The organism is Thermosipho sp. 1070, assembly GCF_001682135.1.
Classification (GTDB): Bacteria; Thermotogota; Thermotogae; order Thermotogales; family Fervidobacteriaceae; genus Thermosipho; species Thermosipho affectus.
Genome location: NZ_CP007121.1, coordinates 922,744 through 980,414 on the forward strand (window position 1 = coordinate 922,744; position 57,671 = coordinate 980,414).

50 protein-coding genes, 1 pseudogene, 1 CRISPR repeat array and 1 riboswitch (2 of these 53 only partly in view) are annotated in these 57,671 nt (G+C 31.2%); of the genes and pseudogenes, 29 read left to right on the forward strand and 22 right to left on the reverse strand.

Translation table 11 applies throughout. The features are described 5' to 3' along the window. Window positions 1-611, reverse strand: the 5' end (the start) of a protein-coding gene (locus Y592_RS04610) for a TrpB-like pyridoxal phosphate-dependent enzyme (RefSeq protein ID WP_075665845.1). 643 nt of this gene lie to the left of the window's left edge; 611 of the gene's 1,254 nt are visible here — the first part of the coding sequence; the start codon lies at window positions 609-611; its stop codon lies beyond the left edge, outside the window. 356 nt (window positions 612-967) lie between these two features. Further along, window positions 968-1,096 (reverse strand): annotated as a pseudogene (locus Y592_RS09345) (IS5-like element ISAae1 family transposase); the annotation flags it as partial. Between the two features lie 40 nt (window positions 1,097-1,136). After that, window positions 1,137-2,643: direct repeats of the CRISPR family, unit length 30 nt; unit sequence GTTTCCATTCCTCATAGGTATGTTCTAAAC. Between the two features lie 1,083 nt (window positions 2,644-3,726). Here Y592_RS09345 and pcp point away from each other — a divergent pair. After that, entirely contained in the window at window positions 3,727-4,335 is a 609-nt protein-coding gene (gene pcp, locus Y592_RS04615) for a pyroglutamyl-peptidase I (protein WP_075665846.1), read from the forward strand. Here the strand turns inward: pcp and Y592_RS04620 are convergent. Together Y592_RS04620 and Y592_RS04625 are read right to left on the reverse strand one after the other, a co-directional pair. Beyond that, window positions 4,310-5,131, reverse strand: coding sequence for a PhzF family phenazine biosynthesis protein (locus Y592_RS04620; protein ID WP_075665847.1), 822 nt, complete (start codon window positions 5,129-5,131; stop codon window positions 4,310-4,312). The genes pcp and Y592_RS04620 overlap by 26 nt on opposite strands. A gap of 4 nt (window positions 5,132-5,135) precedes the next feature. Next, complete coding sequence (locus Y592_RS04625) at window positions 5,136-5,600, reverse strand: peroxiredoxin (RefSeq protein ID WP_075665848.1); 465 nt, start codon at window positions 5,598-5,600, stop codon at window positions 5,136-5,138. Between the two features lie 101 nt (window positions 5,601-5,701). Between Y592_RS04625 and Y592_RS04630 the strand changes: the two genes are divergently transcribed. The 9 genes from Y592_RS04630 (at window position 5,702) to Y592_RS04670 (ending at window position 16,091) form a co-directional block, all read left to right on the forward strand. Next, the gene (locus tag Y592_RS04630) at window positions 5,702-6,076 is read left to right on the forward strand and encodes a CoA-binding protein (protein ID WP_075665849.1); all 375 of its coding nucleotides are present in this window, start codon (window positions 5,702-5,704) and stop codon (window positions 6,074-6,076) included. Between the two features lie 13 nt (window positions 6,077-6,089). After that, a complete protein-coding gene (locus Y592_RS04635) occupies window positions 6,090-7,796 on the forward strand; it encodes a phospho-sugar mutase (protein ID WP_232218227.1) in 1,707 nt (568 codons plus the stop codon). Between the two features lie 41 nt (window positions 7,797-7,837). Then, window positions 7,838-8,506: a Crp/Fnr family transcriptional regulator gene (locus tag Y592_RS04640; RefSeq protein WP_075665851.1), complete on the forward strand. Its 669-nt coding sequence runs from the start codon at window positions 7,838-7,840 to the stop codon at window positions 8,504-8,506. Window positions 8,507-8,566: 60 nt separating this feature from the next. Further along, complete coding sequence (locus Y592_RS04645) at window positions 8,567-9,760, forward strand: DUF438 domain-containing protein (protein WP_075665852.1); 1,194 nt, start codon at window positions 8,567-8,569, stop codon at window positions 9,758-9,760. Window positions 9,761-9,772: 12 nt separating this feature from the next. Beyond that, complete coding sequence (hcp, locus tag Y592_RS04650; RefSeq protein ID WP_075665853.1) at window positions 9,773-11,431, forward strand: hydroxylamine reductase; 1,659 nt, start codon at window positions 9,773-9,775, stop codon at window positions 11,429-11,431. A gap of 224 nt (window positions 11,432-11,655) precedes the next feature. Next, window positions 11,656-12,969, forward strand: coding sequence for an ABC transporter substrate-binding protein (locus tag Y592_RS04655; RefSeq protein ID WP_075665854.1), 1,314 nt, complete (start codon window positions 11,656-11,658; stop codon window positions 12,967-12,969). A gap of 41 nt (window positions 12,970-13,010) precedes the next feature. Further along, the gene (locus Y592_RS04660) at window positions 13,011-13,877 is read left to right on the forward strand and encodes a carbohydrate ABC transporter permease (RefSeq protein ID WP_075665855.1); all 867 of its coding nucleotides are present in this window, start codon (window positions 13,011-13,013) and stop codon (window positions 13,875-13,877) included. Between the two features lie 9 nt (window positions 13,878-13,886). Next, window positions 13,887-14,720: a carbohydrate ABC transporter permease gene (locus tag Y592_RS04665; RefSeq protein ID WP_075665856.1), complete on the forward strand. Its 834-nt coding sequence runs from the start codon at window positions 13,887-13,889 to the stop codon at window positions 14,718-14,720. A 45-nt stretch (window positions 14,721-14,765) separates the two neighbouring features. Further along, a complete protein-coding gene (locus Y592_RS04670; RefSeq protein WP_075665857.1) occupies window positions 14,766-16,091 on the forward strand; it encodes a glycoside hydrolase family 36 protein in 1,326 nt (441 codons plus the stop codon). A 21-nt stretch (window positions 16,092-16,112) separates the two neighbouring features. Here the strand turns inward: Y592_RS04670 and Y592_RS04675 are convergent, their stop codons facing one another. Continuing rightward, window positions 16,113-18,572, reverse strand: coding sequence for a bifunctional diguanylate cyclase/phosphodiesterase (locus Y592_RS04675; protein ID WP_075665858.1), 2,460 nt, complete (start codon window positions 18,570-18,572; stop codon window positions 16,113-16,115). An 82-nt stretch (window positions 18,573-18,654) separates the two neighbouring features. Then, window positions 18,655-20,628, reverse strand: a complete 1,974-nt coding sequence (locus Y592_RS04680; RefSeq protein WP_075665859.1) for a methyl-accepting chemotaxis protein — start codon at window positions 20,626-20,628, stop codon at window positions 18,655-18,657. Window positions 20,629-20,974: 346 nt separating this feature from the next. Between Y592_RS04680 and Y592_RS04685 the strand changes: the two genes are divergently transcribed. From Y592_RS04685 to Y592_RS04735, 11 genes are read left to right on the forward strand one after another with little or no spacing between them, the layout of a single operon-like run. After that, on the forward strand, window positions 20,975-21,508 hold the full coding sequence (locus Y592_RS04685) for a hypothetical protein (protein ID WP_075665860.1): 534 nt from the start codon (window positions 20,975-20,977) through the stop codon (window positions 21,506-21,508). A 21-nt stretch (window positions 21,509-21,529) separates the two neighbouring features. After that, on the forward strand, window positions 21,530-22,609 hold the full coding sequence (locus Y592_RS04690) for a glucose-1-phosphate thymidylyltransferase (RefSeq protein ID WP_075665861.1): 1,080 nt from the start codon (window positions 21,530-21,532) through the stop codon (window positions 22,607-22,609). Then, window positions 22,606-23,436, forward strand: coding sequence for an HAD family hydrolase (locus tag Y592_RS04695; RefSeq protein WP_232218156.1), 831 nt, complete (start codon window positions 22,606-22,608; stop codon window positions 23,434-23,436). Before Y592_RS04690 ends, Y592_RS04695 begins: the two co-directional genes overlap by 4 nt. Beyond that, complete coding sequence (locus tag Y592_RS04700) at window positions 23,426-24,103, forward strand: tetratricopeptide repeat protein (RefSeq protein ID WP_232218157.1); 678 nt, start codon at window positions 23,426-23,428, stop codon at window positions 24,101-24,103. Before Y592_RS04695 ends, Y592_RS04700 begins: the two co-directional genes overlap by 11 nt. Then, entirely contained in the window at window positions 24,088-25,344 is a 1,257-nt protein-coding gene (hisS, locus tag Y592_RS04705; protein WP_075665864.1) for a histidine--tRNA ligase, read from the forward strand. Before Y592_RS04700 ends, hisS begins: the two co-directional genes overlap by 16 nt. After that, window positions 25,344-25,640: a hypothetical protein gene (locus tag Y592_RS04710; protein ID WP_075665865.1), complete on the forward strand. Its 297-nt coding sequence runs from the start codon at window positions 25,344-25,346 to the stop codon at window positions 25,638-25,640. Before hisS ends, Y592_RS04710 begins: the two co-directional genes overlap by 1 nt. 47 nt (window positions 25,641-25,687) lie before the next feature. Next, complete coding sequence (locus tag Y592_RS04715; protein WP_075665866.1) at window positions 25,688-26,221, forward strand: transcriptional regulator; 534 nt, start codon at window positions 25,688-25,690, stop codon at window positions 26,219-26,221. Next, on the forward strand, window positions 26,218-26,844 hold the full coding sequence (locus Y592_RS04720) for a hypothetical protein (RefSeq protein ID WP_075665867.1): 627 nt from the start codon (window positions 26,218-26,220) through the stop codon (window positions 26,842-26,844). Before Y592_RS04715 ends, Y592_RS04720 begins: the two co-directional genes overlap by 4 nt. Further along, the gene (locus Y592_RS04725) at window positions 26,819-27,562 is read left to right on the forward strand and encodes an ABC transporter ATP-binding protein (RefSeq protein WP_075665868.1); all 744 of its coding nucleotides are present in this window, start codon (window positions 26,819-26,821) and stop codon (window positions 27,560-27,562) included. Before Y592_RS04720 ends, Y592_RS04725 begins: the two co-directional genes overlap by 26 nt. Before the next feature lie 12 nt (window positions 27,563-27,574). Next, window positions 27,575-29,065, forward strand: coding sequence for a hypothetical protein (locus Y592_RS04730; RefSeq protein WP_075665869.1), 1,491 nt, complete (start codon window positions 27,575-27,577; stop codon window positions 29,063-29,065). 10 nt (window positions 29,066-29,075) lie between these two features. Beyond that, on the forward strand, window positions 29,076-29,549 hold the full coding sequence (locus Y592_RS04735; protein WP_075665870.1) for a peroxiredoxin: 474 nt from the start codon (window positions 29,076-29,078) through the stop codon (window positions 29,547-29,549). 32 nt (window positions 29,550-29,581) lie between these two features. Here the strand turns inward: Y592_RS04735 and Y592_RS04740 are convergent, their stop codons facing one another. Together Y592_RS04740 and Y592_RS04745 are read right to left on the reverse strand one after the other, a co-directional pair. Further along, window positions 29,582-32,023 carry an alpha-amylase family glycosyl hydrolase gene (locus tag Y592_RS04740; protein WP_075665871.1) on the reverse strand — a complete coding sequence of 814 codons (2,442 nt, stop codon included), beginning with the start codon at window positions 32,021-32,023 and terminating at the stop codon, window positions 29,582-29,584. A gap of 79 nt (window positions 32,024-32,102) precedes the next feature. Beyond that, the gene (locus Y592_RS04745; protein ID WP_075665872.1) at window positions 32,103-33,422 is read right to left on the reverse strand and encodes a hypothetical protein; all 1,320 of its coding nucleotides are present in this window, start codon (window positions 33,420-33,422) and stop codon (window positions 32,103-32,105) included. Window positions 33,423-33,660: 238 nt separating this feature from the next. Here Y592_RS04745 and Y592_RS04750 point away from each other — a divergent pair, with 238 nt between their 5' ends. The 5 genes from Y592_RS04750 (at window position 33,661) to Y592_RS04770 (ending at window position 39,001) form a co-directional block, all read left to right on the forward strand. Continuing rightward, complete coding sequence (locus Y592_RS04750; RefSeq protein ID WP_232218158.1) at window positions 33,661-35,247, forward strand: methyl-accepting chemotaxis protein; 1,587 nt, start codon at window positions 33,661-33,663, stop codon at window positions 35,245-35,247. A 60-nt stretch (window positions 35,248-35,307) separates the two neighbouring features. Beyond that, window positions 35,308-37,632, forward strand: a complete 2,325-nt coding sequence (locus Y592_RS04755) for a homocysteine S-methyltransferase family protein (RefSeq protein WP_232218159.1) — start codon at window positions 35,308-35,310, stop codon at window positions 37,630-37,632. Between the two features lie 88 nt (window positions 37,633-37,720). Next, a complete protein-coding gene (locus tag Y592_RS04760) occupies window positions 37,721-37,921 on the forward strand; it encodes a helix-turn-helix transcriptional regulator (protein WP_075665874.1) in 201 nt (66 codons plus the stop codon). Then, complete coding sequence (locus Y592_RS04765) at window positions 37,914-38,552, forward strand: hypothetical protein (protein ID WP_075665875.1); 639 nt, start codon at window positions 37,914-37,916, stop codon at window positions 38,550-38,552. Before Y592_RS04760 ends, Y592_RS04765 begins: the two co-directional genes overlap by 8 nt. After that, complete coding sequence (locus Y592_RS04770) at window positions 38,549-39,001, forward strand: hypothetical protein (protein ID WP_088368900.1); 453 nt, start codon at window positions 38,549-38,551, stop codon at window positions 38,999-39,001. The genes Y592_RS04765 and Y592_RS04770 overlap by 4 nt, the downstream gene beginning before the upstream one ends. A gap of 47 nt (window positions 39,002-39,048) precedes the next feature. Here the strand turns inward: Y592_RS04770 and Y592_RS04775 are convergent, their stop codons facing one another. The 4 genes from Y592_RS04775 to Y592_RS04790 form a co-directional block, all read right to left on the reverse strand. Further along, window positions 39,049-40,728, reverse strand: a complete 1,680-nt coding sequence (locus Y592_RS04775; protein ID WP_075665877.1) for a methyl-accepting chemotaxis protein — start codon at window positions 40,726-40,728, stop codon at window positions 39,049-39,051. A gap of 117 nt (window positions 40,729-40,845) precedes the next feature. Beyond that, a complete protein-coding gene (locus Y592_RS04780) occupies window positions 40,846-41,391 on the reverse strand; it encodes a C40 family peptidase (protein WP_075665878.1) in 546 nt (181 codons plus the stop codon). A gap of 405 nt (window positions 41,392-41,796) precedes the next feature. Then, entirely contained in the window at window positions 41,797-42,237 is a 441-nt protein-coding gene (locus tag Y592_RS04785) for an OsmC family protein (RefSeq protein ID WP_075665879.1), read from the reverse strand. A gap of 146 nt (window positions 42,238-42,383) precedes the next feature. Continuing rightward, a complete protein-coding gene (locus Y592_RS04790; protein ID WP_075665880.1) occupies window positions 42,384-43,655 on the reverse strand; it encodes an HD domain-containing phosphohydrolase in 1,272 nt (423 codons plus the stop codon). Between the two features lie 114 nt (window positions 43,656-43,769). Between Y592_RS04790 and Y592_RS04795 the strand changes: the two genes are divergently transcribed. Genes Y592_RS04795 through guaA form a run of 3 tightly spaced genes read left to right on the forward strand, consistent with a single transcriptional unit; the run spans window position 43,770 to window position 47,606 of the window. Next, window positions 43,770-45,491, forward strand: a complete 1,722-nt coding sequence (locus Y592_RS04795) for a DUF2207 domain-containing protein (RefSeq protein ID WP_075665881.1) — start codon at window positions 43,770-43,772, stop codon at window positions 45,489-45,491. Between the two features lie 9 nt (window positions 45,492-45,500). Continuing rightward, window positions 45,501-46,040 (forward strand): LemA family protein, encoded by a 540-nt coding sequence (locus tag Y592_RS04800; protein WP_232218228.1) that lies wholly within the window; start codon window positions 45,501-45,503, stop codon window positions 46,038-46,040. 24 nt (window positions 46,041-46,064) lie between these two features. Further along, entirely contained in the window at window positions 46,065-47,606 is a 1,542-nt protein-coding gene (guaA, locus tag Y592_RS04805) for a glutamine-hydrolyzing GMP synthase (protein ID WP_075665883.1), read from the forward strand. A gap of 20 nt (window positions 47,607-47,626) precedes the next feature. On the opposite strand, the gene Y592_RS04810 is transcribed toward guaA, so the two are convergent. The 10 genes from Y592_RS04810 to Y592_RS04855 all read right to left on the reverse strand — a co-directional run. Continuing rightward, window positions 47,627-48,259, reverse strand: a complete 633-nt coding sequence (locus Y592_RS04810; protein ID WP_075665884.1) for a diphthine--ammonia ligase — start codon at window positions 48,257-48,259, stop codon at window positions 47,627-47,629. 1 nt (window position 48,260) lies between these two features. Beyond that, window positions 48,261-49,277, reverse strand: a complete 1,017-nt coding sequence (cobT, locus tag Y592_RS04815; protein WP_075666709.1) for a nicotinate-nucleotide--dimethylbenzimidazole phosphoribosyltransferase — start codon at window positions 49,275-49,277, stop codon at window positions 48,261-48,263. 51 nt (window positions 49,278-49,328) lie between these two features. Then, window positions 49,329-49,529, reverse strand: a riboswitch (cobalamin riboswitch). Continuing rightward, entirely contained in the window at window positions 49,508-50,560 is a 1,053-nt protein-coding gene (nagA, locus tag Y592_RS04820) for an N-acetylglucosamine-6-phosphate deacetylase (RefSeq protein ID WP_075665885.1), read from the reverse strand. Its footprint overlaps the riboswitch before it by 22 nt. A 10-nt stretch (window positions 50,561-50,570) precedes the next feature. Next, complete coding sequence (locus tag Y592_RS04825; RefSeq protein ID WP_075665886.1) at window positions 50,571-51,470, reverse strand: SIS domain-containing protein; 900 nt, start codon at window positions 51,468-51,470, stop codon at window positions 50,571-50,573. Further along, window positions 51,467-52,639: a carbohydrate ABC transporter permease gene (locus Y592_RS04830; RefSeq protein ID WP_075665887.1), complete on the reverse strand. Its 1,173-nt coding sequence runs from the start codon at window positions 52,637-52,639 to the stop codon at window positions 51,467-51,469. Before Y592_RS04830 ends, Y592_RS04825 begins: the two co-directional genes overlap by 4 nt. After that, the gene (locus tag Y592_RS04835; protein ID WP_088368901.1) at window positions 52,636-53,523 is read right to left on the reverse strand and encodes a carbohydrate ABC transporter permease; all 888 of its coding nucleotides are present in this window, start codon (window positions 53,521-53,523) and stop codon (window positions 52,636-52,638) included. Before Y592_RS04835 ends, Y592_RS04830 begins: the two co-directional genes overlap by 4 nt. A 35-nt stretch (window positions 53,524-53,558) precedes the next feature. After that, a complete protein-coding gene (locus Y592_RS04840) occupies window positions 53,559-54,767 on the reverse strand; it encodes an extracellular solute-binding protein (protein ID WP_088368902.1) in 1,209 nt (402 codons plus the stop codon). Then, window positions 54,764-56,101 (reverse strand): glycoside hydrolase family 3 N-terminal domain-containing protein, encoded by a 1,338-nt coding sequence (locus Y592_RS04845; RefSeq protein ID WP_088368903.1) that lies wholly within the window; start codon window positions 56,099-56,101, stop codon window positions 54,764-54,766. The genes Y592_RS04840 and Y592_RS04845 overlap by 4 nt, the downstream gene beginning before the upstream one ends. Further along, window positions 56,101-57,108, reverse strand: coding sequence for an ROK family transcriptional regulator (locus Y592_RS04850; RefSeq protein WP_088368904.1), 1,008 nt, complete (start codon window positions 57,106-57,108; stop codon window positions 56,101-56,103). Before Y592_RS04850 ends, Y592_RS04845 begins: the two co-directional genes overlap by 1 nt. A gap of 175 nt (window positions 57,109-57,283) precedes the next feature. Then, window positions 57,284-57,671 carry the 3' portion of a type II secretion system protein gene (locus Y592_RS04855; RefSeq protein ID WP_088368973.1) on the reverse strand. It continues 20 nt past the right edge of the window, so 388 of the gene's 408 nt are visible here — the last part of the coding sequence; its start codon lies beyond the right edge, outside the window; it ends in the stop codon at window positions 57,284-57,286.

Genomic DNA, 57,671 nt, shown 5'->3' on the forward strand with positions numbered 1-57,671 from the left:
ATTGCAATTCCAAGAGTTCCAGGATGATCTTCTCCGTATTTTTTTCCAGATGCCGTTAGATTACTTGGGGATGGAACAACTTCTCCATTAAAGAGATTCATTAACTGTTTTCTGGCAGGTTTTTGCATATAGCTTACTCTTACCATGAAAACTTTTATTTTTAATCCAAATTTTAATCCTGCATATGAAAGTGCGCTCCCCCATTGACCGGCACCCGTTTCTGTATAAAGGGTTTTAGTGCCAGAAATCTTGTTGTAATATGCTTGTGCAAGTGCGGTATTTGTCTTGTGACTACCTGTAGGACTTGCTCCTTCGTATTTGTAGTAAATCTTTGCAGGAGTCTCTAAATATCTTTCGAGAAAAGTTGCTCTGATTAATGGAGTTGGTCTAAAAACATAGTATTCATTTAATACTTCTTCTGGGATTTCAATAAATCTCTTATCTGAAACTTCTTGTTCCAATAACGGTTGTGGGAATGTTTTTAATAGTTTTTCTGGAGTCATTGGTTTGTTTGTCTCTGGATCAAGAGGTGGATCAAGCTTAAACGGTAAATCTGCAAGTACGTTGTACCAACTTTTTGGAACTTTCTGAAGATGTACATATTCTCTCATTTCTATCCCTCCTTAATATAAAAAATGCCGGGCAGATAATGCCCGGCAATTGTCCTCTCAAGTATATTTTTACCACAACAAAGGTGGTGGACAATCGCCACTGTTCCACCACCAAACAAAGTTTTCACTTTTAAAATAGGTAAAATATTCTTTTGTCGATAATTTTTTCATAATATCACCAACTGTTAATTTTTTCTTTCTATTATTTTAATATAAAGAAGCGATATTGTCAATTAATTTCAGATTCTGTTCAAAAAACAAAGAGATATAAAACAAATAGGCATATAGAGCTATGAACTAAATACATTCGAATAATAAAGTATCTTGCACAAAATTAAATAAAAAATTATTTAGAATAACTCTATCAAGTTGTACAATATAATTCTTACATATACACGCAGTTTTGGTATTTTAAATAAAAAAGTTCTATCTCCGAATATGTTTTTCACTATTCCTATTATCTGTTCTATTCTGTACTTGATTTTTTAATAATTTTCTTTGATTTTTGTACACACACACAATGAAGTTTCCATTCCTCATAGGTATGTTCTAAACATGATATTATGGCAAAATTTATTAATTTAACACCACACACGTTTCCATTCCTCATAGGTATGTTCTAAACATTGTATATAGCAGCTGATTTAAAATTTACAGAGTTTCCATTCCTCATAGGTATGTTCTAAACGAAAAAGAGAATTTTTAGAAACATTTGAAGATTTTAGTTTCCATTCCTCATAGGTATGTTCTAAACGGGAAAATATGGTAATTAAAGTAATAAGAAATAAAAAGTTTCCATTCCTCATAGGTATGTTCTAAACGAAAAATTAAGGATCTTCCGAAATGATATTCGGGAGATTCTTGTTTCCATTCCTCATAGGTATGTTCTAAACAAAAAGAGGAGGGGATGTCATGGAAGTCAAAATATTGAGTTTCCATTCCTCATAGGTATGTTCTAAACTAGTAGGATATGGTTTCGTTGGCAAGGAACATCATAGTTTCCATTCCTCATAGGTATGTTCTAAACTATTAAGTCGATTATATGCGCGACAGGAAGAATTGGTTTCCATTCCTCATAGGTATGTTCTAAACTGGAAATGGTTGGATGAAAATTTATCAGATGTTTTCATGTTTCCATTCCTCATAGGTATGTTCTAAACTTATTCAATTTAGCAATAGGCAACAAATGTTATATGTTTCCATTCCTCATAGGTATGTTCTAAACATGATAGAATGGGTTTAAAGATTAAGTCTATTTTTAGAAAGTTTCCATTCCTCATAGGTATGTTCTAAACTCGAAGGTGGCGTGATTGAGATAATAAATATAATAGTTTCCATTCCTCATAGGTATGTTCTAAACTTGAAAGCAATTTTTGAGGAGGAGTAATCCTCGTTTCCATTCCTCATAGGTATGTTCTAAACTGTGCTTGAGGATCAAATCGGTTCTCAGAAATGGGTTTCCATTCCTCATAGGTATGTTCTAAACAAATTGCAGAAATATTGAAACGATATATGGAAGACGGTTTCCATTCCTCATAGGTATGTTCTAAACAAAATGTGCTTGATCAAATCAGTTCTCAAAAATGGAGAGAGTTTCCATTCCTCATAGGTATGTTCTAAACAAAAAAATATCAGAAATATTAAAACAATATATGGAAGACGGTTTCCATTCCTCATAGGTATGTTCTAAACAAATTTTGGAAGCTCCTATTATAGATGATTTTAATAGTTTCCATTCCTCATAGGTATGTTCTAAACCATGAGAAAAGAAATCGAAAAGAAAATTTGGAAATGGCTGTTTCCATTCCTCATAGGTATGTTCTAAACTGAAGTTAAAGTTTTTGAAAAAGACGCAGAAATCAGTCGGTTTCCATTCCTCATAGGTATGTTCTAAACATTATTATGATATTTGTAGAAAAATTTACTGTTCAATAGTTTCCATTCCTCATAGGTATGTTCTAAACTAAATTTTTGAAAGTAATTTTTGAGGAGGAGGAGTAATGTTTCCATTCCTCATAGGTATGTTCTAAACCAATTAAAAATCTCATAAATTATTATAAACCACATTATTTTCGTTTTGATTAACTAGAAGTTACCTGAAAGTAAACACATTATTTTAAGCCATATACAAGCTTTTTTGTTAACGGAAAAGGTCATCGAATATTCCTTATATTTTTTGTGTTAACCCAAACGTTACAATTGGTTACAATTGATATTTTATTAAACAATGTATTTTGTATGAATTTATGTAAACGGAAAACCTATTAGTTAATTTATTTTAATTTGTTTATAATTAACAAATTATATTAAATATTATTTTATTTTATATTACGTAATTTTATGTTTTGTTCATAACGAATGATATTTTCTATTCAATAAAAGAAAATACAGTGTTTAATATAAAATAATATAATTATGATATTATAATAATTTAACTAAACATTCTTCACGTAAATAAAACACATAATTAATCATAGAAAATGAAACTTAATATAATTAAAAATAATGAAAAAATTATTGTTGAAAGACAAAAATGAAAGGTAGGAAATTTATAACATACAAATACGATGTTATATGGTTAGATAAATACACATGATCAAAAGGAATGAAGGAAGTGATAAAGAGGAAAAAATGATAAAAAAAGATCCAAGTCAGATAGAGTTTATTTTTGTTTTGAGATGAATTTTTTTGCGTTTTATCTATTTATTTTGTTTTATCATAAATTTGAGATTTTTGAAATGGACTGATTAAATTTTGGAGGATCAAAAAGCGAAAATAATTTGTTTTACTAACTAATTTGATGTTATAATATGTTTAAAAAGGTGAAATGGTAATATATTCTTTGACTGTACCTTGCATGGAAAAGCTTGCTGTTGTTTTTGTTAAGTAACTTTGTAAAAAAGTATTGATATGGATGTAGTTGGATAATCTGTGAAAATACATGATATAGAAGTATTGGAATTTGTGGGATTTAATTCTTTTCTTGTAGTATCATATGAAAATGCTAAAACTACAATGTAAAAAATGGTATATCTAATACACTTGCAATTGTTGGTGAAAATCGAGAAATTCCAATTAATAATAATTTGTATGTGAGAGTTAGGAGGGAAAGGTTGTGAAAGTACTAATCACAGGATTTGAACCATTCAACAAAGAAAAGATAAATCCTTCATATGAGGCGTTAAAGAAATTACCCGAAGAAATAGAAGGTATAAAGGTTGTAAAGGCACAAGTTCCAACGGTTTTTAGAAAGAGTATAGAAGAAATTGAGCGATTAATTATTAGAGAAAAGCCAGATATTGTAATTTGTGTTGGGCAGGCGGGTGGAAGAAGCAAAATTACAATAGAACGTGTTGCAATCAACATTGATGATGCAAATATTCCAGACAATATGGGAAATAAACCAGAAGATGAAAAAATTTTTGAAGATGGAGAAAATGCCTATTTTTCAAATTTACCTATTAAGCACATGATAGAGAGTATAAAAAAATGCAATATTCCCGCAGATATAAGTAATTCCGCTGGAACTTATGTATGCAACCACATTTTATATGGATTATTGTACCTTATAAATAAAAAATATCCACATATAAAAGGTGGATTTATACATGTACCATATGCACACGAACAAGTAATAGAAAAGAAAAACGTGCCAAGTATGTCCATTGATGATATTGCAAAGGCCTTGTACTGTGCTATTAAAAGTCTAAAAGTTGTCCTTTAAAGATTATCTTGGCTGTTCCACCAACTTTAATTTTTCCATCGAAAGTTACAAATATTTCTGATTTTCTGTTTAAAGATTCACCTTGGATTATTTTATACACCTTATCTTTCTTAACTATATTGTGTTTATAAAGATAATAAAAAAGGGCGCCATTTGCAGTGCCTGTGGCGGCCTCTTCGTTTATTCCATAAAGTGGAGCAAAATTCCTCGTATTGCAAAGTCCATTACTTTCATCTAATGTAAAGACGTGAAAGCTTGCAACATCATTAAATCGTTTCATATATTCCAAATCTGGGTTAATATTTAACAAAATTTTCTTTGATTTTACAGGTACTATAAGATCCCAAAGACCTGTGAATGCTTTTTGTACTGGAAGCGTATCAAAATCATCAACAGATATGTTTAAAACTTTGGAAATCTTTTCTTTTTCAATAGTTTCTCCTAATTTTGGCTGAGCTTGTTCCATGAATATTTTTTCCTCAGAAATGTAGATATTTAATTTTCCTGCCTTTGTATGCAGTAAAACTTTCTTTGATTCTAAAAGTTTTAAGTGATGTAAAACGTAAAAAGTTGCAATTGTGGCATGTCCACAGATATCAATTTCACTTACAGGTGTAAAATATTCAATAAAAAATTCTTTTCCTTTTTTCAAAACAAACGAAGTTTCAGAAAAACCTATTTCTTTTGCTATATTTTGTTTGAGTTTTTTTGGAATTTCTTTATCTAGTAGGACCACACCTGCGGGATTACCCTTAAAAGGTTCATTTGTAAATGCATCAACTATGAAAAAATTCAAAGTATCACCTCGTCAATATCTTTTCGATTTCCTCGTATGGGGGTTCTTTTCCGGGATCATCAGAAACCCAATCGTAAATAATTTTACCACTTTCGTCGATGATATATACAGCTCTTTTAGAAACTGTGTAATTTTCGATATCTATAAAGTTTTTGTGTACGCCTCCATATTTTTCAGATACTTTTCCACCAAAATCTGAAAGAAGTGTGAAGTTTAACCTATTTTTTTCCGCAAATGCCTTGTTTGAAAATGGGGTATCTACACTTATTCCAAATACTTTTGCATTTAAATTATTAAACTTTGCTATTATGTCTCTAAATGAGCAAAGCTCTTTTTCACACACACTTGTGAAAGCACCTGGATAAAATACAAGCACTATTTTTTCTCCTATTTCATTTGAAAGCTTTACCTTGTTTAAATTTGTATCTACAAGTTCAAAATCAACATACATATCACCTTTTTTTAACATAAAAATCACCTCTTGAGTTAGTTTAGACTTAGTACATAATCATTATACTACAAATTTAATTAAAAAGCAAAAGTGGTATAATATATCCAGGAGGGGTAGATATGGTAGATTTAAACAAGGTGAAAAAAATAGCTCTAGTTGGTGCGACTACAAATAAAGAAAAATTTGGTTATATTATTTTGAAAGATCTAATAAGTAAAGGGTTTGAAGTTATACCTGTAACACCAAAATATGAAGAAATAGAAGGAATAAAAGTTGCAAAAACAATTAAAGAATTGGAAGAAGATGTGGATTTAATAGTTTTTGTTGTGCCCCCTAAGGTAGGAGCTGTTGTTACTAGAGAGGTTTTAGAACGTGGGTTTAAAAATCTTTGGTACCAACCGGGAGCGTATTCTAGTGAAATTGAAGAAGTTTTAAAGCAAAGTGGTGTAGAGGTAGTACATGAAAGATGTATAATGGTTGAGACTAGGAGGTGAGATTGTGCATTACATGGAAGAATACAAAAGGTGGCTTGAAAGTCCATATATTGATGAGGAAACAAAAAAAGAACTTTATGAGATAAAAGACAACGAAGAGGAGATAAAAGAGAGGTTTTTCAAGGATTTAGAATTTGGAACAGCAGGTTTAAGGGGAAAAATAGGAGCAGGAACTAATAGAATGAATAAGTACGTTATTGCAAGAGCCACACAAGGTCTTGCAGACTTTATAAACTCTAAAGGTGAAGATAGGGCAAAAAGGGGAGTTGTCATTGCCTACGATGTAAGACATTACTCGAAAGAATTTGCAAGGGAAGCAGCAAGTGTACTTGCTGGAAACGGAATTAAAGTGTACATTTTTGATGATATAAGACCTACACCAGAACTTTCTTTTGCAGTTAGATATTTAAATGCAACTGCGGGTATAGTTATCACCGCAAGTCACAATCCTCCAGAATATAATGGTTACAAAGTGTATTGGGATAAAGGTTCACAAATTTTAGATGATGTTGCAATACCAGTTCAAAACAATATAAAGGCATTAAAAGATTTTGGAATGATAAAGAGAATACCTTTTGAAGAAGGATTAAACAAATTGATCCATATAATCGGAAAAGAAGTGGATGAAGAGTACTACAAAAAAGTGTTATCACTTGCTCTAAACGAAGATATAGATAAAGGTATAAAAATAGTTTACACGCCACTAAACGGTACAGGTAATATACCGGTACGTCATGTATTAAAAGAAAGAGGTTTTAAAAATGTTTTTGTGGTGAAAGAACAAGAATTGCCTGATCCAGATTTTACGACAGTTGGGTATCCAAATCCAGAAGATATAAAGGCGTTTGAGTTGGCACTTAAGCTTGCAAGGGAAAAGGATGCAGATTTAATAATTGCAACTGATCCGGATTGTGATAGACTTGCCGTTATGGTAAAGCACAATGATCAATACGTGGCATTAAATGGAAACCAAACGGGGGCTATTTTGATTCAATATCTTTTATCTCAAAGAAAAGAAAAGCAACTTCTTTCGGATAAAAGCGTTATAATAAAATCCATTGTTACCGGTAATTTGGGAAAGTTAATTGCAAAAGAGTACAACGTAGAAACATTTGAAACACTTACAGGATTTAAAAATATATGTGGACTTGAAAATGAATTGGAAAAAGAGGGGTATCAATTTGAATTTGGGTATGAAGAAAGTATAGGTTTTGTCACGGGAAATTTTGTAAGGGATAAAGATGGTGTAATATCTGCAATGATGCTTTCAGAAGCAGCGGGATATTACAAAAAATTTGGAAGAACATTGGTAGATGTCTTAAATGAGTTATACGAAAAGTACGGTTATTACCTGGAAAATAATTTTTCGCTTATATACGAAGGTATAGAAGGTATGGAAAAAATTTCAAAAATTATGGAATTTTACAGAAAGAGTTTTCCAAAAGAAATTGGAAATTTAAAAGTCAAAAGTTATATAGATTATTTAGATGGGAATATTTACGATATAGATGGAAATGTAATTGGAAAGGTAGAGAGAATACCATCTTCAAATGTGTTGAGATTTTTCTTTGATGATGGTAGTTGGTATGCAATTAGGCCTTCTGGTACGGAGCCCAAACTTAAAGTGTATATTTACTCATTTGCAAGGACACGTGATGAATCTGAAAAAAAGTTAGAATTGATTGAATCTGAATTTAGGAAAATAATTGAAAAAATATGAAGCCTGGGGATTCCCAGGCTTTTATTTTCGAGGTGATAGGTATGCATCCGCTAATTGAAACGTTTTCAAAGATAGAAGTGTTTAAAAAATTGAAAATATCACAGATAGAAAGATTAGTAAAAAATAGGGAGATCATTTTTAGAAGATATGAAAGAGGTGAATTAATAAAGGGAAGAGGAGAAAAAATAAATGAAGTAATGGTTTTAATGAGTGGTAAGGTACGTGGTGAGATGAACGATTTTAACGGGAAAAATCTCGTGGTTGAAGAAATAAAAGCCCCCAATTTTTTGGCTGTTAATATTTCTTTTTCCAGAGAAGCAATATTACCTGTGGATATAATTTCCGAGGAAAGGTGTGAAGTTGCGTATTTGAAAAAGGAAAAAATATTTGAGCTTGCAAGTGAAAATATAGATTTTTTAAAAGCTTTGGTGGAATTTTTGGGATCAAAGTTTTATTTTATATCTCAAAAACTTTGGTTTATAACTTTAAATAGTCTAAAGGAAAAAATATTGATATATCTTGCATCAAAGTACAGTGGTGGTGAGATTGTGGTTTTGGATAAGTCAATAGAACAGCTTTCACAGCTTTTTGGTTCAACAAGACCTGCACTTTCTAGGGCATTTTCGTCGCTTGAAAGTGAAGGAATAATTAGAAAAGAGGGAAATAAAATATACATATTGGATAAAGATGTAATAGATTTTTACGTGTAACATATGTTACAGACAAAATGGTATAGGATTTGTATAATCAAGTTGAGAGGAGTTGAAAATATGAGTGAGTTATTCAATAAAAAAGAGTATTTAAAAAATTTAATTTTGAGAGTATCTCAAAGAGATGATGAAAAATTAAAAAGAGAACTAAAAGAAACTATAAAGGAATTATCCGCAGAAGAGATTGCAAAAGTTGAACAAGAATTAATGGAAGAAGAAGGATTGTCAATTGAGAAGATTCAATCAGTCTGCGATGTACACCTGGAACTTTTTAAAGAGTACATTGATTCTGAAAAGATAGATGTGGAAGAGTGGCATCCCATTTATATATTAATGAAAGAACATGAATATATAATCAAAAGTCTAGAAGGGCTAAAGGAATTATCTGATAAATTACTTAAAAAGAGTGATGTTCCATCTGCTTTGCCCATACTTTTAAATCTTCAAAGGTATATAGATGATTTAAACGAAGCGGAAAAATATTTTCAAAAGGAAGAAAACGTTTTATTCCCGTATATAGAAAAACATGGTATTACAAAACCCCCTGCGGTGATGTGGAAAGAGCATGATCAGGTAAGACTTTTAAGAAAAGAACTTATAGGTATTAAAGAAAAAAGGGATTTGGAGTTAGCAAAGAATAAATTGTATGAAATTTCAATGGGATTACTTGAATTATTTTTAAACCATGTGCACAAAGAACATTCTGTTTTGTTTCCAACTGCATTGAAGTTGATAAGTGATGAGGAGTGGTTAGATATAAGGGAACAATTTGATGAAATAGGATATATAGGGATAACCCCTGTGAGTGTGGAAAAAAGAGTAAAGATTGAGGAAAGAGTTTACGATGAAAATATAAAACTTCCAAGTGGAGAGTTTACATTAGAGGAATTAAAATATGTTTTAAATACATTACCGGTAGATATAACATTTGTTGATAAAAATGATGAAGTTAAATATTTTAGCGAGACGAAAGATAGAATATTTGTAAGAAGTAGGGCAATTATTGGAAGAAAGGTGCAGAACTGTCATCCGGAAAAGAGTATAGATATTGTTAATAAAATATTGGAAGATTTTAAGTCTGGAAAAAGAGATCATGCGGATTTTTGGTTAAAACTTGGAGAAAGGTATGTATACATTAGATATTTTGCAGTACGCAATGAAAAAGGAGAATACTTGGGAACCCTTGAGGTTACACAGGATATAAAGCCTATTCAGGAGATTTCGGGAGAAAAGAGAATTTACGATGATAAATGAGGAGGTGTTGGAATGTTTTGTTATCAATGTTCAGAGGCATCAAAAGGTGTAGGTTGTACAACCGTTGGAGTGTGTGGTAAAACGCCAGAAGTAGCACATCTTCAAGATTTAATTATTTGGCTTGTAAAGGGAATATCTTATTGGTCTTTAAAAGCAAAAGAGTACGGTGTAAAGGATGAAGAAGTTAATTTGTTTGTTGCGGAAATGTTGTTTGCGACTATTACAAATGTGAATTTTTCGGTTGAAAGAATGGTTGAATTTATTGAGAGGGCATTTGAATTAAGGGATAGAATAAAGCATAAATTTTTAGACGTATATGCACAAAAAGAGGGAAAACCATTTGACGAAAAGGTTCCAGAAGCTGCAGAATGGTATAAAAAAGGCGGGGCTGATCTATACGAATTAAAGGGAATGGAAGTAGGAGTGCTTTCGGATAAAGATGAGGATATTAGATCTCTAAAACAACTGTTGATTTACGGGTTAAAGGGTATAGCTGCATATACAGATCATGCGTATATTTTGAAGCACACAAATGATGATATTTTATACTTTATTCAAAGAGGACTTGTTGAAACATTGAGAGATGATATAACAGCAGATGAATTAGTATCCTTGGTACTAGAAGCTGGAAAATTTGCGGTAGATGCAATGGCATTACTTGATAAGGCAAATACCACAGAATTTGGAAATCCAGAGATTACAGAAGTGTATACGGGGACTTACAATACACCTGCGATATTGGTTAGTGGGCACGACTTGTTGGATCTTGAAGAATTGTTAAAACAGACAGAAGGAACGGGAATAATGGTTTATACGCACGGAGAAATGCTTCCGGCACATGCCTATCCAAAGTTAAAAAAATACAAACACCTTGCGGGAAACTTTGGAAGTGCATGGTGGAAACAAACACAGGAATTTGAAGAATTTGGTGGAGCAATATTGATGACTACAAATTGTTTAGTCCCACCAAAAGGTTCTTACAAAGACAGGGTCTTTACAACTGGACTTGTAGGATTTGATAAGCTAACACATATTCCAAATAGAACAGATGGAAAACCAAAGGATTTTTCACCTGTGATTAAGAAGGCTCTCGAGTTAGGACCAATTCCTGAGAGAAAAGGTAAAAAGCTTGTGATTGGTTTTGCACATAACCAGGTCTTAAAACTTGCAGATAAAGTAATTGACGCGGTAAAATCAGGAGCAATTAAAAAGTTTGTAGTTATGGGTGGTTGTGACGGAAGACATCCTGGAAGAGAATATTACACGGAGTTTGCAAAGAAACTCCCAAAAGATACGGTTATTTTAACTGCAGGTTGTGCAAAGTATAGGTATAACCACCTTGATTTGGGTGATATAGACGGTATTCCAAGAATTTTGGATGCAGGTCAATGTAACGATTCTTATTCGCTTGCCGTGATTGCTTTAAAATTAAAAGAAGCCCTAGGGTTAAACGATATAAACGAATTACCAATTGCGTATAATATAGCGTGGTACGAACAAAAAGCAGTTGCAGTGTTATTGGCGCTATTGTACTTGGGAATAAAAGGAATAAGATTGGGGCCAGTTTTACCGGCATTTGTTTCTGAAAATGTGTTAAAAGTGTTAGTTGAGAAATTCAATATTGCCCCTATCACAACAGTTGAAGAAGATTTAAAAACATTACTCGCATAAAGAAAATCCCCATCCAATCGGATGGGGATTTTTTCCTTCCTTAAAAATTCTTCATATTTACTTAAAAATGTAAATATAAAATAAAAAGTGTAAAAAATGGCTATATACATGTATTTGATGTATATATATTTGAATATTTTGCATTTTTTTTATATTTCGCCCTTTTTTATCTTAATTATTTTTTTTTATAATAAATTAAACCAAAAAACAGGAGGTGGAGAGCTATGAAAAAAGTGTTAATTTTTGCTCTTGTTATTTTAAGTGTTTTGAGTTTTTCAAAGGTTACTATAGAATTTTGGCATGCTATGAGTGGATGGAGGATAGAACTATTAGAAAACATGGCAAAGGAATTTATGGCAACTCATCCAAACATAGAAATTAAGGTTCAGTATACGGGATCATATAGAGATACATTTAACAAAACGATAGCGGCTGTAAAGGCTGGAAATCCTCCACATGTTGTTCAGATTTACGATATAGGTACAAGGGCTATGATAGATGGAAATATTACCGTTCCAATAGGAAATTTAATTGAAGAGGATCCTACAATTGATTTGGGAGCATTTTTGCCACAAGTTTTAAATTACTATACAGTGGATGGAAAGTTATATTCTATGCCATTTAACTCTTCAAATGCCATTTTATTTTACAATAAAACTGCATTTAAAGAAGCAGGTCTTGACCCAAAAAGACCACCAAGGACATTTGATGAATTAATAGAATACAGTAGAAAATTAGTAAAGAAAGATGAAAAGGGAAATATAATAAGGTATGGACTTACTTGGCCTACACACTCTTGGTTCTTTGAACAATTAATGGCTGTTCAAGATGCACCACTTGTTAATAACGACAATGGTAGGGGGAGTAAAAGACCAGATAAAGCAGTTTTTAACAGCGAAGCTGGAAAGAGAATTTTTGAACTTCTTGCACAGATGACAAAAGAAGGATTGTTAATAAATACAAAGAGAGAAGATTGGAGTGGAGCAAGGCAAATCTTTTTATCTGGAAAAGCTGCAATGTTACTGTATTCTACGTCTGATGTAAAGTTTATAACGGAAACTGCAAAGAAAAATGGTTGGGAAGTAGGAACAGCATTCCTTCCAAAGCCATCTCTTTCTATACAAGGTGGAGTTGTAATTGGTGGAGGCTCTCTCTGGATCTTGAAGAATCATCCAAAGAAAGAGATAGATGCAGCATGGGAATTTGTAAAATGGATGACAGAACCAAAACAACAGATAAGATGGCACAATGAAACAGGTTATTTCCCAGTAAGAAAAGATGCCGTAGAACAACTGTTAATGGAAGGATTCTATGCAGAAAAACCGAATTATTTGACCGCTATTTTCCAATTGTTGTTGTCAAAACAAACACCAAATACAAATGGTGCAATAATAGGTGTATTCCCGGAAACAAGGGAAATTATTGAAACAGCATATGAAAAAGTGATAAATGGTCAAATGACTGTAGAACAAGCACTTAATTGGGCTGCTGGAGAAGTAACAAAGGCACTGAAAAAATATAACAGGTTGTACAAGTAAAATTGTGCCCCGTTTGGGGCACTTTCTTGGGAGGTGTAATATTGAGAAAATTAACGCCTTATTTTCTTTTAATTCCCACTTTTGTTATTATAATACTATTTATATATACGCCTGCTTTTAACTCATTTAAAATGAGTTTTTTTCAAGAAACTTATTTTGGAGATAAAAAAGTATTTGTGGGGTTTGACAACTACATAGATTTGTTTAGTGACAATGAGTATTATGACGTTTTGAAAAATACTTTTATTTATTCATTTGTAAGTGTAGGACTTACTATATTTTTATCTTTTTTGATTTCACAGCTACTAATATTGGATTTACCAGGTACAAAAGTTGTTAGAACTTTGATTTTTTCACCATATGCAGTTTCGCCTGCTATTTCTGCAACTTTGTGGGCTATGTTGTTTACACCAACTGCAGGGTTGTTTAGTTATTTATTTCAGATTACATTCAACTTAGATGTTAAGTGGTTAACAACCAAGCCATATGCAATGATTGCAATTATAGCTGCAACGGTTTGGAAGATGTTGCCGTTTGATTTAATTTTCTACATAGCAGCTCTTCAAAATATACCAGATTCCATTTTGGAATCTTCTTTAATGGATGGAGCAAATGGGTGGATTAGAATGTGGAGGATAAAATTCCCACTAGTTACACCTATAACGTTTTATTTGTTTATTATGAATTTTACAACTACGATGTTTTCATCATTTGGAATTATCGATATTATGACTCGCGGAGGACCTTTAAATAGTACAACTAACATGATATACAGACTTTATTTAGATGGTTTTGCGTTTCAGGATAACGGGCTTGCATCAGCTCAATCGGTGGTCATGTTTGGTATAATGTCGATAATTACTTATCTTTACTTTAAATTTGTCGAAGGAAAAGTTCACTATCAGTGAGGTGAAAATATGAAGATAAAGAATAGATGGACCTTTATTATCTTTGAAATACTTTTAATATTTGTGGGATTGGTAATGTTTGCACCTATTTTACTCGCCTTTTTCATGAGTTTTATGAAACCTTCAGAAGTTTTTAGGTTTCCACCGAAGGTTATTCCAAGTAGTTTTTATTGGCAAAATTATAAAGAGGCATTAAAATTGGTTCCTTTGGGAAGAATGTTGGTTAATTCTTTAATTGTTTCGGTATTTATAACTGTCGGAAAGTTGATAACGGGTGTTTTAGCTGGGTATGCATTTTCCAATTTTAATTTCAAAGGTAAAAAAATCGCCTTTTCTACGTTATTTGTAACGTTATTTTTACCAGCTGAAACTGTAATGATAGTTCCAATGTTTTTGCTGATGAAATCTCTTGGTTGGGTAAATACATACTATGCGTTGATAATTCCGTTTACCGCAAGTGCAACAAATACATTCCTTATGAGGCAACATTTTAGAACTATACCTTTGGAATTAAGTGATGCTGCAAGAATAGATGGAGCAACTCCCATGCAATATCTTTTGAAGGTATTATTACCACTGTCAAAGTCTATGATTGGAGGTGCAGCACTTATAAACTTTGTATATGCCTGGAATATGTATCTTTGGCCACTTGTTATAACAATGGATGATAAAATGAAAACAGTACAAATAGGTGTTAAAATGCTTATTGATGCGGAAGCGGCAAACAATTGGGGAACTATTATGGCAGGTACTATGATAGCACTTGCTCCTACATTGTTGATTTTCTTTTTAATACAAAACTTATTTGTTAAGAGTTTGGTAAGTAGTGGACTAAAGGGATGAATTTTGTATATAATATAGTTGAATAACAACATGGGAGCTGTTTATATGGAGTTGTTGATAGAAAAAGAAGAAATAAAAAACGGAGAAATAATTACGGGAAAAGTTAAAGGAAAATTGGGAAAAGTTAAGATATATGAAGCTAGACTTCAAGGGGATATTGTTTTAAAGGGATGGGATGATAACAAAAAAATTGATTATTTTTTTGCAACGGAAAAAAGTTTTTTTGGTTATTTATCTTCGAAAATTGGGCATCCATTTTTCGTGGTAAAAGATGATATAGTGGAATGCTATATAGATTATTACGACACGGAATTTGACGATTATGTAGAAATAGAACCATTGGTTATTTTGCATGGAAACGTGGATATGTTGGTGAACGTATATTCTGATATGGTTAAAAAAAATTTAGAAACTTCATTTTCCAATTGGAATCCAGTGGGGTGGTCATGTAAATGGAATTGTCTTACTAATTTCAAAGAGAGCTTAGACTATGCAAAAAAATATCCATTTGAAGTTTTTCAAATAGATTTTTGGTATAAAAATATAGGAGATTGGGAACCTAAGTTTTCATCGTTTGAAGAAATAGCAGAAGAAATCAAAAGTTATGGGATGAAACCTGGGATCTGGATAGCCCCTTTTGTAGTTTTGGAAGGATCAGATATTTTTAAAGAAAAAAAGAATTGGTTTGTAAAAAATGAAAAAGGGAATCCAAAGAAGATATACAATATAAATGGAAAAGGATTATACGCGCTCGATTTAACAAATAATGAAGTGGAAGAGCATATAAGGAATATTTTTTTAAGAATTAAAAATGCGGGATTTGAATACTTTAAGTTAGATTTTCTTTTTGCTGGTATTGTCAAAGGAAAGAGAAAGGAAAGTGTAACACCAATACAATCATACAGAAAAGGGTTAAAATTAATTAGAGACTTACTTGGTGAATTTATAGTTGGAGTAAGGGCTCCTCTTTTACCTTCTATAGGCTATGTGGATGGAATGAAGATAACGAATATGTCAGAAAAAGGTCTATATGGTGCACTAAGGGATGTTATAACAAGATATTTTATGAACGGTAGATGGTGGTGGAATGCGCCAGATTTTTCCCTTGGAAATAATATAAGTACCACCCAAAAAAAGTTGTTTTTCATGACTGTAGGAATTTTAAATAATATGTTATTTTTGTCAGATAGTCTAAAAGGAAATTTGGAGAATTATCTTTTTAAAGCAGCGTTGAAATTACGTGGAGGCAAGATTTTTGTAAAGAATATAGGAGCAAAAGGGTATGAAATAAAAGCAATTGGTACAAATATAGGGGATGTAAGCTTTAGATTATGTATAGAAACGGAAAAATCGGAATTTTATATAGAGTAACGATAACTGTTTATAGTAAAGTTAATTTATCAATTTTGAAAACTCGCTTAAAGATTGTGGTTTGCCAAAATAATATCCTTGAAAAAGTTTAAACCCTATCATAGAAAGAATTTCAAGTTGTCGAGCGTTTTCCACACCTTCAGGAATTGCTATTAGATTAAAAGTTTCGCAAATACTGTAGATTGCTTTTAGAAGGTTGATGTTTTTTTCATCATCAATGTTTTTAACAAATTCTCTGTCAATTTTTAGTATGTCGAAAGGTAAATTTCTAAGGTAACTTAGAGAGGAATACCCTGTTCCAAAATCATCAAGACACAGTTTTATACCTTCTGCTTTTAATCTAGAAATATTTTCTTTTACTGTGTTATCGTAGCTTAAGAATAAGTTTTCTGTTATTTCAAAGACGATTTTTTGGGATGGAATATTGTATTTTTCCATTATCTTTAAGTAATTAATTGGAAAGTCTGGTTCTTTAATTTGAACGGGACTTATATTTATATCTATAAACTTGAGTTTTGGATTTTTTTTCAAAAAATCCATAACTTTTTCAAAAATCTGTAGAGAAACATCTGTTATCTTTCTGGATTTTTCCAGAAAATTAAGAAATTCACTAGGTGGAATGATTTTTCCATCTTTTTTCCATCTTATTAATACTTCGGCACCAATTATCTTTCTATCTTCGGTGGATATAGGTTGCAGGAAAGGAATAAATTCTTGGTTTCTAATTGCTATTTTTATGAGATTTTCCTTTTTTATTTCTTTTTGGATTTGGTCTTCAATTTCTTTAGAATATATGACTTCTTTATTACTTTCTTTTGCCTTTGAAAGTGAAAGGGTTGCTTTTCTGATTATTTCTTCTAGATCTTCGGAATTTTTAAATACGTAAGATCCTATAAAGAAATTTTGTTCTAGTGTTGAAAGGTCTTTTTTTAGCTTTGCGATAATTTCTTTGGTTTTCTCAAGCGCATTTATTGGATCTATATCCAAATCCTTTATTAAAAACCAAAATTCGTCATTTTGTGCTCTTGAGATTATCACATCAAGACCTTCTTTTTTTGTGAATTCTTTTAACGTGTTTGAAACTTCTCTTAGAAGTTGATCACCAAACTTATGTCCTTTTATGGAATTTATCCATTTAAAGCCTTTTATATCTATTAATATTAGCGAATGATAGAGAAGAGAGGATAAATTTCCCATTTGTTTTACAATGTATGTTTTGTTAAATGTGTCCGTTAAAGGGTCTTTTTCCAGTAGATTTGAAAGTTTTGATGAAAGCATCTTTTCTTTGGAAATATCAGTATATATCGTATAAAGAAATACTTTATCGTCAATTTCAAATTTTACCGCACGAATTTTTACGAAAACGCTTTTTCCATCTTTTGACTTTCTTATAGTTTCATATGTTGCATATCCATTTTTTAAGACTTCAAGTATAATGAGTTTTGATTCTGATTTTAAATATGATGGTACGATACTTTCTATATTTTCAAGTCTTTTAAGTTTGAAAAGGTTGGTAAATTGTCTGTTGCATTCTATTATCTTTCCTTTTGGAGTGATTATTGCAACAGCATCAGGTATGTTTTTAAAGAGCGTAGAAAAAAGTTTGTCCGCTATAGTGTGTTTCTTTGAGTATTCCATTTCTTTGGTAATATTTCTAAATAGGTATACAATTCCATTTTTAAACGATAGTTTTTTGACGATATAGTATGTGTTGTTTTTGAATATTACTTCATCGTTGTTAAAATTTTCTTCTAGTTTTTTATTTATTATATTGTTGAAATTAAGATTTAAAATCTTGCTTGCTGTTTTATTTAAGTCTAAGACGTATCCTTGGTTATCTAGTACTATTATTCCATCGGAAAAGGACATTAAGAGTTCGTCTTTTAATTCATCTAAGATATTAAGCCAAGATCTTCTTATCAATATAAACATAGTAATGAAAAAAGATAAAGAGACAGAAAACAAGATTCTTAGCGTATTTTTAGAAAAAAACAATATTTCAAGGGAGATATAAAATAACAGTGTTGAAGATATGAGAATAATACTATGTTTTATACTTTTCTTTATATTTGCTTTTAAAATATTTGAAAAAGAGAGAAAAAGAATAATTGCGCCGTAGATTACTAATAACATAGAAAATATTCTATTTTCAAGTAAAATATCTGATTTACCGAATAGAAATAAATTTGGAATGTTTAGCAAGAAGATTGGAATAGAAATAAGAATTCTTTCTTTTATATTTGTTTTTTCTCCGTTTATATCTTTTGAAAAGACATAAAAAGCGGGAATTAGCGTGAGGCCTATGATATCTTCTAAATATTGTATGTAAAGGTTATTTGTTTTGAAATTCAAAGCTTCTAAAAATGTTAGAATGAATAATATAGAAACTACGTGAATAAAAACTTTAGATAGTCTGTATAGTCTCCTTTCAAGTAGATATATAACAAAAACAATGTTTATTGTTAACACAGCTAAGATCATTTAATCCCTCCACAAAGTTTCGTTGTATTAAAATTATACATCTAATTAAGGAAAATAAAAGCCCCTTAAGGGGCTTTGTAACTTAAAATTTAAATTTATTAACTTCGTTGTCCAAATTTATGGAAAGTGATGATAGAGTCTCACTTTCATTTTTTATGATTTTAATTAATTCAAATTGCTCTTTTGTTATTTTACTTGTGTTATCCAATGTATTTGAAACATCGGTTATTTCCTGTGTTGCCGCTTCAATTGCACTGCTAATTTCTTGTGTCGATGCACTTTGCTCTTGTGCACTTGATGCAAGAGATTCTATCATTTGTGATATGTTTTCAATTTGACTTAGTATATCTATTACTGCATCTTTTGCATATAATGCCTTTTCTTTGGTGTTTAATATTTCATCAACGGTTTCTTTTGTAGCATTTGAAGCGTCTTCTGAAGCATTTTTAATGGATACAAGTATTTCGTTGATTTTTTGTGTTGCATTTTTACTTTCTTCTGCAAGTTTTCTTATCTCATCTGCAACTACTGCAAAACCTTTACCTGCTTCACCTGCACGTGCAGCCTCGATCGCAGCATTTAGTGCAAGTAGATTCGTTTGTTCTGCAATAGAATTTATTGTTTTAACTATTTCCCCTATATTTTGTGCATTTTGTGATAGAGTTTCGACTATTTCATTGGTAGAAGTTGCCTTTTCTTTTGTTTTTTCGATAACATCTACAATTGTATTAATGGCAATTTCCCCTTCTTTTGCATTGTTGTTAACCTTTTGTGCGCTTTCTGAAAGATTTTGTGCGGCATTTGATACATTTTGTGCAGCTGATGCTATTTCTTCTACACTGCTTGTAAGTTCCTCCATAGTGGCGGAAATGTTTTGTGCAGAAGAATTAAGGTGTGATATACTTTCAAATACATTATTTCCTATCTTCTCTAAATCAATAGATTTGTTGAAAAATGTTTTTGAAGTATCGGCAAGTGTATCTGCAGTATTTTTGATTTTAAATAAAACATCTTTTAGGTTTTGTGCCATTTTATTTAGTGTATTTCCAATTTGCGCTATTTCATCGTTTCCTTTTACTTCGAAACTTACTTTCAAATTTCCTCCTCCAAAATCTAAGGCTTTTTCCGATAGTTTTTGGACACTTTTTGAAATGTATTTGGATACTATAAGGATTGGAATGATTGATATTAAAATTATGATGAAAAACGAAATAAGTATGGTATTGGAAATGAAGAACACACCTGAGAGAATTTCTTTTTTTGGTACTATAACTGCAAGTGACCATCCAGGAGTTCCTTTAAGCGGAGAGTAAAAGATATATTTTTCTTCATTATTTGGATCAATAATTTTTGAAAATCCTGTTTCACCTTTTATCATTTTTTCACCAGCTTCTTTTAGACCTTTAAATCCTTCTGCTTTGAGAATGTTGAGTTTCAAAATATAATCTTTATTTGGATGTGCAATGGTAAGTCCTGAAGAATTTATTAAGGTTGCATATCCTGTTTTCCCAATTTTTATGGTCTTTATTTGCTTGGTAAGGACATCAACGTATATTGCGGATCCCAAAAGTCCTATTGTTTTTCCATCTTTTTTTATAGCACTTGCTATTACAAAAACAGGTTTTCCAGAAGCTTTGGAAAAAACCACATCGCTGATTGATATATCTTTTCCTTTTATTATTTCGTTAAAATATGTTCTATCTTTTATAGTGCCCCTGGCGCCACTTGTTGCATGAAAATTTCCTTTTATATCTGAAATGAAAAAATCATCAACTTCTGGAAAATCTTTTATTTGCTTTTTTAAAAAAATTGTAGCATTTTCATCTAAGGACTTGATTTTATCCATTTTTGATGTGTATTTTACAAAATCTACAAATCTGTTGAAATATTCAACAAAAGCGTTATTTGTTTCTTTGAGAATGCTTTGCGAAAAATCAAATGAAATTTGAGTGATTTCGTTAGTAGAAATTTTTAATATTATTATTCCTGCTATGAGAAGCAATATAGCTATGGGCAAGGATATAAATACAACCATTTTTGTTTTTATGCTCTTCATACTTTACACCTCCTATGTTAAAAATATGGTTATTTTATTTTAGGCCATAAGTAATTATATAATATTTATGTTGATTAATGATAATGTTATTGTTAACTTTTGTATTTTGATTTTTAATTATTTTGTTTATGCGAACTATAGTATTACATTTACATAATTTACATTGTAACTTATAATTATTTGAGTTAATTATATTAATAATATAAATGTCTGTTTTGTAGAGTTAATCAAAATTATAATCAAAATTATGAGCTGAAAATATATTATTTTTATATACATATTTTATTGATGATGTTTGTTTTTTGATTTTTTTGAAAATGAAAACTTTGATGATATAATATGAAATATGAAAATAGAACGTGAAAAAAAGTATCTTTTGGATGAATATTTGTTTAAAAAACTTATTCGAAAGGCAAAATATAAAGTGGGTGTTATCCAGTGGTATCTGGAAAGGTGTGTTTTTGTAAAGGCACAAAGATGTAGATTGAGGTATACAGTTGATGGTGATTTTAGCGAAAAATGGGTTGTTGCGTTTAAGTCAAAGGTTTTTGGAGACTTTCAAAGGTTGGAAGATGAGTACGATGTAGATTTAAAGAGTATAGATTTTTTAAAGAAATACCCAGTAATTGCAAAAATTAGGTATTTTCTGATGTTTTCTCCTGCAGAAGTTTCGATTGATGAATTTATTTTCCTTGATTTTCCACTAAAAATAAAGTATCTTGCAGAAATAGAAACAAATGAGGATTTTGAAAAATACGAAGAAATGTTTGGTTTAAAACACTCTGTAGAAGATTTTGAAGAATATACGAATTTTAATATGGCAAAGGTGAGTAAAATTGCCCCAGAAAGGATAATAGAAAAAGTAAAAGCTATGATATAATCTGATTTGAGGAGGGATAAAATGAAAGCGATTATACTTTGTGCTGGAAAGGGTACAAGACTAAGACCTTTAACTTTTACAATAGCCAAACATCTTATTCCCATTGCAAATAAACCGGTTATTTACTATAGCTTGGAAAAAATAAAGAGTATTGGGATTGATCAAGTTGGTCTTATTGTAAACAATGAAAACATAAACGATTTTAAAAATTTTTTGGGAGATGGAGAAAAATTTGGGTTAAGTATAGAATACATATTGCAAAATGAACCAAAAGGTCTAGCGCATGCCGTCTCTATTGCAAGGGATTTTATTGGAAATGACGATTTTTTAATGTATTTGGGTGATAACCTTATATTAGATGATATCTCAAAATTTGTAAATGAATTTAGAAAAGAAGAGGAACTGAAAGCTTCTATATTACTTTCTCCTGTAAAAGATCCTTCAAGGTTTGGTGTTGCAGTTGTAAAAGGAGAAAAGATAGTAAAGGTCGTGGAAAAACCAAAAGACCCTATTTCAAATCTTGCAATTATTGGAATGTATTTGTTTAGGAGTACAATATTTGAAGGAATAGATAACATAAAACCTTCATGGAGAGGAGAACTTGAAATTACAGATGCAATAGGATATTTGATAGAGAAGGGATACAATGTAAAAGGACATGTTGTCTATGGTTGGTGGAAAGATACGGGAAAACCCGAAGATTTGATAGAAGCAAATAGAAAGATATTGGATGATAACCATTTTAAGTTGGAAAACAAAGGAATTGTGGATACTTTGTCGGATATACAAGGTAGGGTGTATATTGGGGAAAATAGTGAAATAATTAATTCTACTATAAGGGGACCTGTTGTTATAGGGGCAAATTGTGTTATTAAGGATTCCTATATTGGTCCTTATACCTCTATTGGGGATAACGTTTTAGTTGAAAATTGTGAACTTGAAAATAGTATTTTAATGGATCATGTAAAATTGCTCAACTTGCCATATCCCATAGATTCTTCTTTAATAGGTAAAAACGTACAAATTGTTAACAATGAAAGAAAACCAAAGGCAATGAAGTTTGTAATTGGAGACATGGGAAAAGTGGAAATAGTGAGGTGATATTTTTGATTAAGCTTATCTTAACGGATTTAGATGGAACACTTTTAAATGATGAAAAACACGTACCAGAGCGGAATATAATTGCGTTAAAAAGGGCTATGGAGAAGGGAATTCACATTAGTATTGCAACTGGAAGAAATTATTATTCTGCAAAAAGATATGTGGAAGAGTTGGGATTGGATGTGCCAGTTGTATTTCAAAATGGGGCGTTCATTTATATGCCATTTGAAAATAAAGTATTGTATGAATCTCCCTTGCCATCTAAAATTGCAAAAGAATTAATAGATTATGCCAGAAAAGAGAAAGTAGATTACATTCTCTTTTCAGATTTTCTAGATGAAAAAGATATGTATATGGACAAAGAACATAAAGGTGGATATGTAAAATATTTAGAACAAAATAGTTGGCGGATTAACAAAGTTGATGATGTAATTAAATTTATAACAAAAGACAAAGTTGCAGAAGTAGTACTTATGGGAAATGAAGCAAAAATTAGAAGGATAATAGAATTTGTTGGTAAAAAATATACAGGTCAATTTAGTGCTATAAAGAATAACGTGGTGGATGGTTGGGCGTTTTTTGAATTTTTCGGCAAAGGGGCATCTAAAGAGAATGCGTTAAGATTTTTGCTTAATTATTTTAAAGTCTCGGAAAATGAAACAATGTTCTTAGGTGATAATTATAACGATATTGGTATTATGAAATTAGTGGGTTTTCCAGTTGCAATGGAAAATGCAGTTGAAGAAGTTAAGAAGGTAGCAAAGTTTATTACGCTTTCTAATAACGATGGAGGAGTAGGTTTTGCGGTGGAAAAGTTTGTTCTTTAGTGTTTTTTTTCTTGTGAATGTTTTTTCGTATACTATATATGATTTACAGCTTGCAGTTGGAAAGCGAGAACAACAAGAGGTTTTAAATATTTTAAATTCAATAGATTATGATGCTCTCCAAATTGATTTTAAGTGTGAGGTAATACTAGCATATACCGACTTGTATTTTTGGGGACATGGAGATGTAAAAAGATACCAAGATTTAGCAAAAAAATACGTAGATGCACTTTTAGAGACAAACTACTGGAAAGTATACTATGCAGCGGCTTTAGTATATGGACACTACGTTCAAAAAAATTATTTTTTAGCGTTGATTTACTATAAAAAAGTGTTTGATTTTGCAAAAAAAGCCGTGGAATACGGGCAAGATCAATATCTTGCCCATCTTTTATATGGAATACTTCACCTTGAAACACCATTTGGTGATTTAAATGTTGCAAAAGATCACCTCTTAAAAGCGCTGCAACTGAATAAAAATCATATATATACGTATGTTGAATTGGGAAAATATTACGAAAAGGTACATGATTGTAAACGCGCAAAAGAGATGTATGAGAAAGCATTGAAGTTAAATGGGCTTGAAATTTGGAGTTATATAAATGAAGAGGCAAAAAGAGAGGCAAGTGAAAGGTTGTTGGAGGTGGAAAGAAAGTGTACAAGCGGGTAAAAGGAACAGACGATATTTATGGAGAGGATATGAAATATTGGTACTTTGTAGAAGACGTTGCAAGGGAAACGGCAAGGTTGTATGGATATTCCGAAATTAGAACACCTATATTTGAGAGGACGGAACTTTTTGTAAGGGGTGTAGGGGAAGATACAGATATTGTACAAAAGGAGATGTACACATTTGAAGATAAGGGAAATAGGAGTATTACCCTTAGACCGGAAGGAACAGCACCTACTATAAGGGCATTTGTTGAAAATTCGATGTTGGCAACAGGTCTTCCAAAAAGGTTATTCTACATTGGTCCTATGTTTAGATACGAAAGGCCACAATCTGGAAGACAGAGGCAATTTCATCAATTTGGGGTAGAACTTATAGGTTCTCCTTCATCCCTTGCAGATGCAGAAGCTATTGTGCTTGCAGACCGATTTCTAAAAAATTTGGGATTAGTAGATTATACTATAAAGATAAATTCAATTGGTTGTGAGAAATGTAGGGGTGAATATAAAAAAGCACTTAAGAAATATTATGAGAATAAGTTGGATAAAGTTTGTGATGATTGCAAAAGACGGTATGAAACAAATGTATTAAGGCTTCTTGATTGTAAAGTAGACGTTGAATATGTAAAAGGGGCACCAAAGATAACGGATTATTTATGTGATGATTGTAAAAGTCACTATCTTGAAACTAAAGAGATTTTAGATGATTTGGAAATAAAATATGAAGAAGATCCATTACTTGTAAGAGGTCTTGATTACTACAATAGAGTGGTATTTGAAATACATCACGGAAAACTTGGAGCTCAAAGTGCAGTAGGTGGTGGGGGTAGATACGATAATCTGATAAAGGAATTAGGTGGTCCAAAAACCCCATCTTTGGGATTTGCAATGGGGATTGAAAGATTAATAATAGCGATAAAGGAAGAAAATATACCAGTAGATGATGTAAAAAATAACGAAGTGTATGTAGCTCACCTTGGGGAAAGAGCAAGAGTTGAAGCAATAAAGATATCTGAGGAACTAAGAGATAGTGATATTTCGGTTGTATTTAACACCATGGAAAGGGGATTGAGCGCGCAATTAAAACATGCTGCAAGATTAAAGTGTAAACTTTGTATAATTGTTGGTGAGAATGAATTGGAGAGAAATATTGTTATTTTAAGGAATATGGAAACAGGTGAGCAAATAGAGATAGAAAGAGACTACATAGTTGGAACCACAAAAGAGTGGATTGAAAAGTAGTGAGTTATATCGAAGCAGTTATAGCTATAGTTGTTACACTTATAGCTGTAACTGCTATTTTTTTTACCATAGAAAGCCAAAGGGCAATGTACAATAAAATCTTGCAAATAGAACTTTCCAAACTTCATGCCGAGGATTTATTTCTAATTTCCCTACCTAGTCTACATCCTCAATTATCTTATGTTTATGTATCAGAAAATGGGGTGAAAATTGAAAATGAAATCAAATTTGTCGAATTTGATATGGAAAATAACATAAAAGTGAAGGTATTTTATTTTGAAAATCTTGACTTTTAATTTCATATGATTTATAATTTCAATAGAAATGAAAAAAAGGTGAGAAAATGAATGAACTTTTAAAAATTTTGTCTTCACCACAGCTTTTTGAAGTTTTAAATTTTTTGAAAGATCATTCCAACAAAAACCCAAGTTCTATTGCAAAGGAATTGGGATTCCATACGTTTACGGTTCAAAGATATTTAGAGATATTGGAAAAATTTGGAATCGTATCCTCAAAAGTTGAAAGAAAAATAGGAAGACCTTCAAAAAAATATAGATATTGTGGCGGTAAGGTAACAATAGATTTTGACGAGATTTTAAAAGTCTTTGAATTAAAATCAAAAAAGATACGTGAAAGAGAAAGTAAGGCAAGGTATAACTATGACTTAAAGAAAGAGACTATAAACGGTGTTGTTAAAAATGGGAAAATTATAAAGCTTTCTGATGTAGAAGGAAGGGTGTTATTTTTAGTACCTCCAATAGATAGTACGGGAATTTTAATTTCTAAAATTGTTGAAAAGTTAAACTTTCCGGAATTTGATATTTTATTTGCAATTAATAACCTTGTTTTAATGGATATTGTAGAGGTGGTAAAGTGAATATAATATTGTTTTTTGTGATTTTTTATTTTATTTTAAGGTATGTGCTGTTCAAATATTTTGGTGGAGAGAAAAGCAAATTATTAAGATATGATTATTGGAATTTCTTTATTTTAATTTTAATCCTTTTTTTAAGTGTTAATTTTTCTTCTTATGTTTTTTACTTTGTAATTGTATTTGGATTAGTATTTAACATATTTTACTTTTTTACGTATAGAATAACATTTGTTAGTTTTATTCTAAATTTGGCAATTATTATCTGTTTTCTGTTTCCTAAATACATTTGGGTTTCATCCTTTTTTGTTTTAATTCAATTTATTCGTATGAAGTTAATACCAATGTACAATTGGATTTACGTTTCAAGTGAGGCTGAAAATATAGCAAATAAATGTAAAAAAGGTGGTTATTCTAGAAAGCCCGTGGTGATTTTTGGTGATTTTGGGAAAAGAGTAATAATAAATGGAAGGGGAATAATAGTTAATGTTTTGAATGATAAAATGGTGTTTAGAATAACGAGAAATACTCATAGAGCGTTAGGTGAGCCAAATCTATACGAATTTTGTGAAAAAATGTCGAAAGTCATTAGGGGGTGGTTGGATGATAAAAGCGGAAAAGTTAACTAGAAAATTTGGGAATTTTGTTGCGGTAAATGGTATTGATTTGTATATTGAAAAGGGAAAAATTTTTGGATTTTTGGGTCCAAATGGTGCGGGAAAAACAACAACAATTCGCATGTTAACTGGGTCTTTAAGACCTACAAGTGGTAAAGTGGAAATTTTTGGGCTTGATATGAAAACACATGAATTAGAGATAAAAAGAAGAATAGGAGTTGTACCAGATGAACCTAGAATTTACGATCATTTGAGGGGATATGAATATCTAGAGTTTATAATGGACATTTACAGGCAAAATACTAAGGAAGTTAAAAAGAGGATAGAAGAACTATCCGAGGCATTTGGGGTTGATTATCTTGACAAGCAAATTTCCGATATGTCGCATGGTATGAAACAAAAATTGATGGTAATAAGCGTTTTGATGAGAAAGCCAGAAGTTATATTTTTAGATGAACCAACTGTAGGATTAGATGCAAAGAGTGCAAAGATTTTAAAAGAGCTTTTGAGAAAATATGCAAATCAAGGAGTTACAATTTTTCTAACAACTCATATATTAGAGATAGCAGAGAAGATGTGTGATGAAATAGCTATTATAAATAAAGGAGAGATAATAGCACAGGGGGATATTGAAACTTTAAAACAAGGAGAAAACAAATCGCTTGAAGACCTCTTTTTGGAGTTAACTGCACAAGAAGAAGATATAAAAAATATTGTGGATTCACTTTAAGGGGGTGGTTATATGAGAGAATTTGTTATATTACTCAAATATCTGAGTAATCCCCATTTATACGGGAAGAAAAAATCATCGGTTAAAGGTAATTTTCTCAGGCAATTGTTGGCATATATGATGGGTGCTATTCCATTAGGAGTAATGGTATTTTTCTTTTCAAAAAAAATCTTTGTGGAATTGTACAAAGTAGATCAAATGGCTGCAAAGTATATGTTTTTAATGTGGAATTCCATACTTTCTTTGTTTTTTGTGGTGGGATTTATCGGGCTTGCCATGTATTCACTTTCAAGAAACGATGAAATGGAATTATTACTAACTATGCCTATTTCAAGGACTGTGTTAACTGCTTTTCAAATATTTTCTGCAACATTGTCGCAGTTATATACTCTTTCATTTTTTGTGTTTGTTTCCCTATCTTACATTATATCCGTAAAGCAGAATATATTATTGGGAATTTTGCAGATAATTTTACATATTTTCTTTTTGATTGTTTTTTCTTCTGTAGTTGCTGTATTGATAGGTGGAAAAACTTCAAAATCTTTCACAAGAAGGTTTTACATGATAGTGTTACTTTTATCTATGTTTTTCTACTTTTTTATAATTGCAATGATGGATGTAGATGTTTCAAAACTTCAAAATATGGCAAAATTGTTTATTTTTTCCTCAAAAGAATACAATTTCCTTGCGTGGAGTTTTATTTCTGAAAAAACATTTTTTTATTCACTTGTTTCTACCGTTTTGCTTACATTTTCATTTGTTGGTATATCTAGGAAAGTTGGGTTTGAACCTGTTCAGTCAAAGAGAAAGAGGGGGTATAAAATATCTAGTGCAGGTTCTCCAATAAAAGCGGTTTTCAAAAAAGATATGAAGGCTGCTTTAAGATATGAACAGTTTTTGTATTTTATACTTTATCCATTGGGTTTTGGGATATTTATGATGTTTATAAACAGAAGCGATTTTTTACATTCAATATTTTATACTATTCCAATTTTTACATTTTATATTGCGCTTGAAACAGGCATATTAACGTTTTCTGAGGTATCAAAAATAGAGGTTAGTTCAATGTATCCCATACGTTTTTCAACACTTATGATGCCAAAAATTGTACTTCCTTTAGGATTGAATTTTCTCATACTTTTATTGGTGTTTTTTATTTCCTTATTTTTTGCACCTTTTAGTATTTTTATCTTTTTAATACTTATATTTTCTTTAATTTTATTCTTTATGAGCGGAGTTTTGGGAGCATATTATGCTATAAAATCACCTAACGTTAAGTCAAATAATATGAATAGGATATTTACAGTTTCCGCAACTTTTATAATAGAAACAATAACTATGGGCCTGGCTTTTGGAATTATTATGCCATATTTTGTTATAATTAGAAGTGAAAGTGCACCGTGGTGGTTATATTTGATATTTATATCTTCAATTGTGTTTAGTGTATTACTTTCATTTGTGTATATTAAAAGATTAAAAAAGCTTATCTATCAAAAATTGTGAGGTGATAGATATGAAGTATTTTAAATTTGACATAGGTGACATCTTAGATGTAGAGTTTACAAATCTTGAAGGTAAGAAAGTAAAACTTCCAAAGGGAAAATGGGTTGTTTTGTATTTTTATCCAAAGGATAATACCAAAGGTTGCACAACAGAAGCATTGGAATTTTCAGGGCTTATAGACGAATTCAAAAAATTAAATGCAGAAGTAATAGGTGTAAGTCCAGATAAAGTTGAAAGTCATAAAAAATTCATAGCAAAACATAACTTAAAAGTAAAGTTTTTAAGTGATGAAAATAAAGCTGTACTGGAAAAGTTGGGAGTTTGGCAGTTGAAAAAGATGTACGGAAGAGAGTATTACGGGGTTGTAAGAACTACTGTATTAGTTGATCCAGATGGAAAAATAGAATATGTGTGGGAGAAAGTAAAGGCAAAAGGACATGCAAAAGAGGTACTTGAAAAGTTAAGAGAATTAATTGAAAGATAAAAAAAGTGCGCATTTGCGCACTTTTTTAATTGTCAATGGTTGAGTATGAAGATGTAAACTTGTCTTGGATTAATTGTATATTCAACGTCTGTGTCAATGTATGTCTTTTGTGTATCCCATGTAAAATTATTTAAATCGGCGTATAGTATGCGGGTATATCCCTTTGGAATTGTAAATTTGTTTTGATAAATGGGATCGGGGTTGATAAGTACTAAGGCTTCTTGGTTGAAATACGACTTTTTCAGTACAATAAGGTTTTTCCAATTTTTTTCGATATTTACATTTCCATGCGAAAGTGCATAGTAGTCTTTTTTTAGATTGAATATAGTTTTGAAATAATTTAGTAATGATTTTTCATTTTCTTCTTCTTCTTCCACCGAAACGCCATCGTATGGATCATCGTATATAGCTCCATCTAGATTTGCATTTCCAAATGTTATGTTTTTTAATTGATATATTTTTTTAGTCCAATTTGTTTGTCCTTCGCCAGATTGTGAAGCATACCACTGCATGGGTTCTCTAACAGGTTCATCATACACAGGTCCATTCCATTTAAATCCTTTAAGTCCTATTTCATTACCGTAATATATAGTTGGAAGACCTTCTAAAAATACCAATAAAGTATTTAGAACTGCATATTGTGAAGTTCCATATGAATTATTATGATATTTTTCATCGCATAGAACCGAGATAAATCTATTAAGGTCATGGTTATCTAAAAACGGAAAATAATTTGGAAAGATCCCTTCGTAGTCTACGTCTTTGTACCAGGTGGAAATTAAGTTGTCTTTGCCTTCGTAATTTTCCCTTGTGTTAAACATAAAATTAAAATCAAAGACGGGCATAGGTGCAAATTTTTTTAAGATATCTATATTTCCATCGTATGCTTCACCTACAACAATTATATCTTCTTTTATCGATTTTACATACCTTGCAAGTTCTTTGGAGTACTCGGTGGATTTTTCTATTCCATCATCCCAATCATTTCCATAGAAATGTTTTACGGCGTCAAATCTAAACCCATCTACACCTTGTAAAATCCAGTAATTTAAAATATCCCTGTGTAATTCTTTGACTTCTGGATTATCAAGGTTAAAATCTGGCATGGACGGCCCAAATATTCCAAAGTAATAAATTTTTTTACCCTTTGAATTTACTTTGTAATGCCAGTGGGGAAGATTCTTTTCTTCAAGACTCATAATATAATAGTTCCAATATTTTGAGTTTGTCGTATTTTCTATGGCATCTAAAAACCATGGGTTTTTGTCTGAAGAGTGATTTAGTGGAATATCAAGTATTATTTTTATATTATTTTCATGTGCTTTCTTTAAAAGTTCGATAAAATCATTAATATTACCATATTCTGGGTTTATTTTGTAGTAATCTACCACATCATATCCGTGGTATGATGTAGATTTAAATATAGGCATAAGCCATATGGTGCTTATTCCAAGTTTTTTTAGGTAATCTATTTTTCGTGTTATTCCCTGTAGGTCACCTATTCCATCGTTATTTCCATCAAAGAATGATCTTACAAACAAAAGGTACATAATATTTGAAGAGAATATTTCATTAAGTAATTCTTTTGCGTCTATTTTTGTTAGACCACTTTCCTTTCCATCATAGATGGCATTTATGTAATAGATGTATTTTTCTTTTGTTGGATTTGTATCGACAAATTCTGTGTTTGTTGTTTTCCCAAGAAAGTCTATGTCAAGTTCATTTGAACCTTTGTATATGTAAAAGGTTGCTGGAAGGGTGTATTTCCAAGAAAGCTTAATACCGTTATTTGTTATTTCTGCTGTTGCATCTTTTATTTCTTCAAGGTATGGAAGAATAGGTTCTAGAACTATATTTTCTTCTTTTATTTCAAAATTTAATGTGGTTTTTGATGCGGGAAATACTTGAGCTATGGTGTTAATTTTTACGTTTTTTTCTTGAGTTGTAGTTGCATTAATACTTATTTCCCAGACCCCCGGATAAACCTCTTTTTCAAAAGATATGTTGTTTTCTATAAAGTTATGTACAGGCGATGCAGTTAATGTACCTTTAATTGTCGATTCTTTGATTTCTGTACCTTTTGCCTTTAAAGTAATAACCAAAGTGCCGTTTGTGAAAATAGTTTGTATAGTTATTTTGTTTTCACCGTATGAAAGGGTGGTTTCTTTTTCACCGTAAGCTACAAGTGCTTTGTTGTATCCTTCTACCCTTATTTTGTATTTACCCGGGGTAAGTCCTTCTAGGTTTGTAAAAAGAGAGTCCTTTAGATCCCTTTTTAACACTAATTTTGAGCCTTGGAATATCTTTAGTGTGTATTTTTCTATTTTTACGTCTTTTTCAAAACTTTGCGCGGAGATCTTCGGAGCACTTTCTATTGCCCCTTTTAATGATATACTCAAAGACATTTTTAAGGGAGTGGTACACGAAAAAAGAAGAAGTAGTACTATCAAAACAGAAAAGATAACTTTTTTCATATAAACCCTCCTTTGTGGTATCGGTTCCAAATAATTATAACAAAACTCCCCTTCGAATTGAAGGGGAGTTTGGAATTTGTTAGTATAGCTTTAATATTGCATCTATTTTCAAAGCGTTATTTAACCCTTTGATTGTTATTTGTATACTTTCGTCGCTGAAAGTTGTAAATGTTGTATTATTTAATAGTGAATTTAGTAATATATATAAAGATTCTTCTGTTCCCCAGTAGTTCCATATTTTTTGTTCCAAAAGACTGTCAAAGAAGCTTTTTTTGATTCCAAGGTTGTTATCCCTTAAATCAATTGGATCAGGTAGATTTTTGAAATCTATTGTAAGTGTTGCAGAAAATGTGGTTTGACTTGCTTCTATTACAAGTTTTGAATCTAGCGAATGATTTAGTTCTTTTAATATGTCAATATATGCCTTATTATTAATCTGTGTTCCATTTATTTTTATGTCTGTGTTTTCCGTATCTATTTTTTCATCTAGTTCTTTTCCAATGCGTATATCAGAGTCTTCCGTTGCACCAAATTTTAATGCAAAGAGTTCAAAAAAACTGTACCAATTTGTCCATCCCTTTTCGTTTGTCTTTGTTTTTTCAAAATTGTACAGCTCAATAGCACTGTCTAATATGGTTTTGGCAATTTTTATTTCCTCTTTTATTCCAGGAATTTTAAACAGTGTTTCTGTAAATAAATCTTTCATATCAAGAATGTCTTTATCTTCCGATATTTCGGAAAGTTGATATCCCAAATCTTTTAGCGTTGTCCAAAATTCCTGTGTGTTTGGTTCTGCAAATGAAGTATTTGAGATAAGGTTACTTGCTTGGGATGTCAAAAATGTATCAATTTTTCCCATTTTTGCATTTTTTACACTTTTTACATAATTTCTTATCCTTTCTCTTTTTTCATATGTTTTTACAATGTATGTTGTAAAGGTGTGTAGTATAACGACATCTCTGTAATCCATAGCTATTTCTTTGTCTGTTTCAATGTTAAATGCATTCAAAATCTTTTCCCTTGCCTCTTTTTTAAACACGACTTTGAAATCTAATCTGTCCTCTTTTTCTCTAATTTTATTTGTTGTTTCTAATATCTTCTTAAATTTTTCGATCAAATTCGGATGTTCTTCAATAAGTTCTAATATGTTCTCTATTATGTCTTCCATTTGCTCTTCTTCAGTTGAAAAGGTATGCATTTCTGTTGTTGATTTTGGGGCAATGATTTCTGAAAGCTCTGCAATAAAGTTTTGGGTTTCATCGTCAATGACCACGGAAGCAATGTAGGATGTTTCATCACTCGATAAATTTGAAATTTCTGAATTTGTTGGAATTTCGTTGAAGTTAACACATCCAAATAATATGAATAATAAAGATATTATAACTAGAAATTTTTTCATATGTACCACCTCCTTTGACTTTAGACACCTTCTAAATTATAACATTTTTATATTAAAGTTTCGTTTTTTTGATTTAAATTTTGATTTTGTATAAATCGTTTAAAAGGATATTAACGTAAATATGAGTTGAAATGATATAAATTAGATGTTTATAATAATTTACAGAGTTTGTTTGAATGTCTTAAAATTTAAAGGAGGGATTTTTATTAGAAGTATATCATCCAAGATGTTTTTCATTGTGGGCGTTGTTTTTGCTGGTATGGTTATATTTGGATTTATATTTTGGTTTAACGTGGATAAGATTTACATGAGAGAAAAAGTTACCTTTACTGTTAATAGTCAAATAGTTGAGCTTGGAATTTACGAAAATGATTTTCTTGTAGCGGTGCAAACTAAAGATTTTAACTTATTAAAAGATACTATAGAACATTTTGAAAGAAAATTAGAAGAAATGGAAAAAGTGAGAGGAAATTTTAATAATAGGCAAAGAGAGCTTTTTGAAAGTAGTATTATATCATTAAAAAAATTGATAGAAAGTGTTAAAAATATAGATATCCAAAATATTGATCAAAAAACTTTTCAAAACTTTGTGCACATTCAGTTTCAAGTTCGAAAATTACTACTTGAGCTAGTGGATTTACTAAAAGAGAATACATCAAATGCGATGAAGAATTTAATTCTAAGTACAATTTTTGTTTTAGTGGTTGTAGGTAGTATAGTTATAATAATTGTTTTGTTAATAACAAGGGGGTTGATAACTCCTTTAAAAAAAGCATCTGTGCTTGTTGAAAATTTAAGTAATGGTGTTTTAAATGTTGAAATAGAAAAAATAAAGAGTAAAGATGAAATAGGACGTATGGCTCAATCTGTTGAAAAGCTAAGGGAAAAGTTATTTGATGTTATAGAGGGAATAAATAATTCATCTAGTGAGTTGAGTGCAAATAGTGAAGAGTTATCAGCTGTGTCAGAAGAAATATCTACGAACTTAAATAGTGTTTCTGAGGGTATTGATAAGTTAAGTAAGGAAGCTCAAGATAATTCTGCAGCTCTTCAGGAAATAACTGCAAGTATTGAGGAATTTGCAGCATCTGCAGATGTCAACGCAAAAGCAGCACAGGATATGCTTGAAAAAACAAATGAATTGCATAATTTATCAGATAAAAGTACAAAAAAAGTAAGCGAAATTGTAGATAAAATAAAAAATACAAAGGAGCTTAGCGATATAACAAAAAGAAGTTTAGAAAAACTACTACAAATGGCGGGCAATATAAATACTATAGTAAACACAATAAATGCTATATCAGAGCAGACAAATTTACTTGCATTAAATGCTGCAATAGAGGCTGCACGTGCCGGTGAAGCGGGTAAAGGCTTTGCAATAGTTGCAGATGAGATAAGAAAACTTGCGGAAGAGAGCAAAAATGCAACACAACAGATTGTTCAGATATTAGAGAGTATAAGTACGGGAATAGTAAATTCTTCTGATTTTGTTGAAAAAACAACACATTCTATAAATGATGTTGCCGTATCTTCAGAAAAAATAATGCATATATTTGAAAGTATAAAAGAGATGTTGAAAGAAGTACGTGAAAAAGTTGATATTGTTGCATCTAATACACAAGAACAAAGTACAGGTATAGAAGAGATGTCAGCTGCAGTTACTAGATTAAATACACTGTTAAGTACTACCGCAGAAGTAACTGAAGATGCAAATGCCGCGTTGCAAGAATCAAATGGTGCAGTAGAAGAAATGAGTGCGTCGATACAGTCATTAGCATCGATTGCGCAACATCTTCAAAGAAAAATTGAATACTTTAAATTGTAATACAGGGAAGGTTTTACCTTCCCTGTTTTTTTGGTGGTAGAATAGTTTTAAATAAGGGGGATGGTAGCCATTTTGAATAGAAATAGTTTTTTAGAACTTTTGAATCAAAGAGTTTTATTTCTTGATGGAGCATATGGCACGGAATTTTTTAAAAAGGGCTTTAAAGGGCCTGTGGAAATTTTGAATATAGTTTCTCAAGAAAAGATATATGACCTTCAAAAGTCATATGTAGAAGCAGGTGTTGATTTTCTTCTTACAAATACATTTAGTGCAAATAGGTTTAAATTAAAATCTTTAGGTGTCAGATATGATTTAAGAGATATAAATCACAGTGCAGTGAAAATAGCAAAAAAAGCTGCAGGAGACAATGTATATGTCTTAGGTGATATTTCATCTACTGGGGTGTTAATAGAGCCTTTTGGAAAAACAACCTTTGATGAAGTCTACAGTGTTTTTAAAGAGCAGGGAGAAATACTTTTAAACTCCGGTGTAGATGGATTTATAATTGAAACTATGACCGATTTAAAGGAATTGAAAGCAGCTGTGTTTGCCCTAAGAGACCTTTCTAATGATGTGCCAATAATTGCACAGATGAGTTTTGAGGAAAATGGTGTTTCAATTACGGGGACGAGTGTTGAGATATTTGCAACACTTTTAAACGATTTAGATGTAGATGTGATTGGAGTAAATTGTACATTAGATCCGGTAAAATTGCTTTTTGTTTTTAAAAAACTTGCAAGTTTTTCGCAGAAACCTTTAAGTGTTGAGCCAAATGCAGGAAAGCCAAAATTAAAAAATAAAGAGTTGATTTACCAAGTGACCCCTGGAGAATTTGCACGTTATATGGTGGAATTTGTTGAGTTTGGTGCAAATATTGTAGGTGGGTGTTGTGGAACATCGCCTGAGCATATAAGGTACATGATAAATTTTGTTGGAAGGAAAAGTCCAAAGAAAAGAAGAATGGTGTTGTCACAGTATATTTCAAATAGAACAAGGTTAAGGAAAGTATCCCCCTTTTTAGTTATAGGTGAAAAAATTAATGCTTTTGGAAGGAAAAAATTTCAAGAAAATATAAAAGTGAAAAATTTTGAAAGGGTTGTAAAACTTGCTAGACTTCAAGAGCAAGATGGCGCACATGTTTTAGATGTTAACTTGGGAATTGAAAAACTCTTAAGTAGAGACCACTTTAAAAAGGTGGTACTTGTTCTTGATAAAATAGGGGCTCTACCGTTGTCTTTGGATATACAAGAATTTGAGTTTATGAAAGTTGCACTAAAAGAATATGTGGGAAGACCTATTGTAAATTCGGCTAAAGCGGATTTAGAAAGTTTAGATAAGGCAATATATCTTTTAAAAAGATATGGTGGGATGTTAATTCTTCTTGCAATGAAGGATAAAATACCACAAAGTGCAGAAGAAAGGTTTAATATTTCTTTGGAAGCTATATCTTATTTGGAAAAAAATGGTATTCCAAAAGAAAGAATTTTTGTAGATCCATTAGTGTTGCCACTAAGTACAGGAAATAACCCAAATATTACGTTAAAGACAATAAAACTTTTAGCTAAAAGAGGAATATTGACAAGTATAGGACTTTCTAATTTGAGTTTTGGGATTTTAAAGAGAGAAGCGGTTAATTCTGCGTTTCTTTCACTTGCAATGGAAAAAGGGTTAAATGCGGCGATATTAAACACATCTGAATCATGTACTATGAACGTGGTGTATGGCAATCTTTTTTTAAGAGGAATAAAACTTGAAAAATTAGAAATAAAAGAGGATCCCATAGTAGAGATGATTTTAAAAAATGATGAAGAAGGTTTAAGGAAAGAAATAGATAAACTTCTTAAAACATATACACCTTTTCAAATAATGCAAGATATATTATCAAAAGCAATAACACGTATAGGTGATTTATATTCAAATGGAAAAATTTTTTTACCGCAATTTATGATATCTATGGAAACGATTGTTCCTATTTTTGATTATTTAAATAGTTTGATTCCAAATGAGGAGAAAGGAAAGACGGTATTACTTGCAACTGTTGAGGGAGATGTACATGATATAGGAAAAAAGATAGTTAAAGTTGTTTTAAAGAGTGTGGGGTTTCATGTAATAGATTTAGGCGAAAATGTACCGTCAGATGTTATTTTGAAAAAGGTTAAAGAATACACACCTGATATATTGGGGCTTTCCACTATGATGACTACTACAATTAAAAAGATAAAAGAAGTAAAAGAATTACTTGAAAAAGAGAAAATTAATATCCCAATAATTGCAGGAGGAGCTTCTATGAACGAGGAGATAGCAAAAGAGTTTGGAGTTATTTATGGAAAAAATGCAATAGATGCCTTAAATAAAATAAAGGATATAATAAATGAAAAACTTTAAAAAGCATTGTACCAACAAGTTGTTTTTGTCAATTATACTTGACAAAATGTAAAATATATTTTACAATAATTATTGGAGGTAAAGTGTAATGAAAAATAAGATAAAGTTTTTTAGGGCTTTAAATAATATAACCCAAGAAGAACTTGCAAAAAAAGTAGGAGTTTCAAGGCAAACTATAAATTATATAGAAAGAGGAAAATATGTGCCATCGGTATTACTTGCGTTGAAAATAGCTAGAGTGTTTAATTGTCAAGTTGAAGAGGTATTTATTTTAGAAGAAGGTGATTAAAATTAGAAAAATTTTGTCTTTTTTTGAAATAGTATTGCTCTTTATAATCACATTTATGATTTCAATTAACAGATGGTTTTCTATTTTTTATCTTTTACCTATATTTTTTGAGTTATATAAAGATATGTTTTCTAAAGAGGTTGATGAATTCGAAAGGTTGGTAAGGTATAAAACGTCTAATATTGTGTTATATATTGTTATTTGTATGTCTGTGACATTTTTGTTGTTGGGATTATTTCCAACAAGGGATATTTATTATTTTTACATATTGTTTCCTTTACTTTTGAGAAGCCTATTGTATATAGGATATTTTTATAGAAGAAAAAGAGTGATAAAAGTTACCGGATATACACTGTTTATAATGTTATCAATTTTTATACTGTTATCTCATGGTTTTACAAAAGAGAGTTTGTTTGAGTGTGTTGTGCCTTTGTTAATATTAATTTCTACATGGGTTTCAATATACTACAGATGGGTTGGCGGTGTAATGTTCTTTGGATATTTTTTAGTATTTAGTTTTTATATCTTTAGAGGTACTTTAAATGTAGGGAAAGTACTTGTATATTCTTTACTTGGAACTGTTTTGTTATTTTTGAGTGTTCAGTCTGTGAGAAAGGAGGAGAAAATATGAAAAGATATATATTATTGCTGTTGTTTTTTAGTGGAGTGATTTTGGCAAATGGATTTAGTTATATACTCGGAGTTGTGATTACTGGTACTGTTTTTCCTTATTTTGAAGTAAAGTATAATTTGGAAGAAATATCTATTGGTTGTTCGATAGGAATGACGTTTGTAGAAGATAAAAAGAATGAATTTTACGATTTTTTATTATCACCGAAAGTTAGTATATCATACTTTCCTTTTAAACAATTTTTTATAAAAGCTAATTTTCGAACGATAGTTGTGTTTCCGTATCAACAAAAGCAGTTATATCTCTTTGGTGCTGGGATAGGCTATGGGATACCTTTTAATAATGGAAAAATTAATTTTTTGTTATCTGAAAATATTTCATTGCCAATAAGTGCGGCAAGTAAGGTTAGTAGGCCTATACCTATATTAGAATGCGAATATGAGTTTTAAAAAAGAAAAATATTAAAAATGAGGGGAAATTCCCCTCATTTTTGATTTTAAACTTTAAAACCTTCCACACTTTTTTTAAGTTTTTGTACAATTTCTGAAATATCATTGGCTTTATCTTTTGCAGAAATGATTTCTTCACCTTGTTCATTGATTGTTTGATTAATTTCTATCATATTTTGTGTTATTTCATCTATTAGCTTTGATATCTCTTTAATATTACTTGCCATTTCTTCAGCGGATGCACTTTGTTCTTGAGATACCGCAGCGAGGTCTTCTGACTTTCTTGAAGTATTTTCTACGTTTTTTCTTATAACGATAAATTTTTCGTTCATCTTTTTCATCTTTTCAATTATTTCATTTATAGATGCTACCATTTTGCGGCTTGAATCAGCTGTTTCTTTTGATTCTTCCTTAATATTTCCAAGTTTTATGGAAATTTCCTGTGTGGATTTTTTAGCTTCTTCGGCAAGATTTCTAATTTCATCGGCAACTACTGCAAATCCCTTTCCAGCTTCACCTGCTCTTGCCGCTTCAATTGCCGCATTAAGTGCTAAAAGGTTTGTTTGTTCTGCTATTCCGCTTATAACTCCCAATATATCACTTACCGCATTTGCAGATTTTTCGAGAATTTCAGATTTTTCTAGCATTTCATTTGATTCAAAGCTAACTACTTCTATATCTTTGTTTATTTCGTCAATGATTTCCATTCCATTTTTTGCTTCATCTAGGATTTCGTTCATGTTGTAGGATAATTCTGTTGCAGTTTCAGCAACAGATACAGCGGAATTTGCAACTTCCTGAACATCAGAGTCTATTTGACCTACACTTTCTTCAATTTCTTGAAGGTTGTTTGTGAATATATCTGTTACTTTCATGATATTTTCTGATTTAACTCCTACATTATTGAGAAATTCTTTTAGATTATTTACGGAAGAGGATACTTCTTTTGTATTTTTAATAATTGATGTTGCTATGTTCTTAACAATTTCAATAAAAGCATTGAAGCTTTTGGCAATTTTTCCCAATTCATCATTTGTAACAACTGGTATCTGTTTTGTAAGATCAGCTTCTCCTGATTCAAGTTGTTTAAGCGTTTTAAGGAGATGTTTTAGAGGTTTGTAAATGGTGTTTAAATAGATGAAAATGAAGAGTGCAACAATGGAAAAGCCTAATATAGTTAACCAAATTTGTATCTGTTTCATCCAAGAAACTTTTCGTTCGGCAAATTTTTGAAACAGAGAAACTGCGGTGTTCATTTCAGAAAGAAGTTTTTCGTTGTTGTCTATTATGTATTTAATTGCATCTTTATCTTTTCCGTTACTGTTTATAACTTTTTGAATTGCGTTTTTGAATGGTAAGAAAAGTTTTTCTACAACAATTAATTGGTTTTTGATTTCGTTGGTTCCTGCAGGTGGGATTTCTACGGGATTTTTCATGGCAAGATCTGTATATGTTTTTCCTCCATCTTTTAATGCGTATAAAGTTGTTTCGAAAAGTTTCATAGTCTTTGAGAGTTTTTCTTTGTAACTCATGTCACCGTGCGAGATTATTAAAGATTCTTTGGATATTTTTTGTGTTAACATTCTTTGCCTTCCTGCCAAATTAACAATTAAAGAGTCAAATTTTTGAGAATTTGTTATTACATGAGTACTTATAAAGATTGTAACGATTAGAAATGCCAAAATAATCATTGGAACTATTAGCTTTAGTATTATATGTTGCCTCATATAATCCCTCCTTTTAATTATTCTGAATATATTTTAACATATTTTTTGCGTGAATTTAACGTATGATTCAAACAAATTTGACGTGAATTTATACACGTAAACATGTTTTATTATTTTTTATTTAAAAATCACTTTTAAAGGTTTTCCAAAAATAGGATTTTTATTCCATATATTGGAAAGAACTCTATGAGAAACTTTATTTATGTTAATTCCGTCAACAATGTCTGTAGCATCCCAAATCCATACTTTTCCGTTTTTGTCAATTTTATCAAGTATTGCAACGTGATCCATGATGCTATCACCATTTACATCGAAAAAGATTAAATCTCCCTGTTTGGCGCTGCTTGCATCTTCTAATATGACGTTGTATTTAAACAAGGCATCTGCGCTAACGTCATATACAAGTTTTCCCTGATAGACAAAGTGTTTGACACCAAGTTGATTATAAAGATAAACAATTAATCCAGAACAATCAAATCCATTTTTAGGATTTTGCCCACCCCAATGATATGGTATTCCTTCTAATGAAGGTAAAGTTTTAAACCATTTTTCTTTGTCGGCATTTGTAATTGGAACTTGATGGAAATTTTGTGGTATGTGATTTGCTAGAAATATTCCAAAAATTAAGCCTAACACTAATCCAAGCACAAAGTAATTTTCCATTATTTTTCACTATCTCCTTATTGTTATTTGATTTTTTCTTCTATTGGAAGGCTACCATTTTTATTTTACCATTTACACATATGTGGTGGAGAAACTAAAATTGAAAAAACTAAACATCAAAAAAATCGAATTCCTATAGATAGGATACAAACATAACGTTGTAAGTGCTTTTTTGATAAGAAAATACACTTTTAATTAAGTAAACGTTTATTTCATTATCGGAAGTTTTCTAAAGAAATATAAATTTGCTATTTTTTGCTCTTTAATTTATAGCTTTTCATCTAAAATAGTTAAAGTGTTTGAATTTTAAGGGAATTAGAAGTATAACATGTATATAACATATAACGAATAACAAAAAACCTGGGCGTATGTTATATTACCCAGGTTATTTCTTACGTTATGCACTTAAAATTTACTTAATGAAAACTTTATGGGTGTAGGATTTGCTAAGTTGTCTGAAACAGGGCATCTTTGCTCGACTTTTTTTAACCATTCATTTAATGTTTCTTCTGAAGCGTTTGTTTCAAGGGAAAGAGAAACATTAATTTGGGTAAATCCCGTTCTATCTTCTGAAGGTTTTCCTAAAAATTTATTTGGATTTAAATCTCCTTCGATATCTATTTTTATTTTTTTTAATTCAAAGCCCATTTCTTTTGCAACCAAATGACCTACAACATTTAAACAGCCTGCAAAAGCTGCTAGAAGATACTCAACGGGATTTGGACCTTCATCTTTTCCCCCAAGGTTTTCAGGTTCATCAATTGTCATTTTAAAATTCCTTGCAGTTACTAGTGTTTTGGTAAAATTTTCACTTTCTGCTGAAACTCCAAATTTTACAAATGCCATATTATCACCTCCTGTATTGATTATAATACTTATCTATAGTGAAGAAATGAATGAATAGTAATTTTTTTGTTGCAGTTAAAAATATATATATTGAATTGTTGTTAAAAAAATCACAAGCAGTAGTAACAATATAATTTTTATCCAGATTAATCGAAAAACTTTTTAGTTATACTAAAAATATTTTTTAAATTATCCCCAAAAATATCTTCCAAGACATCTATGTAAGAAATTTTTTGCAAACTTTTATCGGATTCAGCAAGGTTTTTAAGGTTATAGAAGATTTTGTTATCAAGTTTACCATTATCAACTTCCTTTTTTAAAATCAAAAGTGCTTTTTTGTATGGTAAAGCCTCTCTATATGGTCTAGGTTCAACCAATGCAGAATAATAATCTGCTATAGCTATTATCCGGTTGTAGACATTTAAATATTCATCGGTTAATCCAAAAGGATAGCCTGAGCCGTCCAATCTTTCATGGTGAGCCCCACATAATATGGCTAAATTTTCAAAATTGGAATTATTTAGCATATTAATGGTATCAATGATGTGTTTTTTCATGATTAGTTGCTCTATTTCTGACAAAGGACCAGGCTTGTGCAAGATTTTAAGGGGGGTTTTTAATTTACCAAGATCATGTAAATAACCACCCATTTTTAAAATCATACCGTCTGCTTTTCCCAAAATGTATTCACCTAATTTTTGAGAAACTTTTGAAACAAAGAAGACATGATCTTTTGTTGTTGGGCTTCTTATTTCTTGGAGTAATGCTATTATTTTGGTAAAATTTATGCTTTCTCTTAACGATAGATTTACTGAAAAATCTTTAAATGTTTCAAAATGCAGTTTATTATCTATTAATTTGTCAATTATCTTGTAATTTTTAAGTATATTTATGGAAACTTTCTTGATGTTTTCAGGCATTTTTATCTTTTCAATTTTTTGCCATAGACTAGGAATAACTTCAGCGTAATCTTCAAAGTTTTTAATTTTGAAAAAGTACCAAGAAATAATATCAGATAATTTAATAATACTACCTATAAATCTTTCTTTAGTTTTATCAGAAAATTCGCTGTGATGATATTTTACTGCTTCAACTGCGTCTTTTTCAAGAAATGTAATGTTTTTAATTAGGTAATATGAAATTTTTGGATGTGTATCTATGTTTTCTAAATGTTCTATTTTTGTGAGATCTCCATAATTTAACGAATTTATTAATTTTAATAATTCGTTTAGTGTGATAAATCCTATGTCATGAAAAAGACCAACGATGAAAACATCATCATAATTTGGTATTCCAAGTTCCTTTGCAAGAAGATAAGAAAACTTTGCAACATGTATTGAGTGTAAAACAAAATCTCTATATTCGTTATAACCTATTTCTTTAAAAAGAAGAATAAAGTTTTTTAACGTAAATCTCATTTGCCATCCTCCTAAATAATATTATAACATGTAATGAGAATCATTTCTAATGTAATTAAAAGACTTTCCCATTGTATTTTTTTAATGTATAATTGACAAAAAGGGGGGGATTACATGAAGAGGATAATTTTTGGTGTGGTTGCATTAATCTTTGGGTATTTTGTTTTTGTTTTTTTGGTAAGTGGATATGCTAAATGGTTTTTTAGTGGAATGTATAAAATAGAATTTGCAAATATAGAGCAAAAAATGGATAAAGATGGGGTATTTCACGTACATGAAATAATAACCTTTGAGATGAAAGAACCATTTAGGGGAGTGTATAGAGAAGTACCTCAGAGTAGGGCGGTAAATATAGAAAATGTAAAGCTTTGGATTGAAAATTTTGAAGGTGAATGGGTAGAATTTTTAGAAAAAAATTCAAAAGGATTTAAAGCAAGGGTTTGGATTTCAAAAGCACCTATTTCACCTGAGAAAATGAAACGTGTAGTTTTGCATGTCAAATACGATGCAAAATATGTGTACGAAAAAGGAAAAGATGTTTCTCAAGTATTTAGGAAATTTTGGGGAGAAGATTGGAATTCACCTGTAGAAAATTTAGTAGCACGATTTATCTTTCCGAAAAATGTAAGACTCTTAAAAGTTTATTCACATCCCAAATTAAATGTACAAAAAAAAGGAAATGAATATATATTTAGTGCCAAAAATATCCCTCCTAATACGTTTTTAGAAGCCCGATTTTTGATGGAGAAAATTCCCGTTAAATACCAGTATGAAAATCCTATGTTAACTTTAAAGTCGGCGGAAGAAATTGAAAATGATTTTACAAAAAAATATGTATTTTCGATATTTTTACCGCCTATAACTTTTGCAGTGGTGGTTGTTTTGTTATTTTTGGTATTTAATTTTTTTGGAAAAGAAAAGAAAGTGTCGTATCAAGGTGTATATGAAAGGGAAATACCGTATCCAGATACACCCGATATAGTAAATGCAATAGTTATCAATCAACTAGGAAAAATAGATGAAAATGGAATTAACGCAGTTATCATGGATTTATACAGAAAAGGATTTTTAAATCTTGATAAGAAAGGATATATTGAAGTTTTGGAAAAAGAAGGTAATTTAAACTCAACAGAGGGGTATTTTTATCAATTTTTGAAAAAATATTCCAGAGATGGAATATTTTCATTTTCTGATTTAAAAAAAGCTCTATCAAGAGACAAAAAACTTGCAAAAGAATTTTTGGACGATTTTAAGGTATATAAAACACTTGTTTTGGATGAAGCAAGGTCGAGAAATTACCTTTCGGTGAAGGGAACATATATTTCATACGTAATAGGGATCACTTCCGTTATAGCTTCTTTTCTTTACTTTCTTGTGTTTTTTAAGCAAAACTTTCTCTATCAATTTATTTTTTCAGGGTTGTTGTTTTTAGCAGGTGGTATTACCTTTATATTGCCTAGAGATGTTTTTGGAAGTTGGTCTAAAGAAGGTAGGGAATATTATCTAAAGTGGATCAATTTTATGAAATTTTTGGAAGATTATTTAGCACTTTCCATGTATCCGCCAGAATCAGTTATTTTGTGGGAAGATTATTTAGTTTATGCAACAGCACTTGGTATAGCAGACAAAGTAGAAAAACATTTGAAAAAAGTAGCACCAAAGGAATTTGAAGAAAGTCGGTTATACTATTATCCGTATATGGGCTTTGGTAGACAATTTGTGGTTATGTCTACAGTTGCAACGAGTGCCGTTTCAGCATCTTCGTCTAATACGTTTAGTGGTGGAGCAGGAGGTGTAGGTGGTGGCTCCGGTGGCGGAGGCGGCGGAGCATTTTAAAAAATGGAGGTGGAGATTTTGATTTGGGTAATTTTGATTGTTGCATTTATTGTTGTGTTATACAACGATTTAGTTAAATTGAAAAAGTTAGTGGAAAATGCCTGGAGTCAAATCGATGTACAATTAAAAAGGAGACACGATTTGATACCAAATCTTGTCAATTCTGTAAAGGGGTATATGAAATTTGAACAGGAGACGTTGGAAAAAGTTATGAAAGCTAGAGCCGCTGCTATTTCTAGCAAAGATATGAATGAAAAGATAAAAAGTGAGAATGAAATTACAGGTCTTCTATCAAGACTTTTTGCACTTGTGGAAAATTATCCCGAGTTAAAGGCAAATGAAAATGTAAAGCAATTAATGGAGGAACTAAAAAAAACAGAGGATAAAATAGCATATGCAAGGCAATTTTACAACGATATAGTTATGAAATACAACACAAGAATCTCAGTCTTTCCAACAAATATAGTTGCAAAGATGTTTAATTTTAAAGAGGCATCATTTTTTAAGATTGAAGAAGTGGAAAGGGAAGTTCCAAATGTAGATATTTAAAAAAAGAGTGTGGGGGGTGTCCTTTTGAAAACGGTGGTTGTTTTAGATTATGGTTCACAGTACACACAACTTATTGTCAGAAGAATCAGGGAAAAAGGTTATTATGCAGAACTTTTGCCTTGGGATGCAACAGAAGAAGAAATAAAATCTTTGAATCCTTTTTCTGTTATACTTTCCGGTGGACCATCGAGTGTATATGAAAAAGATGCACCTTATGTTCCAGATTTCATTTTAAATTTGAAAGTGCCCATATTGGGGATTTGTTATGGCCTTCAGGCATTAGTTTACAAGTTTGGAGGAAAGGTGGAAAAATCAGAAAAAAGGGAATTTGGGCATGCAGTTTTAAAGGTGAAAAAAGATCCTTTATTTGAAGAATTACCCGAAAAGTTTGATGTTTGGATGAGTCACTCAGATAGAGTTGAAAAACTTCCAGAAGGTTTCTACGTCATTGGTGAAAGTGAAAATTCACCTTTTGCCGCTGTGAGAAACAAAGAGGGAACTATTTATGGGGTGCAATTTCACCCGGAAGTGACACATACGCAATTTGGAAGTAAGATTTTGGAAAATTTTGTCTCAAAAATAGCAAAGATGCCTAAAAATTGGCAGATGAGTGACTTTGTAAAAGATAAGATAAGAGAAATAAGACAAATTGTGGGAAATGATAAAGTTATACTTGGTTTGTCTGGTGGAGTAGATTCGTCTGTAGTTGCAATGCTTTTGCATAAAGCAATTGGGAAAAATTCCATTCCAATTTTTGTTGATACGGGACTTTTGAGGTTAAATGAAAGAGAAGAGGTGGAAGAAAAATTTAAAAATTTAGGAATAGAGATATTCGTTGTAGATGCAAAAGAAAGGTTTTTGAGTGCTTTGGAAGGAGTGGAAGATCCTGAAGAAAAAAGAAAGATAATTGGTCATACTTTCATAGATATTTTTTATGAAACTTCTATGAATTTACTTAAAGAGCATGGAAATATTAAATATTTGGCACAAGGGACGTTATACCCCGATATTATTGAAAGTAAAGTAAGCGAAAGAAAATCTGCGGCAAAGATAAAGACACATCACAATGTAGGGGGGCTCCCTGAGAAATTACCTTTTAAAATAATAGAACCTTTGAGGTATCTTTTCAAAGACGAAGTAAGAAAATTGGGAAAGATATTGGGTTTACCAGATGATATGATTAATAGACATCCATTCCCTGGACCAGGACTTGCCGTAAGAATAGTAGGAAAAATCACAAAAAGAGCTGTTGAAATACTACAACAAGCAGATTACATATTTATAGAAGAATTGAAGAAAAATGGTTTGTATGAGAAAGTTTGGCAGGCATTTGCCGTATTTCTTCCCATAAAATCTGTAGGGGTTATGGGAGATTATAGAACGTATGAAAATGTAATAGCATTAAGGGCGGTAAATAGTTTTGATGGTATGACTGCAGATTGGTCAAAACTACCACATGAATTTTTAAATAAAGTTGCAAAAAGAATAATAAATGAGGTTGAAGGAGTAAATAGAGTAGTTTACGATATTACCTCAAAACCACCTGCAACTATAGAATGGGAGTAGTATAACACCCCGCTGGGGTGTTATACTATTTCAAGTATGAATTTACCAGATTTTTCAATAGTGGACTTTACTTTAAATTTAATTGGAAATTTAAAGATAGGTCCATCATATACAAAGGTGTGGTATTCTCCATTTTCACCACATACATCTATTCCCATTTTTTCAAATTCTTCTATTAAATCTAATGACAAGTCTCTACCTAGAAAATTTTTGAGTTCTTTTTTGATGGATATTATTTTTGCTTTGAATCCAAGCAAGAGAAACTCTTTAACTATGTCTTTTCTTTTACGTTGCCAAAGGGGTTCAAATACTTTTACGTTTTTCTTTGAACATACGTTTTTTACCCAATCTAAGTGTGCTTGTAAATCAATATCTCCAAATATTCCAATACCACTGTATGCGTATTCTTCTAGGAATTTAAGAAAGTTTTTTTCATAGTTTTCCCAGCTACTACTTTTAGTTATAAGTGGTAGCCCCAAGCTTTTTGCTTGTTGTTCCAATATGTGTTTTGGTAGGCCGTGGGCCCTTGAATGAATCTTATCTTCTGATAACATTGTAAATAGATAATCAATCGTTGTAAATTTTTTAAGACCGTAGTACAAGGCAAGTGTGGAATCTTTTCCTCCACTCCATGAACAAAATACTTTTCCCATTTTATTGATCGCTTCCTTTTGAAACATTTGCAGATTCGAATGTAGCCATTTCCCTTATCATTTTTATCGCAGCTTCGATCAGGTACATAGAAAGTACCGCACCTGTACCTTCTCCAAGACGCATATCTAAATCCAAAATAGGTCTTTCGTTTATTGAATCTAGTATTACTTTATGTCCTTTTACTTTGGACTTATGACCAAAGAGGACGTAATCTTTTACCTTTTTATCTATATGATATGCTATGAGAAATCCCGCTGTAGTGGGAAAACCATCTATAACTACTGGTATTTTTTCTTCAACTGCTTGGAGTATAAATCCTGCCATTTCTCCTATGCAATAGCTCCCCACTTTTGAAAGGACGTCTATGGAATCTGATGGATTGGGATTGTTTACTTTTATCGCCTTTTCCACAACTTGTTTTTTTCTTTTTAGTTTTTCGTTGTCTATAGGAGTACCTATATCTAGTATTTCATCTAGATTAAATCCAAAAGCAGCTGCAATTGCAGTTGCAGTGGTAGTGTTTCCTATTCCCATATCACCTATAGCCAGTAAGTCTGCACCTTCATTAATTGCATCTTTTGCAATTTTTTGTCCATACTCTACGGATTTTAACGCATCATCTTTTGACATAGCAGGACCTTTTGTGAAATTTTTTGTACCATATCCCACTTTCTTTACTATTAAAGATGGATGTTGATCAAAATCATAGTCAACTCCTGCATCAACAACATAGACTTTTGCCCCCACGTGTTTTGAAAAAACGTTAATTGCCGCTCCTTGGTTTAAGAAGTTAAGGACCATTTGAAATGTTACTTCTTTTGGATATGCCGAAACTTTCTCTTCTACCACCCCATGATCTCCTGCAAATACATAAACCCTTTTGTCGTTAAAAAGTTCTGGAAGTTCTTTTTCTTGGATAAGAGAAATTTTTAATGCTATTTCTTCCAAGTATCCAAGACTTCCTACAGGCTTTGTGAGGTTGTTTAGTCTGTTGATGACTTTCTCCCTAAGTGTCATTTTATCCCCTCCTACAAACAAAAACTTCCACAAAAAGCCCTGAGCTTTTGTGGAATTTATACATCCAAGATAGGTTTCCCGGCTCCCGGATCATCCTACTTTCTACACCTTCCCAGGTTTCCCCCAGTGGTATTTGCAGATTTCGTCCCCGGTTACGGTTGCTGGGCAGCCCCGGATTTTCACCGGTGTTCCCTTTTCTTGGATGTTTTTAGTATAAATTTTCTCTAAAATTATACCACAGTATCTATAATATTTAGGTCTTGATTTAGTAACACAAACTTAGCATCATATCCTATTTTGATCCGTCCTGTGTCTATTTTTAAATTTTTAAGTGTGTTAAAAGAAGATACCCATGAGAGTTCTTTTAGAGAGCAATTGGTGGCCTTTTTGAAATTTTTGAGCCCATCTATGAATTTTAGTGTGCTTCCTGCAAGGGTTCCATCTTCAAGCCTTGCTATATTATCTTTTACCTTTACAAGAAGATTTCCCAGTGTGTAAATACCATCGCCAAGTCCTGTGGCTGATATACTATCTGTAATAAGGATAATTTTTTTTGCACCTAGTGTTTGGTATACTAATTTTAAAAATTCAGGAGATGAATGTACAAAATCTGCAATTATCTCAACGTACGGTTTGTGTAAAAAAACACCACCTACAATGCCAACTTCTCTGTGATGTAACGTAGATAGGGCATTGGGAAAGTGTGTAATTCTTTTAACATCAAGGTCAAAGAACTCTTTAAAAATCTTGTAATTTGCATTTGAATGTCCAATTGAAGGAACAATATTGTTTTTTCTTAATTTTTCCAGTAGATCCTTTGAATTGGGAAGTTCTGGTGCAAAACTTAAAATTTTTACATTTTTAAGTTGTGGAAGTGCATCGTTAAAAGATTGTATATATGCTTTGTTTTGAGCTCCCGCTTTCTTTTTATTTAAAAAAGGGCCTTCAAAGTGCAATCCCATAAGGGAAGGGTGCGTGGCATTTGAAAAATTTTGTGTTACATTATTTAGTACTTCAAAAGAATGAGAAACGGTAGTGGGAAAAAGATATGTAACACCGTTAGATAGGACCTTATTCCCCCAAATGTTAAAATCTTTATCTGTTGCAGTCATACAATCTATTCCCATATATCCGTGGGTGTGTGTATCCACAAATCCTGGCATTAATAAAAGTTTGGGGGTACAATCGTATTTTTTTACATTTATTATCTTTTTATCAAATTCTATATCTCCTGTAAATTCTCCTTCAATTGGATCAACTATGAGTGCTTTTTCTATTATCATATAATACCTCCTATATTTTCACACTTTTCGATAAATTTTCAGGTCTATCTGGATTTAGCCCTTCTGATATAGCCTTTTTGTAGGCTAGTATTTGTAAGAAAATAACTCTCAACGGAGTTTCAAATCCGCTATTGTATTTAATATCTATATCTCCATCTTTTCCTAAGTATATAACTTTGGTGTATTTTTCCAAATCTTTCTTTAATGTGTGTTCGTATTTTGTGTCTTTTGAATTAATGATCACTAATGTTTTGTCGGTTAATTTGGATATAGGTCCATGTCTATATTCTAAAGGTTCGTGAAATTCTACAAATTGTTTTGCCATTTCTTGTATTTTTAATGCTCCCTCTTTTGAAATACCGTATTCTTCGTCAAATCCCAGAAATACAAAGTGATTGTATTTTTTTAAATCTATTTTTTCAAGATAATCGTTACTTTTCTTGATTATTTTCTTTGCCACGTTTGAGATTTCTTCATTTTTTATCAAAAAGTGTAAAATTGCTGTAAATGCGCCAGTCATTACTATACTTTCCTCGTGAAGAAAATCAAAAGTAAAAGTTTGATCACATACTTTTTCAAGTGAGGAATTTTTTTCGCAAGTTATACCTATTGTAAGTATGCCGTTTTTCTTAAACTTTTCTGCAGAAAGTACTGTTTCTGTTGACTCTCCTGTTCGAGAGATAAATATTCCAATATCGCATTTTGGTGTGTAATCCAACGCGAGAATTTTACCGCCAGTTAGAGTTTCCGAATTAACTTTGAGTATTTTTGAGGCGGTAAAGGCAAGATTATACGACGAACCACAGCCTACAAATACGTATTTTTTGTTGCTTGAAAATTCGATAGAATAATTTTCTATTTTTTTCAAAAGTTCAGGTGTGCGCATTATTTCATTATATGTGTAATTCATCCCTTTAGAGCCCCCTTTGTGATACCAGAGATTATATGTTTTTGAAAAGCTAAAAAGATGATTATAACTGGTATTCCGATTATGGAAGAAGCAGCCATAAGTCTTGGCCAATCTATTTGGTTTAGTTTTTGATACAGCGCAAGACCTACTTGAACGGTTCTCATTTCGCGAGAGTTTGTCATAACTAGTGGATAGAAAAGTGCGTTCCAACTTGAAATAAATGTGTTAATAGCCATTACTGCAATTGCAGGTTTTGATAGGGGAAATACTATTTTGAAGAGTATTTGAAATGTATTTGCTCCATCTACGTATGCAGCTTGTTCAAGTTCAATTGGTAGTTGTTCTATGTATTGTTTTAATAAAAACACGCTAAATGGTGTAACAAGCATAGGTACAGTGAGTGCAAAATATGTATCTATCCATCCAATATTTTTCATGAGTATGAATATGGGGATTATTGTAATTTGTGGTGGTATCATCATTGTCATTAAAATTATTGAAAAAAGTAAATTTTTTCCAAAAAAGTTTCTCCTTGCAAAAGCGTATGCAACCATTGTTGAAAATATAATATTTCCTATTACTACAACTGTTGAGACAATAAGACTATTTAATATGTATCTTGTAAACATATCTTCTTTTAATACATTTACAAAATTCAGTAATGTGGGAAATTTGTAAATGAGTTTTACATCATCAAGGTAATGTTTGTCCGAAAAATGAAAAACTATTTTAGATACGTATTTTAAGTTAATTTCACCAAAGTTAGTTAAAGTATATTTTTTCCAATCTTTACTTCCAGAAAATTCTTTTTTTATACTTTTTCCAAAAGCATCGAATATTTCTAGGGAAAAATTTTCCTTTCCTTTTGCCCAGAATTCTAGTTGTTTTGCAACGCGCATGTCTAGTTTATTTGTTAATAGAACTATTGTTCCATTTGCTAATATTGATTTTGTACTTTGAGGTGAGTCATTAACTAATGTGAATTGACCGTTTAATTTTCTCCTTAAATAACTTTTGTATTTTATCTCAAAATCGTTTATATACCTTTCTTTTATTATCTTTGTAAGGTTGCCACTAGGTATAACTGCAGTGTAGAACATTGATAGCATGGGAAATAAAGAAATAAACAAAAGTACAAACATTGTTGTAAGAAGTATAACTTTTTTCATATGTTTTCACTCCTGAGTAATCTACCTTGTATTAGAGTAATAGTAAGTATTATAAGCACTAAGATATATGCTATTGCAGATGCATACCCCATTTCAAAGTTTCTAAATCCCACTATGTAGAGATAATGTACTATTGTTTGTGTGGCATTCATCGGGCCTCCCCCAGTCATTGTGAATATTTCCGAGAAGATTTGAAAGGAACGTATAGTATTTAACGCTATGACAAAGTATAAAGTGGGCTTTAAAAGTGGGAGCGTTATTTTAAAAAACATTTTGCTTTTACTTGCGCCGTCTATTTCTGCTGCTTCGTATAACTGCTCGGGAATACTTTGAAGACCTGCAAGAAATAGTATGGTATAATATCCAATAGCCGCCCAAATATCCATGATCATTATAGATAAAAGTGCTGTTTTGGTGTGTGCAAGCCAGCTTGTGGGAATGGGAGAAGTTCCCAGTAACTCAAGCATTTTATTGAAAAAGCCATCAGCACTATAAAGGTACATCCATATAGTTGATATAACTACCATGGAAATTACAGATGGAAGGAAAAATCCTGCTTTAAATAAATCTTTTAAAGGTAGAAATTTACTGTTTATTAAAACTGCAAGTAATAACGAGAATGTTGTTGTAAATGGAATTGTACCAACTACAAATATAACGGTATTCTTAAGGGCTTTTAAGAATATTTCATCGTGAAAAGCGCGAATGTAATTTTTTAGACCAACAAAATCAAAATCTGGACTTAAAGCGGAATAATTTGTAAAACTCATGAAGAAAGAGTGTAATATGGGAAATAACCCAAATATTGCAAATAATATTAAAAAAGGAGATAATAAAAAGAACGTTTCAATTTTGTATTTTGCTTTTTTCTTCAAACCAACCACCCCAGAATCCCCTGCCATTGAGGCAGGGGAATTTTTTATTCACCATCTAATATTTTTTGAATCTTTAGGTTATACTCAAAGAGTGTAGAATCAATATCTGTATTTTCTAGTATCATTTTTTCAATTGCCTCTGTTAATACTGCTTGAACTTTTGGCCATGCTGGAATAGAAGGTACAGGTTTTGCGTATGTGTTTTGCTCGTAGAAAACCTTATGCATAGGATGATCGTTAAACCATGGATCTTTTCCCGCTTCAACATGTGATGGGAATATTGCTGGCCAAATCATGGCAACTTCCATGGCAATATCAGGTCTAATTAAAAATTTTACCAATTTTTGTGCGGCTTCTTTATTCTTTGAGTGTTTCATTATTGCAAGAACTTCTGCTCCTGCAAAGGATGCATGTGTACCGTACCATGAGGCGGGCTTTGGTATAAATACAACGTTAAAAGGTGTTTCAGGATAATTTGTTTCAAGGTAGTCAATATCCCATGCGCCACTTACGTACATACCGATCTTTCCTTCTCCGAATGCTTTGGCAAGATCTGCTTGTTTTGTCTTAAGAGAGTGTTTGGAAAGTGCTTTGTAAAATTGTGCTGTTTCTTTTACTTTACACGAGGTTAAAAGCGCCCTTTTTCCATCTTCGGAGATTATATCTCCTCCAGTTCCCCATACTGCAGGTAAGAACCATTGTTGCCATGGACTGTAGCTTTCGCCTGCAGGCATACCAAATCCGTATATTTCATCGCCTAGTGCATCAATTTTTTCGGCTGCTCTGTATAGGTCTTCCCAAGTTTCAGGTGGAATATCTGGATTTAAACCTGCTTTTTCAAAAAGTTCCATGTTGTAAAAGAGTGCCCTTGTTCCAAGGAGCCAAGGAACTGCCCAGTATTTTCCGTGGTATTTTACCGTATCCCAACCTACGTAATTTTTTCCATATTGATTGAAGAATAAATCCATGTTTTCAAGTGCATTTCTTTCTGCAAAGTTTGCAACCCAAGTGTTTCCCAATTCTACTACATCTAGTGATTCTCCTCCTGCAATTGCTGTAACTATTTTGTCAAAACCATTTGCCCAAGAAAGTTGTACGTATTCTACTTCAATATCTGGGTTTTCCTCCATGAATTTGTTCAAAATCATCTTTGCATGTTCATCGTTCATCATAAATCCCCAAAATGTAAGCTTGGTTTTTGCAAAACTAAATACAACAATCAAAGCAAAAAAGATGACAAAAAGCTTTTTCATAACAATCCCTCCCCTTTTAAAAGTTTAAGAGCATGGTATATAGAGATTAATTTTGAAGAGTTTAAAGAGATGTATTCATTGATGTTTTTTATTTTATTTCTCAAAAATACGTATATTACCCTTTTTGCGTTTAGCCTTTCTACTTTATCCAATACAAAGTACACTACTGTATCTTCTGATGAAATATTGTTACTTTCTTTGTATATTTTTGTATTTGGAAATTCATCTAAAATTAGCTTTTTTAAATGCTTTAAATCGTTTTTGGATGTGTCTGCAAGACTCAAATTTTTTGGAGATGGTATTAAGAATACGGGATTTTCTATAGGGAGCTTTACGTTAAAAGTTATTGCTTCTTTTGCAGCATGTGATAGAAATTTGGTGGGATAGGTTTTTTCAACGTATTTTTCCTTTATCTTTTCGATCTTTTTGATTTTTTCGTTTAAAAGTTCTTTGTCTAATTCTTCTGTTTTAACCATTGAAATGAATGTATCGTAAAAGTATGAATAATTTTCAAAATCTCCTATTAAAATAACATCTCCTCCTGCTTCAAAAAATTTTTTAATTACTTCTTTTGGTGTTTGATTCTTGTACAATGCTTTCATTTCAAATGCGTCTGAAATTACCAATCCTTTGTACTCAAATTCTTTTTTTAAGATATCGGTGATTAATTTTTTTGAAAGAGTTGCTATATTTTCATTGTCTATTTTTGGATAAAGTACGTGCGCAGTCATTATAAAATCTACATTTGGAGAAAGGTTTTTAAAGAGCATCATATCTTTGTCGTATTTTTCAAAGTTTTCTACTATAGGAAGGGTGTAATGTGAATCTGATTTTGCCTTACCATGGCCAGGGAAGTGTTTTAAGGTAGGTGCTATGTTGTTTTCAAGAAGACCTTTGATAAATTCTTTTGCCGATTTTTCCACAATTTCGTGTTTATCTGAAAACGTCCTAAAACCTGTCACGTGACTTGATACATTATATTTTACATCTATAACTGGTGCGAATACCATGTTAAATCCATGCAACTTCAACATATTTCCCAGGTATTTTCCATAATTGTATGAGTGATTTGTCTTTCCAAGTGCCATATTTCCTGGAGAAGGAAATATGTTTGGTACAGTTTCAAGCTGTCCACCTTCGTGATCAGAAGAGATAAAAAAACTATACCCTTTTTCAAATAGTGAATAAATTCTTTCTATATTTATTTGAAGTGTATAAATATCTTTCATATTTTCGGGGTATAAGATTACTCCACATGGATTTATTTTTTCAATAATGTTTTGGTTAAAATTATTTTGAAAACCAATAAAAAATAAATTGCCAAATTTATCCATTAGGTCACCTTCTTTAAAAAATATTTTATTCCATCATCTGTTGAAAAGATGTTTTTTAGAGTTTTTATTGCAACACCTTCTGCATTTACAAATTTCTTTCCTTTTTCAATTAATACATCGAGCTGTCTTTTGTTTTCAAGGTATATTTCCTCTTTAATAAAATTTTTAAGTATTTTTATTTGAGGATGTAAGGTTATGTTCCCGCCAATAACGACTAGCTCTGGATCAAAAATACTTGTTAAAAATGCTATTTTTTTTGAAATAAATTTTAAAAAATCCTTAATGTCGATTATGGTAAACTTTGAGAAAGAAAGCCTTTGATCAGTAAGTGTTTTATTTATCTTGTATTCACCTGATAGATGATTTGTTCCATACACAGGTAATCCATTAAGAATAATACCTACACCAAACCCAACAGGTTCGTTTACAAAATATGGAACTGATAGTTGAAAATATAGTATAGAGTTTTTTAACAAGGAATATTTTAAAGCACCGCATATGGCGTCTTTTTCCACAAAGATAGGAATTGAAAAGTGATTGTTGAAATTTAAGTTTTTAATATTTAATGCTTCAGAATATACTACAGTGTTATTTTTAACAATACCTGGTATTGAAATTCCAATAGCGATTATCTCTTCATTTTTTAAGATGATTTTATTTATCTCATCTATTATATTTTCAGAGGATATTTTTTTTGATATTTTCTTTTTAAAGATTATTTCTGAAAAAAGATTTGTTTTAATGTACTCAATCCCATCTTGCTCAATGGATATACCAAGTATATATGATAAGTCTTTATTAAAGGAATATACTACGGTCTTTCGCCCACCTTGTGAGGATGAGGGTAATTCCTTTGTCTTTACTAAAATGTTTAAGTCTCTTAATTTTGAAATATTTCTCGAAACAGTTGATTTTTCAAGGTTTAACTTTTCAGAAAGTATTTTTGCGGTAACAACTTTTTCCTTCCAAGAAAATTCAATAATTTTTTTCAGCGATTTTGTAACCATACGACCCTCCTATTAGTTGGTTGTTTCAATCAACTAACTAAATTATATAAAAAATAAAAAATAATTCAAAAGATAAAATGGGCAAAATATATTCAATTAAAAAGGAAAAATGAAAAAAATCTTTTAAAAACAAAGATTTGTAAAAAAATTCCCCTCAAAAGAGGGGAATTTCTTATTACCACCATTTTTGAAGCTTAAATGTTAACTTTAGATCATCAGAAACTTCTGGTAAATTCTTTTGAACTTTAGCAGCCTCTACATCTCCGCCGGTATATTCGATCGTAAATTCATAAACTCCATTGGTTCCGCTATTTTGAGCAGTTAAATTAAAACTACCCGGAACATTGCTTAAATATGCGTTTTCTAGTTTTTCTAAAGTTAACCCTGAAATATCGGTATCATTAGGTGTTTCTGTGTTAAACCAATTTTCAACAGCAGATTTGATAGCTTTGAAATTTTGAGCTACTTGACTTGCTTTTGCTGATTTTACAGCGTTGAGTGCAAGTGGTGTTGCAACGGATAGTAATGCAGCTATAACTGCCAGAACTATTAAAAGTTCTACA

Bases quoted from the DNA above. Each gene is read 5' to 3' on its own strand.
- Y592_RS04625 (WP_075665848.1), bottom strand. From the start codon at position 5,600: ATGTTAAAAAAAGGTGATATGTATGTTGATTTTGAACTTGTAGATACA.
- Y592_RS04630 (WP_075665849.1), top strand. From the start codon at position 5,702: ATGGTAGATTTAAACAAGGTGAAAAAAATAGCTCTAGTTGGTGCGACT.
- Y592_RS04635 (WP_232218227.1), top strand. From the start codon at position 6,090: ATGGAAGAATACAAAAGGTGGCTTGAAAGTCCATATATTGATGAGGAA.
- Y592_RS04640 (WP_075665851.1), top strand. From the start codon at position 7,838: ATGCATCCGCTAATTGAAACGTTTTCAAAGATAGAAGTGTTTAAAAAA.
- Y592_RS04645 (WP_075665852.1), top strand. From the start codon at position 8,567: ATGAGTGAGTTATTCAATAAAAAAGAGTATTTAAAAAATTTAATTTTG.
- hcp (WP_075665853.1), top strand. From the start codon at position 9,773: ATGTTTTGTTATCAATGTTCAGAGGCATCAAAAGGTGTAGGTTGTACA.
- Y592_RS04655 (WP_075665854.1), top strand. From the start codon at position 11,656: ATGAAAAAAGTGTTAATTTTTGCTCTTGTTATTTTAAGTGTTTTGAGT.
- Y592_RS04665 (WP_075665856.1), top strand. From the start codon at position 13,887: ATGAAGATAAAGAATAGATGGACCTTTATTATCTTTGAAATACTTTTA.
- Y592_RS04670 (WP_075665857.1), top strand. From the start codon at position 14,766: ATGGAGTTGTTGATAGAAAAAGAAGAAATAAAAAACGGAGAAATAATT.
- Y592_RS04675 (WP_075665858.1), bottom strand. From the start codon at position 18,572: ATGATCTTAGCTGTGTTAACAATAAACATTGTTTTTGTTATATATCTA.
- Y592_RS04680 (WP_075665859.1), bottom strand. From the start codon at position 20,628: ATGAAGAGCATAAAAACAAAAATGGTTGTATTTATATCCTTGCCCATA.
- Y592_RS04685 (WP_075665860.1), top strand. From the start codon at position 20,975: ATGAAAATAGAACGTGAAAAAAAGTATCTTTTGGATGAATATTTGTTT.
- Y592_RS04690 (WP_075665861.1), top strand. From the start codon at position 21,530: ATGAAAGCGATTATACTTTGTGCTGGAAAGGGTACAAGACTAAGACCT.
- Y592_RS04715 (WP_075665866.1), top strand. From the start codon at position 25,688: ATGAATGAACTTTTAAAAATTTTGTCTTCACCACAGCTTTTTGAAGTT.
- Y592_RS04725 (WP_075665868.1), top strand. From the start codon at position 26,819: ATGATAAAAGCGGAAAAGTTAACTAGAAAATTTGGGAATTTTGTTGCG.
- Y592_RS04730 (WP_075665869.1), top strand. From the start codon at position 27,575: ATGAGAGAATTTGTTATATTACTCAAATATCTGAGTAATCCCCATTTA.
- Y592_RS04735 (WP_075665870.1), top strand. From the start codon at position 29,076: ATGAAGTATTTTAAATTTGACATAGGTGACATCTTAGATGTAGAGTTT.
- Y592_RS04740 (WP_075665871.1), bottom strand. From the start codon at position 32,023: ATGAAAAAAGTTATCTTTTCTGTTTTGATAGTACTACTTCTTCTTTTT.
- Y592_RS04745 (WP_075665872.1), bottom strand. From the start codon at position 33,422: ATGAAAAAATTTCTAGTTATAATATCTTTATTATTCATATTATTTGGA.
- Y592_RS04755 (WP_232218159.1), top strand. From the start codon at position 35,308: ATGGTAGCCATTTTGAATAGAAATAGTTTTTTAGAACTTTTGAATCAA.
- Y592_RS04760 (WP_075665874.1), top strand. From the start codon at position 37,721: ATGAAAAATAAGATAAAGTTTTTTAGGGCTTTAAATAATATAACCCAA.
- Y592_RS04770 (WP_088368900.1), top strand. From the start codon at position 38,549: ATGAAAAGATATATATTATTGCTGTTGTTTTTTAGTGGAGTGATTTTG.
- Y592_RS04775 (WP_075665877.1), bottom strand. From the start codon at position 40,728: ATGAGGCAACATATAATACTAAAGCTAATAGTTCCAATGATTATTTTG.
- Y592_RS04780 (WP_075665878.1), bottom strand. From the start codon at position 41,391: ATGGAAAATTACTTTGTGCTTGGATTAGTGTTAGGCTTAATTTTTGGA.
- Y592_RS04785 (WP_075665879.1), bottom strand. From the start codon at position 42,237: ATGGCATTTGTAAAATTTGGAGTTTCAGCAGAAAGTGAAAATTTTACC.
- Y592_RS04790 (WP_075665880.1), bottom strand. From the start codon at position 43,655: ATGAGATTTACGTTAAAAAACTTTATTCTTCTTTTTAAAGAAATAGGT.
- Y592_RS04795 (WP_075665881.1), top strand. From the start codon at position 43,770: ATGAAGAGGATAATTTTTGGTGTGGTTGCATTAATCTTTGGGTATTTT.
- Y592_RS04810 (WP_075665884.1), bottom strand. From the start codon at position 48,259: ATGGGAAAAGTATTTTGTTCATGGAGTGGAGGAAAAGATTCCACACTT.
- cobT (WP_075666709.1), bottom strand. From the start codon at position 49,277: ATGACACTTAGGGAGAAAGTCATCAACAGACTAAACAACCTCACAAAG.
- nagA (WP_075665885.1), bottom strand. From the start codon at position 50,560: ATGATAATAGAAAAAGCACTCATAGTTGATCCAATTGAAGGAGAATTT.
- Y592_RS04825 (WP_075665886.1), bottom strand. From the start codon at position 51,470: ATGAATTACACATATAATGAAATAATGCGCACACCTGAACTTTTGAAA.
- Y592_RS04830 (WP_075665887.1), bottom strand. From the start codon at position 52,639: ATGAAAAAAGTTATACTTCTTACAACAATGTTTGTACTTTTGTTTATT.
- Y592_RS04840 (WP_088368902.1), bottom strand. From the start codon at position 54,767: ATGAAAAAGCTTTTTGTCATCTTTTTTGCTTTGATTGTTGTATTTAGT.
- Y592_RS04845 (WP_088368903.1), bottom strand. From the start codon at position 56,101: ATGGATAAATTTGGCAATTTATTTTTTATTGGTTTTCAAAATAATTTT.
- Y592_RS04850 (WP_088368904.1), bottom strand. From the start codon at position 57,108: ATGGTTACAAAATCGCTGAAAAAAATTATTGAATTTTCTTGGAAGGAA.